This is a genomic window from Lacrimispora brassicae (genome assembly GCF_054772055.1).
Window position 1 is genome coordinate 115,343 of the sequence record NZ_BRYH01000044.1, and the last position, 57,671, is coordinate 173,013.

49 protein-coding genes (2 of these 49 running past the window's edge) are annotated in these 57,671 nt (G+C 45.2%); 37 read left to right on the top strand and 12 right to left on the bottom strand.

Going from position 1 to position 57,671, the window contains the following annotated elements:
• Nucleotides 1-608, bottom strand: partial view of a prealbumin-like fold domain-containing protein gene (locus ACYVD3_RS20195; RefSeq protein ID WP_460644289.1) — the start only. It extends 4,546 nt beyond the left edge of the window; 608 of the gene's 5,154 nt are visible here — the first part of the coding sequence; its start codon is at nt 606-608; its stop codon lies beyond the left edge, outside the window.
• Between the two features lie 247 nt (nt 609-855).
• On the opposite strand from ACYVD3_RS20195, the gene ACYVD3_RS20200 reads away from it, so the two are divergent.
• From ACYVD3_RS20200 to ACYVD3_RS20220, 5 genes are all read left to right on the top strand, one after another.
• On the top strand, nt 856-2,271 hold the full coding sequence (locus tag ACYVD3_RS20200) for a hypothetical protein (protein WP_460644290.1): 1,416 nt from the start codon (nt 856-858) through the stop codon (nt 2,269-2,271).
• Nucleotides 2,272-2,731: 460 nt separating this feature from the next.
• On the top strand, nt 2,732-3,484 hold the full coding sequence (locus tag ACYVD3_RS20205) for a DeoR family transcriptional regulator (RefSeq protein ID WP_460644291.1): 753 nt from the start codon (nt 2,732-2,734) through the stop codon (nt 3,482-3,484).
• A gap of 20 nt (nt 3,485-3,504) precedes the next feature.
• Entirely contained in the window at nt 3,505-3,654 is a 150-nt protein-coding gene (locus ACYVD3_RS20210) for a hypothetical protein (protein ID WP_460644292.1), read from the top strand.
• A gap of 25 nt (nt 3,655-3,679) precedes the next feature.
• A complete protein-coding gene (locus ACYVD3_RS20215; RefSeq protein ID WP_460644293.1) occupies nt 3,680-4,753 on the top strand; it encodes a PTS transporter subunit EIIC in 1,074 nt (357 codons plus the stop codon).
• A 212-nt stretch (nt 4,754-4,965) separates the two neighbouring features.
• Nucleotides 4,966-5,958, top strand: coding sequence for a hypothetical protein (locus ACYVD3_RS20220; protein ID WP_460644294.1), 993 nt, complete (start codon nt 4,966-4,968; stop codon nt 5,956-5,958).
• Between the two features lie 85 nt (nt 5,959-6,043).
• Here the strand turns inward: ACYVD3_RS20220 and ACYVD3_RS20225 are convergent, their stop codons facing one another.
• The 8 genes from ACYVD3_RS20225 to ACYVD3_RS20260 all read right to left on the bottom strand — a co-directional run bounded on the left by ACYVD3_RS20225 (nt 6,044) and on the right by ACYVD3_RS20260 (nt 14,124).
• Nucleotides 6,044-7,267 (bottom strand): nitrogenase component 1, encoded by a 1,224-nt coding sequence (locus tag ACYVD3_RS20225; protein ID WP_460644295.1) that lies wholly within the window; start codon nt 7,265-7,267, stop codon nt 6,044-6,046.
• A complete protein-coding gene (locus ACYVD3_RS20230; protein WP_460644296.1) occupies nt 7,254-8,537 on the bottom strand; it encodes a nitrogenase component 1 in 1,284 nt (427 codons plus the stop codon). Before ACYVD3_RS20230 ends, ACYVD3_RS20225 begins: the two co-directional genes overlap by 14 nt.
• On the bottom strand, nt 8,534-9,286 hold the full coding sequence (locus ACYVD3_RS20235; RefSeq protein WP_460644297.1) for a nucleotide-binding protein: 753 nt from the start codon (nt 9,284-9,286) through the stop codon (nt 8,534-8,536). Before ACYVD3_RS20235 ends, ACYVD3_RS20230 begins: the two co-directional genes overlap by 4 nt.
• 17 nt (nt 9,287-9,303) lie before the next feature.
• Nucleotides 9,304-10,086: an ABC transporter ATP-binding protein gene (locus ACYVD3_RS20240; protein ID WP_460644298.1), complete on the bottom strand. Its 783-nt coding sequence runs from the start codon at nt 10,084-10,086 to the stop codon at nt 9,304-9,306.
• Between the two features lie 3 nt (nt 10,087-10,089).
• Entirely contained in the window at nt 10,090-11,136 is a 1,047-nt protein-coding gene (locus ACYVD3_RS20245) for a FecCD family ABC transporter permease (protein ID WP_460644299.1), read from the bottom strand.
• Nucleotides 11,137-12,174: a FecCD family ABC transporter permease gene (locus ACYVD3_RS20250; RefSeq protein WP_460644300.1), complete on the bottom strand. Its 1,038-nt coding sequence runs from the start codon at nt 12,172-12,174 to the stop codon at nt 11,137-11,139.
• Nucleotides 12,171-13,151 (bottom strand): iron-siderophore ABC transporter substrate-binding protein, encoded by a 981-nt coding sequence (locus ACYVD3_RS20255; protein WP_460644301.1) that lies wholly within the window; start codon nt 13,149-13,151, stop codon nt 12,171-12,173. Before ACYVD3_RS20255 ends, ACYVD3_RS20250 begins: the two co-directional genes overlap by 4 nt.
• Nucleotides 13,152-13,326: 175 nt before the next feature.
• Nucleotides 13,327-14,124, bottom strand: coding sequence for an AraC family transcriptional regulator (locus ACYVD3_RS20260; RefSeq protein ID WP_460644302.1), 798 nt, complete (start codon nt 14,122-14,124; stop codon nt 13,327-13,329).
• 222 nt (nt 14,125-14,346) lie between these two features.
• Between ACYVD3_RS20260 and ACYVD3_RS20265 the strand changes: the two genes are divergently transcribed.
• The 26 genes from ACYVD3_RS20265 to ACYVD3_RS20390 all read left to right on the top strand — a co-directional run bounded on the left by ACYVD3_RS20265 (nt 14,347) and on the right by ACYVD3_RS20390 (nt 46,958).
• On the top strand, nt 14,347-15,114 hold the full coding sequence (locus ACYVD3_RS20265) for a VTC domain-containing protein (RefSeq protein ID WP_460644303.1): 768 nt from the start codon (nt 14,347-14,349) through the stop codon (nt 15,112-15,114).
• A complete protein-coding gene (locus tag ACYVD3_RS20270) occupies nt 15,107-15,784 on the top strand; it encodes a DUF4956 domain-containing protein (RefSeq protein ID WP_460644304.1) in 678 nt (225 codons plus the stop codon). The genes ACYVD3_RS20265 and ACYVD3_RS20270 overlap by 8 nt, the downstream gene beginning before the upstream one ends.
• A gap of 20 nt (nt 15,785-15,804) precedes the next feature.
• Nucleotides 15,805-17,541 carry a carbohydrate-binding domain-containing protein gene (locus tag ACYVD3_RS20275; RefSeq protein ID WP_460644305.1) on the top strand — a complete coding sequence of 579 codons (1,737 nt, stop codon included), beginning with the start codon at nt 15,805-15,807 and terminating at the stop codon, nt 17,539-17,541.
• 402 nt (nt 17,542-17,943) lie between these two features.
• The gene (locus ACYVD3_RS20280; protein ID WP_460644306.1) at nt 17,944-18,642 is read left to right on the top strand and encodes a GntR family transcriptional regulator; all 699 of its coding nucleotides are present in this window, start codon (nt 17,944-17,946) and stop codon (nt 18,640-18,642) included.
• A 333-nt stretch (nt 18,643-18,975) separates the two neighbouring features.
• Nucleotides 18,976-19,746 carry an acyl-CoA dehydratase activase gene (locus ACYVD3_RS20285; protein ID WP_460644307.1) on the top strand — a complete coding sequence of 257 codons (771 nt, stop codon included), beginning with the start codon at nt 18,976-18,978 and terminating at the stop codon, nt 19,744-19,746.
• A 15-nt stretch (nt 19,747-19,761) separates the two neighbouring features.
• The gene (locus ACYVD3_RS20290) at nt 19,762-21,000 is read left to right on the top strand and encodes a 2-hydroxyacyl-CoA dehydratase subunit D (protein ID WP_460644308.1); all 1,239 of its coding nucleotides are present in this window, start codon (nt 19,762-19,764) and stop codon (nt 20,998-21,000) included.
• Nucleotides 21,000-22,118, top strand: coding sequence for a 2-hydroxyacyl-CoA dehydratase subunit D (locus tag ACYVD3_RS20295; RefSeq protein ID WP_460644309.1), 1,119 nt, complete (start codon nt 21,000-21,002; stop codon nt 22,116-22,118). Before ACYVD3_RS20290 ends, ACYVD3_RS20295 begins: the two co-directional genes overlap by 1 nt.
• Nucleotides 22,119-22,136: 18 nt before the next feature.
• Nucleotides 22,137-23,429 (top strand): GntP family permease, encoded by a 1,293-nt coding sequence (locus ACYVD3_RS20300; RefSeq protein WP_460644310.1) that lies wholly within the window; start codon nt 22,137-22,139, stop codon nt 23,427-23,429.
• A gap of 21 nt (nt 23,430-23,450) precedes the next feature.
• On the top strand, nt 23,451-24,734 hold the full coding sequence (locus ACYVD3_RS20305) for a nickel pincer cofactor-dependent isomerase, group 22 (RefSeq protein WP_460644311.1): 1,284 nt from the start codon (nt 23,451-23,453) through the stop codon (nt 24,732-24,734).
• A 67-nt stretch (nt 24,735-24,801) separates the two neighbouring features.
• Complete coding sequence (locus ACYVD3_RS20310) at nt 24,802-25,935, top strand: YkvI family membrane protein (RefSeq protein WP_460644312.1); 1,134 nt, start codon at nt 24,802-24,804, stop codon at nt 25,933-25,935.
• 40 nt (nt 25,936-25,975) lie between these two features.
• Nucleotides 25,976-27,559: a class I adenylate-forming enzyme family protein gene (locus ACYVD3_RS20315; protein ID WP_460644313.1), complete on the top strand. Its 1,584-nt coding sequence runs from the start codon at nt 25,976-25,978 to the stop codon at nt 27,557-27,559.
• Between the two features lie 12 nt (nt 27,560-27,571).
• A complete protein-coding gene (locus ACYVD3_RS20320) occupies nt 27,572-28,714 on the top strand; it encodes an acyl-CoA dehydrogenase family protein (RefSeq protein ID WP_460644314.1) in 1,143 nt (380 codons plus the stop codon).
• Nucleotides 28,715-28,741: 27 nt separating this feature from the next.
• Nucleotides 28,742-29,527 (top strand): electron transfer flavoprotein subunit beta, encoded by a 786-nt coding sequence (etfB, locus tag ACYVD3_RS20325; protein ID WP_460644315.1) that lies wholly within the window; start codon nt 28,742-28,744, stop codon nt 29,525-29,527.
• 26 nt (nt 29,528-29,553) lie between these two features.
• Entirely contained in the window at nt 29,554-30,735 is a 1,182-nt protein-coding gene (locus ACYVD3_RS20330) for an FAD-binding protein (protein ID WP_460644316.1), read from the top strand.
• Between the two features lie 14 nt (nt 30,736-30,749).
• Nucleotides 30,750-31,994: a CaiB/BaiF CoA transferase family protein gene (locus ACYVD3_RS20335; RefSeq protein ID WP_460644317.1), complete on the top strand. Its 1,245-nt coding sequence runs from the start codon at nt 30,750-30,752 to the stop codon at nt 31,992-31,994.
• 386 nt (nt 31,995-32,380) lie between these two features.
• Complete coding sequence (locus tag ACYVD3_RS20340) at nt 32,381-33,976, top strand: PucR family transcriptional regulator (protein ID WP_460644318.1); 1,596 nt, start codon at nt 32,381-32,383, stop codon at nt 33,974-33,976.
• Between the two features lie 247 nt (nt 33,977-34,223).
• Entirely contained in the window at nt 34,224-35,174 is a 951-nt protein-coding gene (locus ACYVD3_RS20345; protein WP_460644319.1) for a glycyl-radical enzyme activating protein, read from the top strand.
• Between the two features lie 86 nt (nt 35,175-35,260).
• Nucleotides 35,261-37,681, top strand: coding sequence for a glycyl radical protein (locus tag ACYVD3_RS20350; RefSeq protein ID WP_460644320.1), 2,421 nt, complete (start codon nt 35,261-35,263; stop codon nt 37,679-37,681).
• A gap of 53 nt (nt 37,682-37,734) precedes the next feature.
• Nucleotides 37,735-38,538, top strand: a complete 804-nt coding sequence (locus tag ACYVD3_RS20355; protein WP_460644321.1) for an enoyl-CoA hydratase/isomerase family protein — start codon at nt 37,735-37,737, stop codon at nt 38,536-38,538.
• A gap of 83 nt (nt 38,539-38,621) precedes the next feature.
• On the top strand, nt 38,622-39,839 hold the full coding sequence (locus ACYVD3_RS20360; RefSeq protein WP_460644322.1) for a thiolase family protein: 1,218 nt from the start codon (nt 38,622-38,624) through the stop codon (nt 39,837-39,839).
• A 53-nt stretch (nt 39,840-39,892) separates the two neighbouring features.
• A complete protein-coding gene (locus tag ACYVD3_RS20365; protein WP_460644323.1) occupies nt 39,893-41,035 on the top strand; it encodes a thiolase family protein in 1,143 nt (380 codons plus the stop codon).
• Nucleotides 41,036-41,054: 19 nt separating this feature from the next.
• Nucleotides 41,055-41,942, top strand: coding sequence for a 3-hydroxyacyl-CoA dehydrogenase family protein (locus ACYVD3_RS20370; protein ID WP_460644324.1), 888 nt, complete (start codon nt 41,055-41,057; stop codon nt 41,940-41,942).
• 47 nt (nt 41,943-41,989) lie between these two features.
• Nucleotides 41,990-42,784, top strand: a complete 795-nt coding sequence (locus ACYVD3_RS20375) for an enoyl-CoA hydratase/isomerase family protein (RefSeq protein ID WP_460644325.1) — start codon at nt 41,990-41,992, stop codon at nt 42,782-42,784.
• Nucleotides 42,785-42,929: 145 nt separating this feature from the next.
• Nucleotides 42,930-44,342: a sodium:solute symporter family protein gene (locus ACYVD3_RS20380; protein ID WP_460644326.1), complete on the top strand. Its 1,413-nt coding sequence runs from the start codon at nt 42,930-42,932 to the stop codon at nt 44,340-44,342.
• 115 nt (nt 44,343-44,457) lie between these two features.
• Nucleotides 44,458-45,642 (top strand): CaiB/BaiF CoA transferase family protein, encoded by a 1,185-nt coding sequence (locus ACYVD3_RS20385; protein WP_460644327.1) that lies wholly within the window; start codon nt 44,458-44,460, stop codon nt 45,640-45,642.
• 17 nt (nt 45,643-45,659) lie between these two features.
• Nucleotides 45,660-46,958, top strand: coding sequence for an SLC13 family permease (locus ACYVD3_RS20390; RefSeq protein ID WP_460644328.1), 1,299 nt, complete (start codon nt 45,660-45,662; stop codon nt 46,956-46,958).
• 247 nt (nt 46,959-47,205) lie between these two features.
• On the opposite strand, the gene ACYVD3_RS20395 is transcribed toward ACYVD3_RS20390, so the two are convergent.
• Nucleotides 47,206-48,570 (bottom strand): MATE family efflux transporter, encoded by a 1,365-nt coding sequence (locus tag ACYVD3_RS20395; RefSeq protein WP_460644329.1) that lies wholly within the window; start codon nt 48,568-48,570, stop codon nt 47,206-47,208.
• Nucleotides 48,571-48,704: 134 nt separating this feature from the next.
• On the bottom strand, nt 48,705-49,517 hold the full coding sequence (locus ACYVD3_RS20400) for a TIM barrel protein (protein WP_460644330.1): 813 nt from the start codon (nt 49,515-49,517) through the stop codon (nt 48,705-48,707).
• A 224-nt stretch (nt 49,518-49,741) separates the two neighbouring features.
• Here ACYVD3_RS20400 and ACYVD3_RS20405 point away from each other — a divergent pair, with 224 nt between their 5' ends.
• The 6 genes from ACYVD3_RS20405 (at nt 49,742) to ACYVD3_RS20430 (ending at nt 56,848) form a co-directional block, all read left to right on the top strand.
• On the top strand, nt 49,742-51,097 hold the full coding sequence (locus ACYVD3_RS20405; RefSeq protein ID WP_460644331.1) for an ABC transporter substrate-binding protein: 1,356 nt from the start codon (nt 49,742-49,744) through the stop codon (nt 51,095-51,097).
• An 82-nt stretch (nt 51,098-51,179) separates the two neighbouring features.
• The gene (locus ACYVD3_RS20410; protein ID WP_460644332.1) at nt 51,180-52,295 is read left to right on the top strand and encodes a glycoside hydrolase family 88/105 protein; all 1,116 of its coding nucleotides are present in this window, start codon (nt 51,180-51,182) and stop codon (nt 52,293-52,295) included.
• Nucleotides 52,292-53,191 carry a carbohydrate ABC transporter permease gene (locus tag ACYVD3_RS20415; protein ID WP_460644333.1) on the top strand — a complete coding sequence of 300 codons (900 nt, stop codon included), beginning with the start codon at nt 52,292-52,294 and terminating at the stop codon, nt 53,189-53,191. The genes ACYVD3_RS20410 and ACYVD3_RS20415 overlap by 4 nt, the downstream gene beginning before the upstream one ends.
• A gap of 8 nt (nt 53,192-53,199) precedes the next feature.
• The gene (locus ACYVD3_RS20420) at nt 53,200-54,048 is read left to right on the top strand and encodes a carbohydrate ABC transporter permease (protein ID WP_460644334.1); all 849 of its coding nucleotides are present in this window, start codon (nt 53,200-53,202) and stop codon (nt 54,046-54,048) included.
• Nucleotides 54,049-54,065: 17 nt separating this feature from the next.
• Entirely contained in the window at nt 54,066-55,640 is a 1,575-nt protein-coding gene (locus tag ACYVD3_RS20425) for a glycoside hydrolase family 28 protein (RefSeq protein ID WP_460644335.1), read from the top strand.
• Between the two features lie 497 nt (nt 55,641-56,137).
• Complete coding sequence (locus tag ACYVD3_RS20430; RefSeq protein ID WP_460644336.1) at nt 56,138-56,848, top strand: GntR family transcriptional regulator; 711 nt, start codon at nt 56,138-56,140, stop codon at nt 56,846-56,848.
• 559 nt (nt 56,849-57,407) lie between these two features.
• Here the strand turns inward: ACYVD3_RS20430 and ACYVD3_RS20435 are convergent.
• Nucleotides 57,408-57,671, bottom strand: the final stretch of a protein-coding gene (locus ACYVD3_RS20435; protein ID WP_460644337.1) for a sugar phosphate isomerase/epimerase family protein. The gene runs 543 nt beyond the window's last position; the window shows 264 of its 807 coding nt (coding positions 544-807); its start codon lies beyond the right edge, outside the window; its stop codon occupies nt 57,408-57,410.

Consider the following 57,671-nt stretch of genomic DNA (forward strand, 5'->3'; position numbering starts at 1 on the left):
GTTCCTACCTTATCTCCGTCAAACATCAAATCAAAATCTACGGAACCTATAACAGTAACGCTTTCATCCAACTGCAGAACTGCAAAGTCGTTATAACTGACGTATTGGTCAGGATCGCTTATGCCATCGCCTTCTACCGGTACATTAAAAGATCCATCCACAGTAAAATTTTGTCCTGCTGTGATTTCTGTAACCGTTGAACCATTCTGTGTGATGGAAATGATCAGATTCTTCAGCAGTCCTTTTACATTCTTTCCAACGGCCAGAGGTACTGCGTTCATGAATTCCGGAGCCGGCAGCAGGCTTACGTTGCTGGGAGGATTGGAAGCATTGGAATCTGTGGCTGTAGTGGTTTCATTTATCTGGCCATTATCCAAACTTTCAGGTTCTTTTGTAACCTCAGTTTCTTCCCCAAAAGCCTCCGGTTTATGAGCCTGGCTGCCGGTGGCGGCATCGTCATTGTTACTGATCTCGATGGTGCTGTTCATGCTGCCGTCCAATGCATTAAGTCCTTCGGCCCATACGTTGTTAAGGGGTGAAAACACATTCAGTATGATCATCAATACCAACAGCCAGCTTACCATCCGCCTTTGTTTCCTTATTTTCAATTCTCATTCCTCCTTTGTGAATATCTTTTATTTGATTTCAAGCATATGCCTTAAAATCATGGCTTTATATTTAAAGAAATTCCTTTGCCTGGGGCTTCTGCCTTAGGGAAAAGAATTCTATATAGATTATATAAGGCCGCCTTTTTAGCTGCTTGAAAATGCAGCAAAAAAGTTACACGGAAATAGACAAAAAGAAAAAATCATGTTACAATAATTTCCAGAATAAGAAATAGTGGGGGAACAACAAATGAAAACCGGTAAATTGCTGGAGGAGCTGATTGATATTGCACAGACGCCCAAGACAGATTTTGCAATCAGCATGAACATGACTCCAAGCGGATTAAGCAAGATTCTGAAAGGTGGAAGGCTGCCCTTTCTAAAGGAAAAGAGGTCATTTTGCCGGCAGGCTGCCGCTTATTTTGCCGAAGCACTGTATGGACACGGCTGTTATTTGAAATTTATGCACGTTTTTCCCGTTATTTACGATTTTAGTTCCAGCTATGAACTGGAAATATTTCTGGCCTATGCCATAGAATATGCTTTTGATAAAGACTCTGACGGGGAGAACAATGGAAATCTGAGCCATCCTGACAGGGAAGCCAGCTATCTTGGAAAAAAAACCATCCTGAACATGTTCTGTGTGTTTGTTTCCGATTACATCATGGAAAATCAAGGCATTCCCCTGGAGTTTTACAGCACCCTTCCTTTTTTTGACCAGTCTTATTCCGATATTTTCCTGCGATTAAAAATATTAAACACGCAGAAGCAGAAAAAACCTGTTTTTAACCACTTTTTTGATATATCCTCTATGGAAGCGTCATCTGAACGCTATAATACCGGCCTTCTGTCTGCCATCGTCAAGGCGGAAGAATATGTAGATTTGAATTTATGGAGAATCTCAAAAGAAATGAATTGCTTTTTTTTACTTTTAAAGGGGCAGTTTCTTATGATATTCAGCCAGCAACTGGATGGGATGCCTCTTATGACCTTTGTCGTCCATAAGGGATATCTGAACGTATTCCTTAATTCCCTTATGAGGAAGGAAACTAAGAAAATAAGTTATACCGGAAGAGAGGCCGCCGCCGCATTGGATGCAGACCCTTCTATTCTTTCCAGATTGACGGGCAAGCATATGGAGGCCGTATATAACTTCATATCCATAGGCTATTTAGTTGGAGAAAAGGATTTGGGACTTGCAGAGGGCCGGGAGATGGCTAAAAGAACCGTACTGGAGCTTTTTCACAGGATCCTGGACAAGGAAACAACTTTTTTTGTGACAGTGGATGCGATGATCGGCTTTTGTTCCACGGGAAAAGCCATTGTGCCCCTCTTTGGCGCTGTGAATTTTCCTCCTTCGGAGCGGATTCCATATCTGCAAAGGTTTAACTCCTTTATTAATGAAAAAAGTGCAGACAAGGTCAGGATCGTGAACAGTGAGCAGCCCAAAGCAGCCGTATTCTGTCTGCAGGGGCTTAATCTGGTTTATATGATTGATCACGATTATAAAGCTGAAAAAATTCATTGTTTTGAAACGGATCTGTTAAACGAAATTTTAACCAGGGAAACATCAGCCAGTACCATGAAGATACTGGATTTCAGCCCCGACTTATGGGAGTCTTACCTAGGTGAGATGACCAGGCACTTTAGCGGACTTGTCATGTAAAAACAGGCCGGTGGTTTAAACTTACATAATCGATAAAGCAGTTAAGCTTACAGGGAAAGGAATCCGTGGTTTGGGATTGACAAAATGGATTTTAAAAACTGCGGATACCATTTCTTTGGAGCTGCGCTGCGGCTGCATTCTTATTACCCCGGACAAATGAACTAACGTCCGGTTATTTTTTTGTCAATTTCCCGATTGAACAGGATGACCTTGATAGGATTGGCCTGATCACCACGGTCCGGGGAAAGGAGCGGACTGTCCATAAAAGCCTCCTTGAGGAATGGGTCCGGCATCTATCGGTCAATCAGAAAGCTGCGGCAATGGCAAGGGAAGAAATGAAGGTTCCATGGAAACCGGCAGGAGGACTGTATGATCCATAATTTTATTGCATATGAAAATAGAAAATGTTATAATTGAACCACAAAGGAAAGTCTGATGGAAGGGAATGGGAGGAGATTTCATGACAGATCGGCAGACGAAGATTTTGCAGATTGTGAATGAACGGAAGAGAGTGGAAGTGACCAGTTTGTCAGAGTTGATGGAAGTATCTCAGGTAACCATCCGTAAGGATTTAGACGGGCTGGAGGAGAGAGGGCTGCTGACCAGGGAACACGGATATGCGGCGGTGAGGAATACGGATGATATTACCAACCGTTTGTCGGTGCAGTATGATACCAAGCTTAAGATCGCCAGGATCGCTGCAAAGATCGTTTCCAACGGCGAAACCGTAATGATAGAATCCGGTTCCAGTTGTGCCCTGCTGGCGGAGCAACTGGCAAATGAGAAAAAGGATGTTACGATTATCACAAACTCCGCATTTATCGCCAACCATATCCGGGAATCCGCCATTGGAAAGATAATCCTGTTAGGCGGAGACTATCAGACGGAATCACAGGTCATGGTGGGGCCTATGGTTAGAAAATGTGCCAGGGAGTTTTTTGTGGACAAGCTGTTTATGGGAACCGACGGGTTTATTCCCCAGGCAGGGTTTACCTGTGGGGATATGATGCGGGCAGAGGCCATGAAGAACATGGCGGAATCGGCCAGGCATTCCATCATCCTTACGGATTCCAGCAAATTTGGGCAGCAGGGCGTTGTTCTGCATTCCCGGTTTGAGAACATTAGCATGGTATTTACAGACAACAAAATTCCGGACAGTGCAAAAGAGATTATGGAACGGCATAAGATTGCCGTGGAAACAATAGAGGTGTAGCAGAGCTGCTTCACACAAACATGAAAGGATCAGAGATCCCCTGTATCTGCCTTGCCGCAGAAGCAGGGGATTTTGTCCCGTTTCCAGGGGAATTGTCCGGTAAAATATGTATGGAAAATGATGTGAAATATGTTACAATGGCAGAAGCGGCAAAAGGAAGCTTTGCCTAGAACGTTTCACATTAGGAGAGTACGCATGAGAGAGAAAAAGTCTATGATTAATGTTGTGATCGATGGGATTTCCGGAATTTTTCTTCCTATCATCAACCTGTTAAGCGCGGCAGGTATATTAAAAGGTATATTGGCCATTCTCACAGCAGCCAATATTGTGCCGGGAACAAGTGAGACTTATTTGGTGCTGAATGCCATGGCAGACAGCCTGTTTTATTTTCTGCCAATGGTTCTGGCATTTACCGCAGCTAAAAAGTTTGGTGCAGACCCCTTTACTGCAGTGGTCATTGGAGGCGTGCTTTTGTATCCTTCCTTAACGGCAGTATTTGAGTCAGGCACTAACATCCTTTTTGCAGGAATTCCCATGAAGGCGGTTATCTACCATTCCGGCGTGATCCCCATCATTCTTGCAGTGGGACTGCTTGTATATGTGGAACGGTTGGTATATAAAATATTGCCGGATCTGATCAAAAGCTTTCTGGCTCCTTTGATCTGCATTGTGACAGTTGGACTGGTCACCTTGTTCGTATTCGGGCCCATAGGGAATGTAATTGGGGATGGACTGGCGGCAGCTTATGAATTTGTATATGAAATCAGCCCTATGATTGCAGGAGGGATTTTGGGAGCAGTGATCCAGCCAATGGTCATTTTTGGCTTCCACTGGAGCTTTGTACTGGTGGCGATGAACAACATTTCTGTGAAGGGCTCTGATACCATACTGGCCTTAATCGGGCCGGCAGTATTTGCCCAGGCAGGTGCGGCCCTTGCGGTGTGTTTGAAAAGCAGGGATAAAAAGTTCCGGTCCCTCTGCCTGTCCGCTGTATTGTCTGCCTGCTTTGGAGTTACGGAATCGGCCATGTTCGGCGTGAATCTGCCCCTAAAGAAGCCTATGATCGCAGTATGCGTCGGCGGAGGAGTGGGCGGCGCCGTAGCAGGACTTTCAGGAGCCCAGGCCATGACCTTTGCATTTCCAAGTCTTGTTACATTGCCTGTTTTTCTGGGAAAGGGATTTGGTTTGTTTGTTGTAAGCTGCCTTGTTGGATTTTTAACGGCATTTTTGCTGACGATTTTCCAGAAAGTGGAGGGGCCCGCCGTCTAAGGACCGGGGCAGGCCAGGACTTAACAGGCCAGGATGGAACAGGTTAAAAAGCCGGTTGATGAAAGAAATGTGCCTTAACTTTTCATATTCATTTTAAAATTCATAAAAAAATCACAATTACCGGTTGAAAAATTAAGGTTTGTTTCAGCTTTACGTGGTAAAAAAGAAGAAGAGATTGAATTTGAGTTAAAATGAAATGAGGAGGAATTTATATGTATATGTTAAAGAGGTGTGCAGCATTCATCACAGCCGCTGTTTTATCAGCCGTTCCAATGACAGCGCTGGCAGCAACAGGGACCCCCGTCAGCAGTGTTTCCCTTTACATATCGTCAGAGATTGAGGCTGGAGACAGTGACAGTGATGTAACAGTCACTTCGGGTTCCAGCAAATTCAGTATTGAAGATGTTGTGGTTACAAATATTCCGGATGACCAATGGGAGGACGGAGATAAGCCTAAATTAAAGGTTACTTTGGAAGCAGAAGACGATTATTATTTTGCTTCAGGCTTTTCCAAAAGCAGCGTAAGTCTCAGCGGTTCCGACGGAACGGTCAGCTCCGTCAGCAGGAGCAGCAGTGAACTGATTGTGTATATAACACTGGATGCTTTGGATGAGGAGGATAATGACTATGAGCTGGATGTGGACAACTTAGAGTGGGATGAAGGAAATGGCACAGCCTCCTGGGAGGAAAGCCAGGATGCCAGTAAATATGAGGTGCGCCTTTACAGGGGAAGCACTGCAGTGACTTCTGTACTTACGACTTCCTATACCACCTACGATTTTTCAGGCTATATAACTAAGAGCGGGTATTATTCCTTTAAGGTGCGGGGAGTGTATAACTCCTCCAATAAAGGCAGTTGGGAGGAATCGGACAGTTGGTATGTTTCCTCTGATGAGGCAGAGGAAATCAGTTCCTCCGGAAGTTCTGCCGGCGTTTCAGGGCCGGGAAGCGGCACAGGAGCCGGCGCATGGCTGAAGGACAGCACAGGATGGTGGTATTGCAATGGAGACAGAAGCTATACCGTCAGCAACTGGCAGTATATCGATCAGTGCTGGTATTATTTCAACCAGACCGGATATATGGTTATAGGCTGGATCAATTGGAACTCAAAATGGTATTATTGCGGAGAAGACGGAGCAATGGTCACAAGTAGGGCAACTCCGGACGGGTATTATGTAGGAAGCGACGGAGCGTGGGTCCAGTGATAAAACAGACGGAATAAGGAAGAAGGCAAAAAGGACAGGCGGTTTATCTGCCTGTCCTTTCGTATGCCGGAAAAATGGATGTGTGTCAGTGCAGCCTCATCATTTCATTGGCCCACACAGCCGCCAGATTCACCGCTCCCCGGAACCCCACAAGGGGAGGCTCATAGGAATGGCGCCAGATGTCATCAGGCACTGCAATCTGCAGGCTCTGGTCTCTTTTAGCCATACGCAGCAGCTCGCCGCTGCCCATAAGGAAGCCCCTTGAATCCCTGGCAATCCTCTCCTTGGCCCCATCATCCAGATAGGCCATATGAGGACCTGTCATATGAGGACAGTCGCAATAACAATCGGCTTGTGCAAAACCAAAACATTCTTTCCCGTATGCCCAAATTCCAGGCACTACATCGGCATGTCCGGCAAGGATCAGCCGGTTTTCCTCCCTGTGGACCCGGAAAAAACGGCCCAGCACAGCCTGCATGGGCGCTATCTGCTCCAGTGCATCTTCTTTTTCCTGGCGGATAAATGCCTTGTTGGCGGACCGGCCCCACAGGGCTGCCCCAGACTCCAGCCAGTCAAGGGTTCCCTGTATTCCGTAGGGACGTGCCATCAGATAAGGTGTGCCAAAGCGCTCTTTAAGATATTTTGCGGCGGCTTCCCCCTCCCGGCGAATGACGAAGTTCAAATGAGCTGCTCCCATTGTTTCCAGTTGGGAGATGCTTGTGCCGGAGGTCATTGTGCACAAATGTTCCATTCCCAAGGCGCCTGACGCCAGCCGGGCGATCTCAGCGGCATCAGCATGAAAACGAAACATGTCTGCACAGGAGCCGATGATGTTAAAGGAGGGCCGCTCTCTTTTGGGCATTTCCTTTGGGAAGGTTTTGCAAAGCTCTAAAAGAGTCAATTCCACCCCCTTGTGTCCGCCCACATCAAATCCCCCTGCAGTCAGTGGGATCAGACGTATGTCAGGAAATTGAGGTGACAGCTCCTGGGCCAGGGCCTTCAAGTCGATTCCAATCACCTCCGGCACGGAGGAGGGCAGCAGGAAGATCGTTTTTATGCCCTGGGTTTCTGAGATCCATTCCACTGCGCGTGTCAGGCGGCTGGTGTCACCCATGGCAATATCGGTTTCTCCAATATGGGTTGAATAGAGCTTTCCGCCAAAAGAACCCATCCGGTGAAGGAAGGTCCTTCCGTAGGCCATATGCCCCATACAGCCAAATTCTACCACGGCCGACTGGGCGATACCGGACAAACACCAAAGTGCGCCCATCCTCCCGGACAAAGGCGGTGCTGTTTTATACAGTCCCATTGGCCCATTCCTCCTTTCTTATTCCAAGTGCCCTTGTAATGCGTTCCAGCAGGACAATGGTTCGTTCATACCCAATGTGACCGTATAAGTCCAGCAGGGGAACACTGGGCGGATCGCTTTGGCCCCTGCCGCCCCAATCGCCCATTACCAAGTCAGGGCACAATGCTTCAATGATCTGCCTGTCTGCCTCCTCATTGAGCATCAGGCAGATAATGGGGTTTATATCCTTCCCGGTGAGCTTATCTTTCCATTGTGTGTCAGATGGATAAAATTCCGGCAGGTGTATCATGATGGGAGACATTCCCAGATCCCATAAATATGCCGACAGGGGCAGGGGCTGAACCGTTCCTAAGTTTGCGCTGATATACTGCAGGTTTTTTAGCCGGGCCGCCGCTGCCTTCTGCGCCTTGTTCCCTTCTTTCCTCTGTCCTGCAAACTCATGTGCCATGTCCATACTCAAATGCTGCCCGATCTGTGAATAAGTGTGTTCTATCTCCAGGACATTGTAAACGTCATGGAGGCTGACAAAGGGGATGTCATGCTCCTTTGCCATCCAATGGGCCAGAGGATCCATAAATGGGGAAAGGACCAGGTTCAGCCTTGCCTCCCCGGAGGATATAAAGTCGTCCAGGGAGGAATCCGGGGCCAAAAAGCGCAGAGGCACGCCCTGGCGTTCTAAAAATGCAATCAGATGAGGCATGGGAACATGTTCCTCCAGGGCGCTGCGGCCAAGGACATTGACGGTTGTTCCCTTATTGACGGCCTTTTCAATGGTCTTTCCCATTGCCAGAAGGGTTTTCCAATATCCAGGTTCGTAGCCGCCGCATTTAAAGTTCCCAAGGGGAAGGTGAATGAGCTTTGCTTTTACCTTTGGCTGTATTTCATAGCAGATGCTTTCCACGTCAAGGCCAATGAGCTCCGGCACACAGGTGGAAAGGAGCAAAATGAGCCTTGCCCCTGATGCATCCATTTCCCGGATGGCGTCCATCAGCCCTTTTTGGAATCCAAACACCACCTCTTTGCTGTCCAGGACGTAATTCCAATGCAAAGCTTCTTCCCCATAAGGGGAGAAGAGGGGGATGCTGCGGCTGTAGTATCCGCATTCGGCGGTGCCCATAATGAGCGTAGACACACCTCTTATTTTAGATGCCAGGGACAGTGCCGTGTGCATAGGGCAGTGGACGCCGGGAAAGGCAGCAGGTGTCAGTTGGCGGACAGCCGTCATGCTCCTGACAGCCGAAAGGCATTTTAAATGCTTGATATCGTTCATGACAGCCCTCCTTCCAGAAGCAGACGGGCCAGGTCCTGATAGCTCTTTGCCATAGGGCTGTCAGGAAATGCCTCGACCACTGTTTTGCCCTGTTCTTCCGAACGCTGCACATGGGGATCCCGTGGGAGGTGAAACAGGATGGAGGTGTCTATTTCATCGGCGGCTTTTTGTACAAGCCCTTCCTCGCCTTCAAAGTTTTTTGCGTTGAAAATCAGGCCTCTCAGGCCGGCGTAGCCTCTGGGGGCAAAGCTTTTGACCGCCTGGGAAATATTGGAGGCAGCGTACAGGCTCATCATTTCGCCGGAAGTGACAATGCACACTTCTTCAGCGTAACCGCCCCGGATGGGCATGGCAAACCCTCCGCAAACCACATCACCCAATACGTCATACAGCACCACGTCAGGAGAATACACGGCATAGGCATCCAGCTCTTCCAGCTTTTCAAATGCGGTGATGATGCCCCGGCCGGCGCATCCCACGCCTGGAACCGGCCCGCCGGATTCCACACATAAAACACCGGTACTGCTTTTAAACACAATATCGTCAAGCGCCACATCTCCCTTATCCCGCAAAGTGTCAAGAACCGTTGGGATGTTTTTCCCGCCCGTTAAGTTGCGGGTGGAATCTGCTTTGGGGTCACAGCCGATTTGCAGAACCGTAAGCCCCATTTTTGCCATGGCAGCCGACAGGTTGGAAACTGTAGTTGACTTTCCAATACCGCCTTTGCCATAAATTGCAATTCGTTTCATAGTATTAAACCCCCTTATTAAATCAAATGGTATGAGATGCAGGCAGGCCTGCCGGTACGGGGATCGGCGGCTATTTCTGCATCGATATGGAAGGTTTCCTGCAAGACCCCTGGTGTCATGATTTCCTCCGGCGTACCTTGTGCAACAATGCTTCCATCCCGGATGGCCACCAGAAAATCCGAAAAGCGGGAGGCCAGGTTTAAGTCATGGAGCACCATGGCAATGGTACAATTCCGTTCTCTGTTAAGCTGTTCTAACAGCTCCAGCACCTCAAGCTGATAGGCCATGTCTAAGTAGGTGGTTGGCTCGTCCAGCAAAATCAGATCGGTCTCCTGGGCAAGAGCCATGGCAATCCACACTCTTTGCCGCTGCCCGCCGGAGAGGGCATCAACCGCCGCTGTTTCCAAACCGGAGAGCCGGGTCACTTCCAGCGCCCAGGTGATCATGTCTTCATCTTCTTTTTTCAACTTCCCCCATCCCTTGCGGAGGGGGAAGCGCCCATAGGACACAAGTTCCCTTACAGTCAGTCCGGCAGGGGCAGTGGGTGTCTGGGGCAATATGGACATCTGTTTTGCCACCTCCCTTGTGGGAAGGGCCTGGATATCGCAGCCGTTAAGCAGCACCCAGCCTTTTTGGGGTTTCAATATGCGTCCGGCCGCTTTTAATATGGTGGATTTCCCGCAGCCGTTAGGCCCTATAAGGGAAGTGACTTTCCCCTGGGGAATCATCAGATCCAGACAGTCCACCACCTGATGTCCGTCATAGGCCAGCCTTAATTCTTTTGTTGCTATTGCGTTCATTTTTTATCCCCTCGTTTCTTTTTCCCGCCGGGACAGCAGGTATATAAAGTAGGGCGCGCCGATTATGGATACCACGACACCTGTGGGCAATGATGACGGCTGGATGACAACTCGTGCAATGGTATCCGCCGCCGATACCAGCAGTGCCCCCAGCAGAGCGCATACAGGAAGGGCGATGCCATGTCTGGGCTCTACCATGCGGCGGGTGATGTGGGGGGCCATAAGCCCCACAAAGCTGATGCTGCCGCTTACGGAAACACAGGCGCCGGCAAGGGCTGCCGCCATAAGCAGAAGCTTTCTCCGCTCCTTGTTCACGGAAACGCCAAGTCCGGCTGCGGTTTCATCCCCAAGGTTCATAACATCCAGGATCCCTGCTTTGCACAGGGAGGCGGGAAACAGGATACACAGCCAGGGCAGAAGGGCCAGTACAAACATCCAGTTGGCACCCCAGATGCTTCCCGTCTGCCACGAGGAAACAAAGGCGTACTGGGTATCATCAAGCTTAACCACCAGCAGGGTGGTCAGGGCGGACAACCCTGCCTGGACCGCAATGCCGGTCATCACCATGGATACAGGCGATAAACCTGGGCCTTTTTTCCAGGCAAGGAAATAGACCAGAGCTGCCGCGCCGCCTGCCCCCACCAGGGCCAGAACAGGAAGCGTGAAAACCGCCAGGGAAGACTGGGGGCCAACGAAAAGCACATAAAGCACCACCATAAGCCCTGCACCTGAATGGATGCCCAGCAGCCCGGGATCTGCCAGGGGATTTTTTGTGACTCCCTGCAAAAGACAGCCGGATACCGCCAGTCCGGCCCCCACCAGCATGGAAAGGGCAATGCGGGGAAGGCGGAAGGAGAACAGGATCAGGTTCTCTTTTTCCCTGCCGCCCCCTATCATGGCGCGGAGGACCTCTGAGGGAGACAGCCTGCTGTAGCCGGTGTTCAGGCTTATAAGCGCAGACAGGATGAGAAGTGATAAGCATGTCCCTATTACCACTGTGTTACGCACCATGGTTTTTCTTATGTATGGGTTTGTTTTTTTCTGCATCATTTAAGCACCCCTCCTTGTTTTATGGGACAGATAAAGGAAGAAGGGAACGCCCATGAGGGAGGTGATAACGCCTAAGGGCACCTCAAAAGGCGGGTTTACCGTCCTTGCTCCCAAATCTGCCAGAACCAGCAGCAGAGCGCCAAGAACAGCGGAGGAGGGGATGATTTTTTTATAGTCCACGCCCACCAGAAACCGTGCGGCATGGGGAATGATAAGCCCCACAAAGGAAACTGACCCTACCACTGACACGGAAACACCTGCCAAAGCGAGCACTGCAATGGTGCAGAGACACTGGATAAGGGGCGTGTTAAGTCCAAGCCCTGCGGCAACATCCTCACCCATATTCAGTACGGATACATAGGGCGAAAGCAAAACCCCGCCCAGGAGGGCAGCCGAAACCACAGGCGCAAGAATGTAAAACTGCTGCCACGTTACGCTTGCCACACCGCCCACGGTCCAAAACAGCACATCCCTGCTCACCTGAAAGCCCAGGGCGATTCCCTGGCTCAGTGCCGACAAAAGGGCGCTGACCGCAGCACCGGCCAGCACCAGGCCCATAGGACTGGTTCTGCCTTTGTGGGATGCGGCAATGCCGTTAATTAAAAGCGCACCAAGGGCCGCCCCCAGGAAGGCAAAAACAATCAGCTTACCATAGCTCATACCCGGCGCAAATGCAAAGCATAATGCAATGGCAAAACCTGCTCCCGCATTGATCCCCATAAGCCCTGAATCGGCCATGGGATTGCGGGTGGTTCCCTGCATAATTGCACCTGCCACGGCAAGAGCCGCACCAATCAACCCGCTGATGAGCACTCTGGGCAGCCGTAAGTCTAGGATCATAAGGTGCTGGGTGTTCCTGCTGTCAAAGTGTGTGAATGCATCAATAACAGTCCCTATAGAAATATTTGCAGTGCCCTGGGTGATGGAAATACACAGAAGAAGCATTAACCCAATCATGCCGTAAGTAATGAGCGGGCGCAGGGGAATGACACGCCTGTGGCTGTCATTTTCCATGGATTTGCGGTCATTGATCATCATTTGATTGTCTGCACCAGCTTTTGGGCAGTTAAACTCATGGCTAAGGGACCAAAGGTGTTAAGGGAATCATCAAAATAAACCACATTTCCATTTTTAACGGCGTCCATATTCATCCAGACAGATGAAGCTTCCTGGGATTTTACAAATCCTTTGGCAGTATCGACATAGTCCATGAAGATGATGTAATCCGGGTCCATTTCCGCCACCGCTTCCAGGGAGAAGGTCTCGTAGCCGAAGGTGTATCCTTTGGGCGGAGTGATGCCGAATGCATCGTAATAACTGCCGCTGCCCCGGGCAACAAATGCCTTGCCTCCGTTGGTTCGGAAAAGAGCAACGGTTTTATCCTGTTTGCCCAGCGCTTCACGGGCTGACGTTATGGCATCCTCGGTTTCCTTGATAATCTTTTCGGCTGCATCTTCCCTGCCCACGATTTCCCCGCAGGCCCGGGTTTGGTTTTGCCATGTGTCACTAAAGTCCACCAGCACCACAGAGGCGATCTGGTTCAACTGGTCATAGATTTCCTCCAGACCCGAGTGCCCGGCAAAGGTTACGATCACATCAGGCTGGGATTCCAAAACCGCTTCCAGGTTGATTTCCCGTGCGCTTCCAAGATCCATGATTTCTGCCGTTCCATCGTAGGGAATCAGTGTTTCATAGGTTTCCAGAGCCTTTTGCGCCGTTCCCACCGAAGCGCCTGCCGAAGCGGTGACCGGAGTGCCAAGGGCAAAAAAGTATTCCAGATAGTTGGAGTGGAGAATGGCGATTCGTTTGGGCTGGATGGCCAGGGTTATTTCATGGCCCCCGGCGTCCACAATGGTACGCGGCCATTGGGACGCCTGGGAAATGTCCGGAACCTGCCCTTTTCCGGATTCTGACGGTTCCGGGGGAGTCCCCGGCTGCTGCTGTCCCTTTGAACAAGCGGTTAAAAGCCCCACAGATAAAAGCAGTGCAAGTAAAATAGAGATATGTTTTTTCAATGTAGCACCTCCTGAATTATTAGTTAGGTAAAACTAACTTCTGGTTAAATATATCAGACCACAGTGCTTATGGGAATGGCTTTATCCGCAATTTATATGGACATATCCTGAATCATGGTTTGCAGCACAAAAAAACGTCCATGGAAAAACATGGGCGTTTCCCTGTGCCGGCGGCTTACTCTTCCCTGAATTTACTTGGAGGCACTCCAAAATGTCTCTTAAAAATCCGGCTGAAATACAGGGCATCCGGATAGCCTGTTTGCTCCCCTATGGTTCCGATGGGAATAGAGGTTGTGACAAGCAGTTCCCTGGCGCGGTTCAGACGGTATGTGCGCAGGTAGTCTGCCGGCCCCATGCCTGCATACTTTTGAAAAACGTAAAACAGCCGGTTTTCATTGACTCCGCTTTGACTGGCCAGTGAATTTACGGTTAACCCATCCATGTAGTGGGTATGGATGTATTCCGATACCGATTCAAAAAGTTCCTGTGCGCCGTACCTTGTTTGATTCCTGACACACAAAAAGGTTTCTTCCAGCATCCGGCGGAACAAGGTTTCCGTTTGAAAGGCCGCAAGTCCGCCTGGACGATTGGAGGTTGTATACAGATGATAAAGCATATCGTATAGCTGGGGACTTTGCCCCACTGTTAAGCTGAAATGGGTATTCCTCAATTTCATGAGAGGTGATTCGTTGAAGGTTTCATAAAGAACAGAAACAAATTCCCAGTCTCCGTCTCCAATAACACGTTTGCCCATGGGGGTGTTGGCTGAACCATGGATAACCACTCCTGGTTTGATGAGATAAGGCGTATCATTAAACTGGTATTCGGCGCAGCCGGAAAGGGGGAATATAAACCCCGGATAAGGAGCGGTCTTTTCCATGCCTTTACTTCCTGCCGGTATTTTATAACGGTAAACACCCCGTATTTGGAAAAGCGTGGCTGCAAAATGCTCCACAATCGTATTTAGTTCCATTGCCATAGCTCCACATCACATTCCTTAGATAAATAAAAGTATAGGTAACATCACATTGAAAGGTTCGTCTGGCAGAAGATCTTTCCCTGTCATCATACCACAGGTCCCCTTTTATGAAAAAGGAATTCACAGAAATATCACGGTTTTAACCGTATTTTTTAAGGTTCGTTTCAGTTGCAGGTGATAGGATTAGCACATAGAAAAGAAAAGGAGGCAGCGGCTATGGCACAGGAAGTTTTTAAAAGATATGAAAAAAAATACCTCTTGACTCTTGCTCAGTATCAGGGATTGAAGTGGGAACTGGTTAAGCGGATGTCCGCAGACTGTTACGGAAAACATACAATATCTAATATTTATTTTGATACCAGAGATTTTGAGCTTATCCGTCATTCGGCTGAAAAACCGGATTACAAGGAAAAGGTCCGGCTTCGGGCATATGGAAAGCCGGAGGAAGGAAGTACGGTTTACGCGGAACTAAAAAAGAAGTATGACGGGATCGTATATAAGCGCAGAATGCCGCTGATCATGACAGAAGCCAGAAAATATCTTTATTATGGCATATACCCCAACGAGGACAGCCAGATTCTTAAGGAGATCAATTATGTTATGGGACTATATGATTTAAAGCCTATGGCTTTTGTGGCTTATGACAGGACCGCATTTTTTGGAAATGAAAACAGGGAACTGAGAGTTACTTTTGACCGGAACATCCGGTGCAGGAGCGAGGAACTGGATCTGGTAAAAGGGGACTTTGGAACATGTATTTTAAATGAGAACCAGGTTCTGATGGAGGTGAAAATCCCGGGAGCAATGCCTGTATGGATGAGCCGCATGTTTTCCCAGCTTGGAATCTATCCCGCATCATTTTCAAAATATGGCATGTATTATAAACAGATATTATATAAAAGCCAGATTTTGCCCTCGGGTTCGCGCTTTCAAGGAGCGCTCGCCCTGGGGCAGGCTCCAGAAGGGGGGATTTTTTGTGCTTAACAGTATTTTAACAGAAACAACCAGTTCCACCCTGACAATTGGCCATCTGCTGGTCTGCATGCTTGTATCCCTGGGACTGGGAGCATTTTTAGCAGTCCTTCACACCTTCAAAAATACATACAGTAAAAATTTTATTGTAACGCTGGCATTGCTTCCGGCCATTGTACAGGTGGTTATTACGATTGTAAATGGCAATCTGGGAACAGGGGTAGCGGTAATGGGAGCCTTCAGTCTGGTCCGGTTCCGCTCTGTGCCGGGAAATTCCAGGGAAATAGGCAGTATATTTTTAGCCATGGCAGCGGGACTTGCAGCAGGAATGGGATATCTGGGGGCGGCCGTTATGATGTCAGTCGTAATAGGTGGGGCCATGATCCTTCTGGTGTCTCTTCCCCTGGGGAAAAAATGCTTTACAAAGAGAGAGCTTAAAATTACAATACCGGAAAATCTTGACTATATGGGGATTTTTGATGACATATTTTCAAAGTACGCAAGAAGCGTACAACTGAACAGGGTCAGGACCGTAAATATGGGAAGTCTTTACGAGCTTTGCTATCAGGTGAATTTAAAAGCGGAGCATGAAGAAAAGGAAATGCTGGACCAGATCCGATGCAGAAACGGCAATCTGCCGGTGGTATGCGGAAGAGTTCCGGAAGGCAAAGAGGAATTGTAGGAAATTCAGGAGGAGAATAAATGAATAAAAAAACAAGATGCGGGCACCCGGTGAAGCGGGGCGCACTGTTAGCAGCAGGATTTATTGGACTGGCATTTCTGACAGGCTGTCAGAAAGACAGCGGGTATACGGAAAGCCAAAAGGCAAAAAATGAAGATGGAACAGAAACGGTCATTACCGGAACGGACCAGGGGTTTACCGTAGCAGGCACCGGAGCAGAGGCTTCGGAAAACGTGGTCACGATTTCTGCTACAGGAACCTACCGGTTAAACGGCACCGTGGGAGACGGAAGGATTGTGATCGATACGGGAAGTGAAGATGAGGTTACGGTGATTCTGGACAGTTTTTCCATTGCAAGCTCGGATTTCTCCCCCATATATGGTAAGCAGTGCGGCCTTTTAACCGTCGTTCTGGAAGATGGAACAGAAAACACTGTATCCGACGGTTCCTCATACTCTTATTCTGTGGCCGGAGAAAATGAACCGGATGCGGCAATATTCTGTAAGGGTGATCTTGTCCTGGAAGGTGAGGGCACATTGAATGTCAACGGAAATTATCAGGAAGCCATCAGAGGAAAGGACGATCTTACCATCAAGTCAGGCAACTATGTGATCAAATCGGTGAATGACGGGATCAAGGGGAAGGATTCTGTTGAAATAGAAAACGGGACCTTTGCCATAACGTCGGCCGGAGACGGAATCCAGGCCAGCAATGATATTGATGAAGGAAAAGGATATGTAAAAATCAGCGGCGGAAATTTCACCATCAATGCAGGAGAAAAGGGCATTAAGGCAGCGTCTCTGGTGGAAATAGCAGGAGGAGACATAGCCGTGGAGTCAGTGGATGATGCGGTCCACAGCAACGGAGATGTGAAAATATCATCAGGAACATTGGTCTTATCAACGGGAGACGATGCCGTCCATGGAGATAATCAGGTAGAGATATCAGGCGGAACCATTGACATCACCAAAAGCTATGAAGGTCTGGAAGGCTTATGCATTGATATAACCGGAGGAGAAATTAAGGTGGTTTCCGATGATGATGGGCTGAATGCAGCAGGCGGCAATGATTCTTCGGGAAATGCCGGAACGATGGGAGCTGATCCTTTTGCATCGGCAGAAGGAGCTTACATCCGGATCACCGGCGGCAGTTTGAGTGTAAAGGCCCTGGGAGACGGAATTGATTCAAACGGAGATCTTTTTGTAGAAGGAGGCTCCATTTATGTGGAAGGGCCGGAAAACAGCGGAAATGGAATTCTGGATTTTAACGGAACAGGAACGATTACAGGCGGAACCTTTACAGGAGTCGGCAATGCCGGGATGTTCCAGGTATTTTCCGAAACGTCCAGTCAGCCGGTCATAGTAAAATATTACGAAGAAAAGCAGGCGGCAGGAACTGCCGTGGAGATTTTAGACGATTCCGGGACACAGCTTGCCCAGGTTACTCCGGATAAAGAGTTTTCAGTATTGATCTTTAGTTCTCCTCTGTTGGAAACGGGAAAAACTTATGAGATCCGCACCGGAGAAGATACGGTGGCAATCCAGGTGACAGGAATCCTGAATCAGTCAGGAGAAGCTTTGGAACAGAATATGGGTGGAAACAGAGGCGGAAATGGAACCGGAGAAAGGCGGGAAAGACCGGGAGAACCGGGAGAAATGCCGGAAGGCAATTTCGCCCCGGATGGAGAAACCAGGGAAGCCAGGCCTAATGGATCCATGAAAGACCTTCCTGAAGATAAGAAGGATCAGGAAGAATAAGTAAAACTTAAAATTAATAAATACATAATGGATAGAAGGAGCTTTTGCCAGGTGGTTTTCCCCTCTCACCTGGCAAAGGTTCCTTCCATATCTGAATGAAGGTAACCGGAAAATTCCGGCAGATTCCCTTAAGATTCCGAGAGATCATAAAAAGCCATACTCTGGAAAAATATTTTTAAGCATGCAATTGCCTGATACAGAACTGCCGAAACAATGCACCTGATCACGATTCCCATCACTCCTAAATCCATGGGAAAGAGGTGAGGGTACCCCCAAACAGGGTTATGTATGAAGCAGAGGGCAGTCATGCCGTGTATAAGAAACGAATTGACAGAAATCTGTAGTCAAGAGTATAATCGACTCATAACAAAATACAAGGAATATGAATTGAAGGTAAGGAATATGAATTATATGAAAAGTAACAGCCAGCCGTTTTCCGCTGATTATGTTTTCCTCAACATCAGAAAACGTATTTTGAAATTGGAATTGGAGCCTGGTACCAGGATCAGTGAAAACCAGATGGCGGAAGAATACGGGGTATCAAGAACCATTATCCGCAATGCCTTTGCAAGGCTGAATCAGCTTGGGCTACTTACGGTATACCCCCAGAGAGGCACTTATGTAAGCCTGATCGATTTAAAGCTGATCGGGGACCTGCTGATTTTAAGGACAGCCGTGGAAAAGGAAGAGCTTTACGAGCTGTTGTCCCAGAAGGACGAAGAAAAGATTGGAAAACTGGTAAGAGAGCTGGAGGATAATTTAGAAAAGCAGGAGGCCTACCGGAATGTGGAGGGGTATGACCTGGAATTCCAAAAGCTGGATTCAGCATTTCACCGGGCCATTGCGGAAAGCGTGGAACGGTATAATCTTATAAAATTGCTGGAGGATTTAATGCTCCACATTTCAAGATGGAGGAATTTTGATGTGGCCCTCGGCAAGAGGATGCCCCACCTGATCGATGAGCACCGGAGAATCGTCAATGAGATCAAAGGCGGTGACTTTGTCAAAGCCCAGCAGGCTATGGCAGATCATCTGGAAACTATATCTGAAATCAGAGATAAGGCAAAGGAAAAATACCCTCAGTATTTTATAAACATTTGATCTGACTGTTTTTACCAAAAGCAGTCGATTATTTGTTTTTTTAGAAAAAGATTGTCATAAATTAGACGATCACAGAGAAAGTGGGTGAAAAACCATATTTGGGTCTTGCTCCATAAAATACCGGAACAATGTCTTGTTTTTAAAAAAGTTATTGACAAATTAGACAAAATTTGATAATATATGCATGAAAAAATGTAGCTTGTGACTTTTTATTTTTTTATTTAAACTTGTATACAAGGATACATTTTTTCATGCGCAAACTTGTATACATGTATACATATATATTTTTTCGGAAAGATTGTTATAAAATAAACAATCAGAAAGGAAACGACCATGTTCACATTAGGAGTTGACATAGGCTCTACCACCTCCAAAGCAGTCATTCTGAAAGATGGACAGGAGATTCTGGCTACTTCCCTGATTGCTGCAGGGACGGGAACTGACGGGCCGGACCGGGCTATTGAGGCAGTGCTTGCCGCAGGGAGCCTTAAGGCGGAGGAGATCTCCTCTGTTTATGCCACCGGTTATGGAAGGAAGCTGTTAAAAAATGCCCATGGAGAGATGAGTGAACTGAGCTGCCATGGAAGAGGGGTTCATCACCTGCATCCGGAAGTGCGGACCATCATTGATATCGGCGGCCAGGATGCAAAAGTACTTTCCCTGAATGATGAAGGGCGCCTGACGGAATTTCTGATGAATGACAAATGTGCGGCGGGGACCGGACGGTTTCTGGATGTTATGGCAGGAATTTTACAGTTGAGGATCGAAGATCTGGAAAAGCAGGCGGCCATGGCAAAGCAGGTTGTGAAAATTTCCAATACATGTACGGTGTTTGCCGAATCCGAGGTCATTTCCCAACTGGCAAACGGAGTTGAGATTCCGGACCTGGTTGCCGGTATCTGCCAGTCGGTAGCCGGCAGGGTGGCGATCCTGGCAAAACGGATCGGAGTGAAAGAAACGGTGTGTATGAGCGGCGGCGTTGCAAAAAATGGCGGGGTACGAAAAGCCATGGAGCAGGAACTGGGACTTGAAATTACATATTCACCAATGGCCCAGCTCATGGGTGCTTTAGGAGCAGCGCTTTACGCTTACGATAAATCATAAAAGGAGGAATTTTTCATGGGTGAAGGAGAAACAAAACCAAAGTTTACCATTGATCCCAATTCAGCCAAGTTTAAGCTGAATGAGATCGTGGCAAAACACTACAAGGAGGTCCAGGAGGCAAAGGACAGGGGAGAGAAAATCGGCTGGTGTGCCAGCAATTTCCCTCAGGAAATTTTTCAAACCCTGGGCATTAAAGTCTGTTATCCTGAGAACCAGGCGGCAGCCATTGCTGCAAGAGGAGCGGGGCAGCGGCTGTGTGAAATTTCAGAGGCGGAAGGTTATTCCAACGACATCTGCGCTTATGCAAGGATCAGCCTGGCTCATATGAAGGTGGGGGAAACTCCGGAACAGAACATGCCCCTGCCGGATTTCGTGCTTTGCTGCAACAACATCTGCAACTGCATGATCAAATGGTATGAGAACATTGCAAAAGAGCTTGATATTCCGCTGATTCTCATTGACATTCCCTTTAATCCAGATTACGAGGTTTCGGACGCCCAGGTGGAATATGTTAAGAGTCAGTTTCTGGCAGCGATTGAACAGTTGGAGGAGATCACAGGTAAAAAATGGAGCGAAAAGAAATTCAAGAAGGTCATGGAAATCTCAAACAGAACTTCCAGGGCATGGCTGGAGGCTACAGCCTATACCAAATATACCCCGTCTCCTCTTAACGGCTTTGATTTACTCAATCACATGGCAGTGGCTGTCTGTGCAAGAGGGACCGTGGAGGCAGCCGAGGCCTTTGAAACCCTGCTGGAGGAATACAAAAAGGCGGTGAAAGAGGGAACCAGTACCTTCCGCGCAGAGGAAAAGTACCGGATCATGTTTGAGGGGATTGCCTGCTGGCCTCATTTAAGAGCAACAGCAACCGGCTTAAAATCCCGGGGAATTAACATGGTGGCAACCATTTACGCCGATGCTTTTGGATTCATTTACGATGACTTTGACGGTCTGATCCGCGCCTACTGCAACGTGCCAAATGCCATGAACTTAGAGCATGCACGGGATAAGAGAGAAGCAATCGTAAATAAGACCCATGCAGAAGGACTTCTGGTACATACCAACCGTTCCTGTAAGCTTTGGAGCGGCTTCATGTATGAGATGAGCCGCCAGATCGGAGAGGACTGCCGGATACCGGTCACCTCATTTGACGGCGATCAGGCAGACCCGCGGAATTTCTCGGAAGCCCAGTATGAGACAAGGGTTCAGGGGCTGACGGAAATCATGGAATCCAACAAAGGGGGGAAAGACTGATGGCAACATTAAATGAATTATTAGAAAGTTTTCATGAAATCGCGTGTTCACCGAAAAAACAACTGAATGCTTATCTGGAGCAGGGAAAGAAGGTTGTGGCCTGTGTTCCTGTTTATACGCCTGAGGAGCTGATCCACTCCATGGGGCTGGTTCCCATGGGAGCGTGGGGAGCGGATATTGAGCTGAAAGAATCCAAAAAGTATTTCCCGGCGTTTATCTGTTCCATCATGCAGAGCATTCTGGAGCTGGGAATTAAGGGAGAATACAAGGGCATTTCAGCCATTGTGATCCCTTCCCTCTGTGACTCCTTAAAGTGTCTGGGACAGAACTGGAAATACGCGGTGAAGGACATCCCTTTTATCCCCATGACCTATCCCCAGAACCGGAAGCCGGAAGCAGGAAAAAGGTTTACCAAAGCCTCCTATGAGCGTGTCATAAAGGATTTGGAGGCAGCGGCCGGCGTGAAATTCAGCGAAGCTTCCCTGGCCCGGTCCAATGAAATTTACAATGAACATAATGGGGTAATGAGAAAGCTGACAGAGGTTCTGGAACAGCATCCTTCCATTACGGCAGTCCAGAGAAGAGACATTTTTAAAAGTGCTTATTTCATGCGAAAGGAAGAGCATACGGCACTGGTCAGCCAGTTGATAGAAGTTTTGTCGCAAGCAGAAGAGCAGGAAAGTAAAATTAAGGTGATCACCACCGGAATCCTGGCTGACAGCGATGGACTGCTGAAAATCTTTGACGAACACGGGCTGCAGATTGCCGGGGATGATGTTGCCCATGAATCCAGACAGTACCGGACAGATGTGAATCTGGAACTGGAGCCTTTGGAAGGGCTTGCGGATAAGTTTTCCCGGATGGACCATTGCTCCGTCCTGTACGACCCGGAAAAGAAGAGAGCCGGCTATATCGTTGATCTGGCAAAGAAATACAAAGCCAGTGGCGTGGTCGTTCTCCTGACGAAATTCTGTGATCCGGAAGAATTTGATTTTGTAATGGTGAAAAAAGCCTGTGCTGGGGCAGGAATTCCTATCATCCAGATAGAAGTAGACAGGCAAATGGTAAATTATGAGCAGGCAGGAACGATGATAGAAGCATTCAAAGATATGCTTTAACAGACTGGGAGGAATCATATGCAGATACTTTTGGTATTATTGAGTTTGGCATTGTTGATATTTCTGTGTTTTAAGGGAGTTCCGATTTTCTTTTCAGCAGTAATTTCAGGTTTGTTTCTTTTGCTGACGGCAGGCATGAATCCTGTGGAACAGTTCACGACCACATATGTCCAGGGGCTGTCAGGGTATTTCGGCAAATTTTTCTTCATCTTTGTTCTGGGTTCTCTGTTTGGTAAGCTGACTGATATCAGCGGTGCGGCAGATGCCATTGCAAAAGCAATCGTAGATAAGCTGGGGGATAAGTTTATTATTCCGTCCATTATTATTGCTGGTGCAGTACTGACTTATGGAGGAGTGTCTGTGTTCGTCTGTATGTTTACCCTCTATCCGCTTATGGTGTCCATGTTTAAGAGAGGAGATATATCCAGAACCTTGATTCCGGCAGTATATTTTGCCGGCGCGGGCACGTTTTCCTGCATGATGCCGGGCAGCCCTCAGATACAGAACTTAATGCCAGGACAAATACTTGGTACTCCGGCAACTGCTGCTCTGGCTCCAGGCCTTATTGCTGCAGTATTTGAGGCAGTACTGGTGTTCTGGTTTACGCTCTGGTATGCAGACCGTTGCAAGAAAAAAGGAATGCATTTCGAGATAACAGAAAAAGATAAGCTCATGCTGGGCGTAAAAGAGGGAAAGCAGCTTCCAAGCTTTCTGGTAGCCATACTTCCTATGATTGTATTGCTGGTAGCTTTGAATGTGTTCAGGGTCTCGGCAGAAGTAGCGCTCTTTTTAGGCTTTATGTCAGGTCTGGTGTTCTATTTTAAGTACCTTCCATGGAAAGATATCTGGCAGCATCTGGCAGACGGAACAAAGGATGGAACTGGTTCATTATTCAGCACTTCCGCAGTCGTGGGTTTTGGTTCACTGGTACAGGTGGTTCCTGCGTTTGACATCTTGATTAAGTCTGTTACAGGAATTGGAGGAAGTCCGCTTATTGCGTCAGCGCTAGCAGTTACGCTACTGGCAGGTGTGTGTGGTTCTGGCTCTGGCGGTCTTGGAATTGCATTGCCGATTATAAAGGATTATTTCATTCCGATGGGAATCAACTTGGAGGCGCTTCACAGAGTATCGGCACTGGCAAGTCTGGGCCTGGATTCTCTGCCCCATAACGGACTGGTTGTTACAGTGCTTAATATCACGGAGAACGACCATAAGAGTTCCTATTTCCCGGTATTTATCTCGACCTGTGTGATACCTTTGATTACTCTGGCATTTCTGATTATGTTGTTTTATATGTTTGGTATGGCCTAAATAAGGAAAGGAAGAAACGCAATGTATATAGATTTTCCAGAAGTTCATGTCCCGATACAGGGACTTGAGCAGGTGACATTACCTGAAATGATTACAATTCGCCAATGCTATGACCCGGCGAAAGTGGATGATATTGCAGGAACTATGAGAAAAGAACTTGAGAAAATTTCCGGTAAGGAAAACTATAAAGGCAAGAAGATATGTATCACAGCCGGAAGCAGAGGAATTCCCTATCTGGATGTCATGATCCGCACAACCTGTGAGATGCTCAAATCTTATGGAGCAGAACCCTTTATCATCCCTTCCATGGGCAGCCACGGAGGCGGTACGGCCGAGGGACAGCTTGAAATGTTAGAGGGATATCACATCACGGAGGAAACTATGGGAGTTCCTATTAAGTCTTCCATGGAGGTGGTGCAGTATGATGAGTTAAACGGCATCCCCCTTTACTGTGATAAATATGCCTTTGAATCCGATGGCATTGTCATACTAAATAAGGTAAAACCTCATACGGATTTTCGCGGAGTGCATGAGAGCGGTATGGCTAAGATGATTGCCATTGGCATTGCAAAGCATAAAGGAGCTTCTATGTTCCATAGCTTTGGATTCCACCGTTTTGCAGAATTGATTCCATCGGTAGCTGAAAAGTTTTTGGAAAAATGCCCCTTTGCATTTGGAATCGGAGTAGTTCAGAATGCCTACGATGACATCTGCAATATTGAGGTATGTACGAAGGACAATTTCATGGAGACGGATGCGAGGCTGCTGGAGATCGCAAAACAGAAGCTGGCCAAGTTCCTGTTTAATGACATTGATGTGCTGATTATCGATGAAATAGGCAAAAATATAAGCGGAAACGGTCACGACCCCAATGTGACCGGGCGCAATATCACACGCACCTTTGGGGATACACTCAACCTTAGAAAGCTCTTTATCCGGGGAATCACGCCAGAGGCTCATCACAATGGCTGTGGCCTTGGGTCAGCGGATATTACAACAAGACGCTGTCTCAATTCTGTTGACTGGGAAGTGACCTGGACCAATGTCCTGACAACTGGGATTATGGATGCCTGTCCCATACCCCTCTATGCCAATACGGACAAGGAAGCGCTTCTCATGTGTATCAGGTGTTGCCATAACCTGGATTACAGGAATGCCAGGGTTGTTCATATTAAAAACACTCTGTGCCTGGACGAAATACAAGTCTCGCAGGCTCTGTATGAAGACATTAAGGATATCCAGGGAATTTCCTATGTCAGCGGACCGACGCCTATCTGTTTTAATAAAGAAGATATGATGGATTGACAGGAGATAGCCCCTTTCAGGGATATTTATATACTCTGAGAAGATGGGTAAAAAAGGAGGTAACGATATGATTGATAAAAATAAAATGCCGGTAGCGGTGGGTGTCGCATTCGTATGGTTTACAACACAGTTTGGCGGAGGGTTTGCTTCCGGTGCACAGCTTGTTCAGTATTTTGTTGCGTTCGGTATATGGGCGCTTATTACCCCGATTCTGGCTCAGGCCATCGGTGCGGTATTCCAGTGGTACGGGCTTCGGTTTGCAAAGATTCATGATGCTTATGATTACAGAACCTTTAACAACAAGTTTTACGGAAAATTTGCTCCTATTTTTTCCAACCTTTATGAAATTGTATACATATTACTGCTGTGCCTGGCTCCGTCTGTTGCCTTTGCAACTGGTGGTTCCACCATGCAGTCCCTGACTGGCCTCCCTTATATGGTCTGTACCTTGATCATCGGATTATTTATTTTTGCGGTGACCATTTTCGGAACGGATTTTGTAAGAAAAGCGGCGTCCACCTTGTCCGTTATCATCATTGCAGGTCTTTTGATTGTGTACATACCAAATATTATCGCAAGCTGGGGCGATATTACAGAAAACATCAGTGCCTTAGCAGCTCATCCTGCACCTGCCGGCCCTGCTTTCTGGAGCTGCTTTATTTATGGTTCCTTCCAGTTAGCCTCCATCGGATTGCTGTACCAGCATGCTGAACCGTTTAAATCAGAAAAAGAAGCCGGAGCAAGTATGATTTACGGATTTATCGTAAACTCCGTATTGATCATGCTTTCTACCCTGGGACTGATGGCAATTGCAACCAACCCGGATTTATCCAAGGATCCCCTTCCGGTTATCACTCTGATCAAAGGCGGCGTGGGAGCCGGCTTCATGAATCCCATGATTTCCATACTCATTATTTTAGGAGCGGTATCAACGGCGGTAAACATGATTGCCGGAGCAGTCCAGAGAGTTGTTGTTGCCCTTGAAAAGCCGGAGGAAAGAAGAACCGACGGAAAGCCTACGGCAAAAACCCTGATCTGTGCGCTGTTATGCACCATTATTGCTTTTGCCATCGCCCAGTTTGGACTTCTTCCCCTGGTAAAGGTAGGATACGGATATCTGGGATATATCACCATTGGAGTGGTACTGGTTCCGTTCCTGATCCGGATGATTGGGGAAGCCATGGGAAAAATTGAGAAATAACTGACAGAACCATGGGACAGAGGTTAGCAGGAGAATGAATATGACAGGCCTTTTATCAGAAACAATCGGAGAACTGCTTCATAAAAGAGCTGTTCTTACGCCGGATGCAGCAGGAATCTGCTACCAGGATAAACAATATTCCTGGAAAGAGGCGGATGAAATTTCGGATTTTTGGGCAGTTGACTTTATAAGAAAAGGAATTTCCAAAGGGAAACATGTGGCGTTATGGGGAATCAACAGTCCGGAATGGGTCATGGCGTATCTGGCTTTTATGAAGTCCGGGGCAGTGGTGCTTCCGGTCAATACATGCTATAAGGAACAGGAATTGAACAGGGTTTTAAAAGAAGCGGATGCAGACTATCTGTTCTATGGAAAGGGATGCGGTGATAAGGACTACGGACCGGTCATTGCAAAAGCAGGACTGGATGGCCCGGACAGCTTCTTAAAAGGGATCGTTTCCCTGGAACATCTGCCTGATTGTGAAAAGATTGACAACAGGAAGGAAGATCAGCAGCTTTTAAAAGAAATGGAACAGAACGTATCTTCAAAAGATATTGCCAACATACTTTTCACCTCCGGTACCTCAGGCGTTCCAAAGGGAGTGATGTTAAGCCACGAAAACCTGGTCAACAATTCCGCCGAAATGGTGCGTTCCATGCATTGGAACGAAAATGACCGTATGTGCTTGGCTGTTCCCCTGTTTCACTGCTTCGGCATCACAGCGGGCATATTGTCCGCGGTCCATGCCGGGGCGGCAATTTATATCAATCAGTATTATAAGTCCATTGGAGTCATGGAAAACATACAAAAAAATTCCTGCACCATTCTAAACGGCGTTCCCAGCATGTTCCTGGCTATGGTAAAAAACAGCAGGAGAAAAGAATACGATTTAAGTTCTCTAAAGAGCGGAATTATTGCGGGTTCTGCCATTCACCCTTTGGATTACATCAATATCTGTGAAGAGCTGAAGATGGAGCATTTACAGCCTTCCTATGGGCAGACCGAGTCTTCCCCTGCCATTACTATGACTGAATATTGGGACCCAATCTGCCGGAAGGGTCTTTCAGCAGGCAAAAAGATCCCTTATACGGAATTAAGAATCTGGGATGAGGGAAGGAATTGCATTGCCAAATCCGGTATTGTTGGAGAAATCCAGTCCAGAGGTTATCACATCATGAGGGGCTATTACAACCGGGAAAAAGAAACGGAAGCAGTGCTGGATCAAGAGGGATGGCTTCACACCGGAGACTGCGGTTATCTGGATGAAGACGGCAATCTTCATATGACCGGACGGAAAAAAGAAATGATTATCCGGGGCGGTGAAAATATAGCACCAATGGAAATAGAAAACTGCATCCTGGGCCTTCCGGAAATCAAGGCTGTGAAGGTGGTAGGAGTGGATGCCCAGGTCCTTCAGGAGGAAATTGCAGCCTGTATCATTACGGAGCCTGGGGCGGAATTTTCCGAAGAAAGGGTCAGGGAACAGGTCCGGCAGAATCTGGCGGATTATAAGGTCCCCAAATATGTTTATCGATTTGATTCATTTCCTTACAGCAACAGCGGCAAGATTATGATCCGTGAGTTACGGCAGGAAGTCGAGAAACGGTTAGCGAAAAGAGGTTAAGGAGGAAACAACATGTATTTTACAAAACAGCATGAGCTTGTCCGGAAACTGGCGAAAGAGTTTGCGGAAAAAGAACTGACCAATGAAATCCTGGATGAGATTGAGGAAAGCGGGACATTTCCGGAGGAAATCCTTTACAAAATGGGAAAGGCCGGATTTTTCGGCATTAAGACGCCAAAGGAATACGGCGGTTCCGGCGGTGACGCCCGCTGTTACGTGCTGGTGATGGAGGAAATAGCAAGGGTCAGCGGAGTTGCGAGCATTTATGTATCTTCCCCTAATTCCCTTTCCGGAGGTCCTTTGTTATTATCCGGCACAGAGGAGCAGAAACGAAAATACCTTCCCTCACTGATAAGCGGGAGCAAAAAGCTCTGCTTTGCCCTGACGGAACCAGGGGCAGGTTCCGATGCAGGCGGTATGCAGTCTACGGCTGTAAAGGAAGGGGATCATTACATATTAAATGGAAGAAAGACCTTTATCACCATGGCGCCTTTGTCAGATTATGCAGTGATCTACGCAAAGACGGATATGACAAAGGGAACAAAAGGAATCAGCGCTTTTATTGTTGATATGAAAAATACTCCTGGAATTTCCTGTGGAAAACCGGAGCATAAAATGGGTGTCATCGGCTGCGCTACCAGCGATATCATTATGGATAACGCAAGGATTCCTGCAGAGAACCTTCTGGGGCAGGAGGGCATGGGCTTTATAAATGCCATGAAGACCCTGGATACCGGCCGAATGGGAGTTGCCGCCCAGTCCATCGGGGTTGCCCAGGGGGCTTTGGACGAGGCGATCAAATACGCAAAGGAACGGAAACAGTTCGGAAAACGGATCGGGGATTTCCAGGCAATCGCCTTTATGATCGCAGATATGGCCACAAAGCTGGAGGCTGCAAAGCAGTTGGTTTATAAGACCGCTTACTTAATGGATACCCATCAGCCTGCAACCATGGAAGCATCTATGGCAAAGTATTATGCTTCTGAGGTCTGTAATGAAATCGCTTCAAAATCTCTTCAGATCCATGGCGGTTATGGATTTATCAAGGATTATAAGATCGAGCGCATGTACAGGGATTGCCGTGTGTTCACCATTTACGAAGGTACCTCACAAATCCAGCAGCTTGTGATTTCAGGAAAACTGCTTAAGAAATAATGACTACACGGAAGGAGTAATGAGACAATGAAGATTTTGGTTTGTGTAAAACAGGTGCCGGATACCAATGAAGTAAAGATCGATCCGGTAAAGGGTACATTGATCCGTGACGGAGTTCCAAGCATTTTAAACCCTGATGATGCAAATGCCCTGGAAGAGGCATTGAAGATAAAAGACGAAAAGCCTGGAACAACGGTTTCCGTTATTACCATGGGGCCGCCTCAGGCCGATGATATGCTGCGGGAATGCCTGGCTATGGGAGCGGATGAGGCTTATCTGCTCAGTGACCGGGCCTTTGGAGGGGCCGATACCTGTGCCACCTCCACCACCATTGCTGCCGGCATTGATAAAATCGGAGATTATGACATTATTTTTGCAGGACGCCAGGCCATTGACGGAGATACGGCCCAGGTCGGCCCCCAGGTAGCCTGGAGGCTTGGTATCCCGGTTGTAACTTATGTTCAGGATGTGAAGCTTTGCGAAGGAAAGGTGATTGTGCAAAGGCAGTTGGAAAACGGATATGAAATTCTGGAGGTTCAGATGCCCTGTCTCCTTACCGCTGTAAAAGAACTGAATGAACCACGTTACATGAGCATAGGCGGCATTATGGATGCATATGCGAAAAAGGTTACCATATGGAATCATGAGGATGTGGGACTGGATCCCAAAGACTGCGGTTTAAATGCTTCCCCCACCCAGGTTTTCCGTTCCTTTACTCCCGCTCCCAAGGGAAAAGGAGAGATGCTTGCCGGAACAGTGACCCAAATGGCAGGGCTGCTGACAGAGAAACTGAAAGAGAAGCATTATCTTTAATACCCAGGAAAAGGAGGAAGGTTCACATGGCTGTAAATGTAATAAAAGAAAAATGCAGGGGATGTTCTATCTGTGTAAAGAACTGCCCGTTTGAAGCAATTACAATGGAAAATAAACTGGCTGTTATCGGCACCGCCTGCACCGGCTGCGGCGTTTGTGTGGAAAAATGTCCGTTTAATGCAATAGAAAAGACAGAAGAAACAAAGGAAACGGTTGATTTATCAGAGTACCGGGATGTATGGGTATTTGCGGAACAAAGAGAAGGGGCGCTTATGCCTGTGGTAAATGAACTTCTGGGTGAAGGGCGAAAGCTGGCAGATGAGATCGGGTGCAGCCTTTGTACCGTTTTATGCGGAAGCCAGGTGGAAGGACTTGTGGATGAACTGTTTGAATATGGAGCGGATAAAGTCTATCTTGCGGATCATAAAGAGCTGGAATCCTACCGTACCGATGCTTATACGGCTGTAATCCACGATGCGATCAAATCCCATAAGCCTGAAATCGTCCTTTTGGGAGCCACCCACATCGGCCGTGACTTAGGTCCCTGTCTGGCCGTCCGCTGCAATACCGGGCTGACCGCCGACTGCACCAGGCTGGAGATCGATGAGGAGGATAAAAAGATCAAGCAGACCCGTCCGGCTTTTGGCGGAAATTTAATGGCAACCATTGTTTGTCCAAACCACAGGCCCCAGATGTCTACGGTACGCCCGGGAGTCATGGAAAAGGCTGAAAGGCAGGAAGGCCGGAAGGGTCAGGTTATTCCTCTTTCCGTGAGTTTTGAAACAGAGGACATCAGAACCCGCATTCTGGAGGTGGTAAAGCAGGCAGGTGAGGCAGTGTCTTTAACTGATGCAGAGATCATTGTATCCGGTGGCATGGGTCTTGGCGGTGCCGAAGGCTTTGAACTGTTAAAGAAGCTGGCTCATAAGCTGGGCGGTGTTGTGGCGGCAAGCCGTGCTGCGGTTGACGCAGGCTGGATCGACCATTCCTATCAGGTGGGACAGACCGGAACCACAGTACGCCCAAAGGTGTATTTTGCCTGCGGAATTTCCGGGGCCATTCAGCATGTGGCAGGAATGCAGAATTCGGAGCAGATCATAGCAATCAATAAAAACCCGGGTGCTCCGATTTTTGAAGTGGCCGATTACGGCATCGTAGGGGATATATATCAGGTGATTCCCGCATTAATAGAAGCACTGGACAAATAAAGGAGGGATTTAACATGAGAAAGAAGCTGTTGGAAGGAATTAAGGTAGTGGAGCTGGCAACCTTTATTGCGGCTGCAGGCGCAGGACGTTTTCTTGCGGACTGCGGAGCAGATGTTATTAAAATCGAATCTGCCAAGGGAGATCCCTTAAGGCATACGGCACCATCGGAAGGAAGACCTTTGGACATGTATGAAAATACGACCTGGGACTTGGAAAATGGAAACAAGCGGTGCATCTCTCTTAATATGAAGGCGCCTGAGGGCAAAGAGGCATTTTTTAAGCTTCTGGAGGATGCAGATGTGCTGATTACCAACTGGAGGGTTCAGGCTCTGGAACGGGCGGGACTGGACTATGAAACATTAAAGGTGAAATATCCCAAGCTGGTTTATGCCATGGTGACCGGATATGGAGAATACGGCCCGGACAAAGATCTTCCGGGGTTTGATTTCACGGCGTTTTTCGCAAGGGGCGGCTATCTCCATTCCCTCCGCCAGAGGGGAACTGTTCCCATGAATGTGGTTCCGGGAGTGGGGGATCATAACGTGGCCATGAACCTTGCGGCAGGGATTCTTGCGGCATTGTACCATGCAAAAGAAACAGGACAGGGAGAGAAAGTAGAGACCAGCCTGTTTGAGACGGCTGTCTACAACATGGGTATGATGATCCAGGCAGCCAATTATGACGGCCCGGCCAGAGAATACCCCATTAACATCAGGGAGAGTGCCAACCCCTTTAATGCGGCATGGAGAACAAAGGATGACAGGTTCATTCAGACCTGTATGCCCGATTACAACACTTACTATAAGCAGTTCATGAAAGCCCTGGGAAGAGAGGATCTGTTGGAGAATGAGAATTACTTCCCCATCCAGAACCTTCAAACCAAAGGTCTGGGCACAGCGGTTTATGACATCTGTATGGAAGCAATGGAAAAGAAAACAGCCAGGGAATGGGTTCCTGTTTTAAAGGAACATGACATTGCATTCAGCGTGGCCCAGTCCTGGGAAGAGATCCTGGAAGATGAGCAGGCGTGGGCCAATGACTGCTTCTATAAAATGCAGTACGACAATGGAAATGAGCGGACACTGGTAAGGCCGCCGGTCAAGTTCCAGGAAATGGGCGTTCCGGAGTACAAGGGCGGCCCTCTGATCGGAGAGCAGGGACCGGAGATTCTGGAAGACTTAGGTTACAGCAAGGAGGAAATCAGGGAATTTCAGGAGAAGGGAATCCTTTATGTGTGGAAGGATGAGAGGAAAAACTAGGTAAATTTTCGGATAAATAAAGTTAGAAAAGGAAGGACATTAATTTGTTCTTCCTTTTTGCTGTATGACGGGTTGGAAAACTTGAGTACATCACGACTTATACCTGTTACGGTTTCAGCATAATGCCAATAAACATTTAGCCCTGTTAAGGGCCTTTTCCATTTCTTTTGCAGCAACTGCAAGAGCCTTAAAGATTGTGATAAATTAATTGATTTTCAATATGGAAATTTGCTATGATGAATACAGAAAAGTATTGTATAGATATTCGAAATCTGAAATGTTTTGGGGAACTAGTGAATTGCAGGAATTAAAGAAGGTGGGCATCATAAATATTTGACATTTATGCACTGCCCTGCCAGAGTTGTGGTTGAAAGGAGCATTATAGCATGAAAGATATAATATGCTTGACCGAACTGCTTAAGGTACCCAGTTTGTCAGGGTTGAAGGTAATCGCCGGTCATAATGGATTAATGAGAGAGATAAGTACCGTTACACTTTTGGACGCTCCGGATGGACCCAAATGGTTGAAAGGCGGAGAGTTTGTTCTGACTTCCGCTTATATTTTTGATAATAATTATGAATTGTTAGGAGAATATATTCTGGCACTGATCGAGAAGAATGCAAGTGGACTTGGCATTAAAACCGGAAGATTTTTAAATTTGATACCGGAAAGTGTTGTGGAAATTGCGACAAAAAATCAATTTCCTATTGTAAAGATCCCTTATCATCTGGTATGGACAGACGTCATCTCACCATTTTATAAGTTGAAGTTTGGGTCTCACAATCAGAAAAACCCTGTTGTAGTGGAACCGGACATGATTCTGCCGCTTTTTGAGGCAAGCAGGTGGGGCGGCAAACGTCTGTTGATTCAAATGACGGAGCTGTTTCAGATCCCGATTGCAGTATATAAGCAGGATAAGACATTGATTTTAAACAATGGGATCTGCGGAGTGGACCAGATCGGGCAGGCAGCCGAGAGTCTGCTGATATTTCCGGAAATAAGATCGTCGGAAAAGATTCAGGTCAATGATTTTATATGCTGCTTCTTTTGCCTCCCAATGTCTTATGATAATGAAAGAGAGTATCTGGCAGTTGCCTCTGAAAGAGAAGAAGACATTAAAGAGATTAAGAAACTGATCTCCTTGATTGAAAGCTTGAGCAGTAAAGATATTCTGGTTTTAAAAGAAAAATCAGATGCATATCGTGCTTTTCTCCACAAGGTGATTAGTGGCTCTGTTACGCCGAAAGAAGTAGAAGCTTTTGAAGAGAGTCGGATGGGTAAGAAGTCAAATTTGATTTATTCAGGTATTTTGATTTTTTCTTCTGAAAGTTTTCAGCAATTGTTTCGCCGTTTTAAAGAGGCTTTGGAGTTTTATCAAAAAGGCAGAGGATTTCGGATAGAAACTTATATGTATGAGTACCATGCCAGAAAGCAGGCGGTTGTTTTATGGGAAATCCACAGCTCTGAAAAGCTGAATCCCAATATCTGGGTAAGAGGGCTGATATCTGATCTGAGTATGCTGTTTCCGGAAGTTACAGATGAGGGAATCGGAATCAGCAGTATGGCTGAAACATTAAGAGATATTGTAGTGTTATATGAACAGGCTCAGCAGTCCCTTCGGCTGGGGGCACTGCTGTGGCCGGCTCAGCACTGCCATTTTTACCCGGATTATTCTATTTACGCGTTGCTGGATCCTAGCAGTCTGGGTCAGCTTCATTTTGATGACTGCCTTCTGCTGCTTGAAAATAAAAGTACAATGGTATTTCAACCCCTTGAAACGGCAGAGGTATATATTGAAAGCGGAAACTATAAAAAAGCGGCGGCGAAATTATATATTCATGAAAATACGCTGAGATACCGGATCAATAAAATAAATGAATTATTGCATATTAATCTGGAAAATCCGGTGGAAGGGTATCGCCTTCTTTCCAAGATCAAATTGTGGAAGATTTTAATGGATTGTGAAAAGTGTGACAAATAAAGTGGCTTATTGTTGATAAATATAAATAATGCATAAATTGGCAAGGACAAATATATGCATTATTTATATTTTTTTGTGTTTTTATGAAAAATTGGAGAAACTTACAAAGCATTTTGCCTTTTTTGGAAAAATCCATGATGAAAAAATATATGGATTACATTTATACTATTGTCACAGCGAACAATAATGGGGCTGACGTACTTGCCAACTCAGCCTCAATGTCAGGGGAACATGATGGGAGTATGTTATGGAATGTAAGGCAGTACAAGGAATTATATTTAATATTCAACGCTTTTCCATTCATGATGGTCCGGGGATCCGAACGCTGATATTCATGAAAGGATGTCCGCTGCGTTGCCGATGGTGTTCCAATCCGGAAGGTCTTACATCCGGTATATCAATTCATTCCAATATAAAATTATGTATCGGGTGTGGCTTGTGCAGCCAGGTTTGTAAATTTAGTGCAATATTCAAACAGGAGGATGGCACTTACCAAATTGATCGGGATAAATGCACGGGATGTCAGATGTGCACAAAGGTCTGCCCCAGCAATTCAAAGACAGTTTCTGGAGAAGTCAAATCCGTAGAAGAGATTTTCCGGATTGTGGAGAAAGACAGAAGTTTTTATAAACATTCCGGCGGAGGGATTACAGTGGGTGGCGGAGAGATGCTGGCTCAGCCGGAGTTTACTTTTGAAATCCTGAAACAATGCAGAGAGAATGGAATGGATACGGCAGTGGAAACAAGTGGATGTGGATCTCGTTCATGGCTGCTGAAAATTGCGGATCAATGCAATACCATTCACTTTGATCTTAAAGCAATGGATTGTGATTTACATAAGGAATTGACTGGTGTGGACAATGCCATAATTTTGAATAACTTAAAAGCGTTGTCAAAACATTTATGGAATAAAAAGGAAAAAGAACGGCCCCGGTTGATTATCCGCCTGCCCTTAATCAACGGGTATAACACTCATAAAGGGGAAATTCAAAAGGCGGCACATTTCATTTTATCAGAGTTGGACTATTATACGTTGACAGAGGTTCTGGCATTTCATAATTTTGGAGAGAAGAAATATCAGGAGCTTGGAATGACCTATGAATTTGCTGATTGTCCTAACAGTACAGCAGAAGATTTAAAAGAGCCGATTGCAATATTAAAAGAGGCCGGCTTAAGACTTAAGATCCCAAAATGGTAGAATTCCGATATTGAAAAAATTTTACTTATCGCAATCTAATCCATTTGAGAAATAGAAAATAATTTTTCAAAAAGGAGGAAATTCAGATGAGCAATCAACCAACAGAAAGAGTAAAAAGCCTGAGAGCGCGTTTTTTTACTTACAAGCCAAACGTAGATCCGGAAAGAGCGGTGATCTATGATAGGGTCTTTAAAAAATCAGATGAACTAAAAGATGACCCGATGATAGTAGCAAGAGCAAAAGCGTTTTCCGTATTTTTGAAAGAACGTACCATCTACATCGAAGAGGATCAGCTTTTTGCCGGTTCCTTTGGACGCAAGCCAAGAGCTTTTCCAATCTACCCGGAGAGTGTAGGAGATGATCTGGTAGGAGAATACAGAAAATTGACAACCCGTCCCATTGACCAGTTTGAATATTTGGAAGAAGACAGGCTGGTATTGGAAGAACTGCTGCCCAGATGGCATGATAACTCACTCAGGCAGGAAGTATTTCCCGGCATGAGCCCGGAAGAAAAGAATCTGTTCCTGATGAATCCTGAGACAAGTATCGTAGGAGGAACTAATATTTTCACTCTGGATGTTCCGTTATATGGTCCGGCTGGGCACATCACGCCTGACTGGCAGGCAATTATGGAGTATGGGTTCCAGGGAATGAAGGAAAGAGCTGAAAAACGTCTGGAGCAGGCAAGGGAAGAAAAAGATCAAAAAGGGATTGATTTCCTGACAGCGGCGATTATCTGCTGTGATGCAATTATTGCTTTTGCAAAGAGATATGCGGATCTGGCCGAAGAAATGGCAGCAAAGGAGACAAACGAAGCGCGTAAAGCAGAGTTGTCAATGATAGGGGAAACCTGCCGCAGAGTACCGGGACTGCCTCCAAGAACCTTCCATGAAGCATTACAGGCAATGTGGTTTGGTTTTGTGGGAATCCAGATGGAAGCTTTTCAGCGCTGCTTTAGTGCAGGCCGGCTGGACCAGTATGCATGGCCGTTTTTAGAGGCGGATTTAGGGGCCGGAAGAACTACTATGGAAAAAGCCCAGGAAGAGCTGGATGTTTTATGGATGAAGTTTCCAGAGACTAACTATATCAATTCTGAATATTATTCCTATATCGCATCGGGATTCCCGTCCCAGCAGCAGATTATCGTTGGAGGACAGACTCCGGAAGGCAAAGAGTCATCAAATCCGCTTAGCTATATGTGCATTGAAGCATCTATTCATACGTTACTTCATCAGCCAAGTATTTCTGTCCGCTTCTGTGAAGAGACACCGGATTCCCTGATTGAAAAGGCATGTGAGCTGGCTCGTTTAGGTACTGGTCATCCTTCCTTCTTCAATGACAGAAGATGTATTTCTGCTTTGGTACATAAAGGCATTTCACTGGAAGATGCAAGGGATTATTCCTCCGTAGGATGTGCAAGCGTACAGCCTACCAGAAAGGATAAAGGTTCCCATAACGCCGGCTATATTAATGTGGCAGCGGCATTAGAATTTGCCCTCCATGATGGTTACTGGAAAAAGGGAAATCGCCAGATGGGACTGAAGACTGGTGATGCAAGAGCCTTTACTTCGTTTGATCAGGTTATGGAAGCATTTGAAAAGCAAATGGGTTATCTGATCGAGGTTTATTCTAAGGCGGCGGTCAGAGTGGAAAAAGCACATCAGGACCTGGTACCTACCCCGTATCTCTCCTGTTTTGTACAGGATTGTATCGGCAATGCCAGAGACCGGAGCGACGGCGGCGCATTGATCAATTCCGGTATGACTCCAAGGGGAATTGGCCTGGCGGATGTGGCGGACTCTCTTGCTGCAATTAAGAAGCTGGTATTTGATGATAAGGTGCTGGAGATGGATACTTTGATCAGTGCTATTGAAGCGGATTTTAAAGGCTTTGAACCAGTTCGCCAGATGTTGATTAATAAAGCCCCTAAATATGGTAACGATGATGAACTGGCAGATCAGATGGCGGTAAAAGTAGTGAATATTTATTCTGATGAAACAGATAAACACAGAAGCTTGTTTGGCGGAAGATTCCATCCGGGTTTCAGTTCGGTTTCCTCTAATGTGCCATATGGTACGGCAATCCGTGCATTGCCTAATGGAAGAAAAGAATTTGAGCCGCTTGCGGACGGCTGTTCTCCAAGTCATGGTGTGGATGTATGCGGACCGACCTCGGTGGCTGTATCTTCCGGTAAGTTGAATCACGAAGGGATGAGTGGAGGTTCTATTCTGAATGTAAAGTTCAATCCGGATGCGGTTACAGGAGAAGAAGGACTTAAGAATTTTACTTCTTACGCAAAAGGAGCTCTGGAGGCAGGAGTATGGCATATGCAGTTTAATGTTGTAGATAAGGAAACCTTGCTTCAGGCACAGCAGAAACCGGAGGAATACCGGGATCTGATTGTTCGTGTAGCCGGTTACAGTGCATTCTTTACCGGTTTGAGCGACAGCCTTCAGGAAGATGTAATCGGGCGTACGGAACACGCAGCGGTGGCAGGCCGCATTTAAGACCTGTGCAGGCAGCGAAAAGCCGTACTGGAGTATGGAGGATGAGAGGGAATATGAATTTTACGGATATTTTATTTACTGTCAGCAATCATATAGCGACCATCACGTTAAACCGTCCTGAAGCTTATAACGCAATTTCAGATGCAATGCGGGAAAATCTCAGAGAAGCAGTGGATTATGTCAATGCTCCGGAAAATAATGTCCGTGTTGTAGTGATAACCGGAGCTGGAAAGGCTTTTTGCTCCGGAGGCGATATTAAGCTGATGAAGGAACGGATTGACTCTGATGTGTCTTTTGGAGAACGGCTGGAGACTTACAGGAAAGATGTTGCCGGAATGGTGAAATGCATTAAAAGTATCCGCCAGCCGGTGATCGCCCAGATCAATGGCGCTGCATTTGGAGCTGGCTGCAGCCTTGCAATGCTCTGTGATATCAGAATTGCTTCAGAGCAGGCAAAGTTTGGAATGCCGTTTGGTAAACGGGGACTGGTTCCTGATTGGGGAGCTACGTATTTTCTTCCGAGACTGGTGGGTAGATCAAAGGCAATTGAGCTGGCAGTTACCGGGCAGAGTTTTGATGCCGGTACAGCCCTAAAAATTGGTTTTGTAAATCAGGTGGTTCCGCCAGAGGAGCTCCAGGAATATACCATGAATTATTGCAGCCGGATATTGGAAAATGGGCCATATTCAGTGATGGCTGCTAAATCCGCCATGGATGCGGCTCTGACATCTGAACTGGATACTGCCCTGGAACAGGAGGCGCAAATCCAGAGTGCCTGCTATGGGTCGGATGACCATAGGGAGGGGGTAGAGTCTTTTCTGGAGAAGCGTCCGGCAAATTTTACCTTATGCCAATAAGCGCACTGCGCACGAAAAAAGAATGGCCGCCGGGTTCCGGCGCCATTCTTAAAAAATAAATTGACGGAAAAGGAGTATATGGTTTGAAAGAGATTGTTATTACTCATGGAGTTCGTACTCCTATAGGAAAATTCGGGGCATCATTAAGCAATGTTTCTGATTTAGAACTTGCGTCCCTTGTCATGGAAAATCTGGTAAAGGAAAGAGCAAAATTAAATCCTGAAGAAATTGATCATGTGATATTCGGAGAGGTGCGTCAAAGTTCAGAACCTTCCAATATTGCCAGAGCGGCGGCTCTTGCCTGTGAAATACCTGAGAAGGTGCCTGCATATACCGTTCACAGGCAATGTGGGTCAGGCTTGCAGGCCATTATGGATGCATATCAGTTACTTGTCTGTGGAGAAGCACATATTGTGGTTGCTGGCGGAGCGGAAAATATGAGTCAGTCTTCATATTTCATGAGAGGTACTGCATCCGGTCTTGGAACCGGAAATTATACAATTGAAGATTCTCTTGTGGCCGGTGGACCGGGATCCACTCCGGTACGTCTTTATGGAAATCTTCCAATGGGAGTTACGGCAGAAAATCTGGCAGAAACCTATGGCATATCCAGAGAGGCGCAGGATCATTTTGCTCAGAGAAGTCAGGAGCGGATGGCGAAGGCGATAGAGGAGGGCCGTTTTGATGAGCAGATTTTGCCGGTTGAATTAAAAACCAAGGATGGAACCCGTCTGTTCAGCAAAGATGAACATCCGTTTTTATCAACGTATGAAAAGATAAGTACCTTAAAGCCTGTGTTCAAAAAAGATGGTACGGTAACTGCGGCAAACTCCTCGGGACGAAATGATGGGGCAGCAGCGGTTCTGATTATGGAAAAAGAAGAGGCAAAACGTCTGGGATATCAGCCGCTTGCTGTAATCCGTGCAATTGGCTCCAGCGGCTGTGATCCAAGAATGATGGGACTTGGACCTGTAAGATCAACACAGATCGCGCTTCAAAAGGCGGGGCTGACAATCCGTGATCTGGATGTGATTGAATTAAATGAAGCATTTGCTGCTCAGTCAATTGCAGTGATAGAAGAGTGGAAAAAATGGGGCATTTCTGAAGAAGAGCTTATTGAAAAAATCAATCCCAACGGTGGGGCAATTGCCCATGGACATCCACTGGGGTGCACTGGCACAGCGTTAAGTGTGAAGTGCATGTATGAATTAAAACGAGTACATGAAAAGCGGTTCGGGCTGATTACTCTTTGCTGTGCGGGTGGATTAGGAGTTGCTGTGATACTGGAAAAGGCGGTATGACAAATCACAGTTCTGAAATGAATTGCCGCAAAAGCGGCAGAATGGAGGCTGAAGTGAAAAAGGTATATATTTCCGGTGCCATCCGGACACCTCTTGGTACTTATCAGGGAGCATTGGCCGGCTTCAGTGAACAGAAGCTGGCAGCTATGACTATGCTTGACTTAATAGAAAATGTAGATATTGATCCTATAAAAATTGATGAGATTATCATTGGAAATTCAAAACAAACCAGTACACCGTCCAATTTGGCAAGACATGCACAACTGGAAGCAGAGCTTCCGGTGGAAATTCCGGCCTTTACGGTACAGAGGCAGAGTGCATCCGGGCTTCAGGCTGTTATCAATGGTTATCTTGCGATCAGAAGTGAAAATGCGGATGTAATTCTTGCAGGCGGCAGTGAAAGCATGAGCCAGATTCCGTTGGAGATCAGAAAAGCGAGATTTGCTTTTGGGGCTGATACTGAAATCGTTTTTGACCCCATAGCAAACCAGCTTGCAGGTGCACAGCCGGCAGACCGCTATGGGAAGCTGAAGGCTTCTGATATTGCGGATGCTATTTCGGCTCAATACGGTATTACTGAGTCTGAAATAGAGACCTATCTGGATGACAGTTTTAAGAAGCGCATGCTGTCTAAGGCCAAGTTACATATTCTTCCGGTAGAAGTAAAAAAGAAAAAGGCAGTGGAGCTGATTACTGCAGATCAGCAGTATCAGGAAATTCCGTCAGTTGCAATGCCTGCTGATGGAGCAGCCATGTGTCTGCTGTGTTCAGAGAATGTGATCAAGGAGCAGGGGCTCCCGGTAAGGGGTGAAATTCTGGGAATTGCATTTGCAGCAGGCAGTCCTAAAGGAAGTGGCTTTATTGCAGATGAAGTGATTACCCGGGCTGTTGAAAAGGCTGGTCTTTCCTTAAGTGATATTGACTATTTTGAAATCAGTGAGTTTTCTGCTGCACAGATACTGGCAAATCGAAAGGTGCTGAAAAGTTTGGGAATGGGCACGAGAGAAATAGACCGGAAAGTAAATTCTGAAGGCGGCACGCTGATCAGCGGATTGTCCTGGGGAGCAGCAGGAGCGGTACTGCTGACGGATTTGCTTTACAAGCTCCAAGGGGATGGGAAGAAGTACGGAATGGTGATTGCTCCTGCGGAGGGCGGACAAACGCTTTCCATGGTGATAGAAGCGAAATATAAATAAGTAACCGGGAGGTATGATTTTGGAGGTCAAAAAAATATTTGTAGCTGGAGCTGGATTTATGGGAACCGGAATTGCCCAGGTTTCTTCAGCGGCTGGATATCAGGTGGTATTATGGGATACAAAAAAAGAGCTGGTAACGGCATCCCTGGAACGAATGGACCAGGCGCTTACCAATCGGATAACAAAAGGGAAACTGACACAGGAGGCAAAGGATGAACTGCTTTTAAGAATCAGTGTTTCAGAAGATTTAAATGATGCAAAGGACGCAGATCTTATTATTGAGGCGATTATTGAAGATGAAGCGATAAAATGTGATGTATTTAAGAAACTGGATGCAATATGCCCACAGCACACTGTTTTCGCAAGCAATACCTCTGCATTACCAATCAGCAATCTGGCCAATGCAACCAAGAGAGAGGCTCAGTTTATTGGATTGCATTTTTTTAGTCCGGTTCCTGTTATGAGGCTGGTGGAAATTGTGAGAGGGTTAAAAACCTCATCAGAAACCAGTGAAACAGCAAAAGCATATATTGCAAGCCTCGGTAAAGCGGGGGTTCTGGTAAAAGATGCTCCGGGATTTTTAGTAAACCGGATCATGCATGCTTTCAGACAGGAAGTTCTGACATGCCTGGAGGAGGGGGTGGCGTCCATAGAAGACATCGATACAGCCGTAAAGCTTGGTCTTGGCCATCCAATGGGACCTTTTGAATTAAATGATTTTGCAGGTCTGGATATAGGTGCGGCAACAATTCAGACACTTTATGAGAATTTTAAAGATCCAAAGTGGAGACCGAATCTTACGATGAAAAAACTTGTGGCAGCAGGAGATCTGGGCCGTAAGACAGGGAAAGGCTGGTACGATTATACTGGCGGTGAGAAGAGACCAAGAACAGATATCAACCTGTAGCGGAGAGTCTCCGTCATATCCGTCCAGGTAAAATGAGGAGTAGAGAGATGACATATAGAGATAAGACTTATTCAACGATGAAACTGACTTTTGAAGAAGAAACCGCAATTGTAAAATTTGACCGTCCTGAGGCCATGAATGCAGCTAATGTGGAGATGAGCTACGAGCGTGTGGAAATTTACAGACATCTGTCTGAGGATGATTCTGTGAAAGTAATTATAATCACTGGCGGAGATAAGGTTTACTGTGCTGGCGGAGATTTGGCTGCATTTTCTAAATTTAGCCGCTCTGAGGCCCAAGAGTTTATCAATCGAGGTATAGAATATCAAAAGTTATTAATGGATATGCCAAAGCCCACCATTGCGGCCATAGCAGGATATGCTTACGGCGGCGGCATGGAAAATGTCTTACTCTGTGATTTACGTATTGCTGCGGATAATGCAAAGTTCGCATTGCCGGAGACCGGGGTGGGGATTTTTCCGGGAGGAGGGGCAACCCAGAGGCTTGTGCAGAATATTTCCATTGCTAAAGCAAAAGAAATGATCTTTTTTGGAAAGCCCATTGAGGCACAGGAAGCATGCCGCCTTGGTATTATTAATAAGGTGGTGGAGCCGGAACAGCTTATGAAGGAAGCAAGAGCATGGGCGAAACGCCTGCAGAGACTGTCTTCACTTTCCCTGCGGGCAGCGAAAAAAGCGATTAACAATGCTTGGAATCATGGTATTTACGATGGAATGCAGCAGGAGGCAGATCTATGGGCAGAGCTTTTTGATTCTCACGACCAGAAGGAAGGAATGAATGCGTTCTTAGAAAAAAGATATCCGGAATTTAAAGGGAATTAAATAGAAACTCAAATGATAGTTGGCTGATATCAGATGATGCATTTTATTGAAAGCTGACAATTGATCAGATGATGCATCTTATTGAAAGCTGACAATTGATCAGAAGAGGAAACGTACGATAACAAATGTGTAGAAAGGGGCTTTTATGAATCCAACAACCGGTATTATATTAGGCATACTTATCGCTTTTAGTGCCATGAGTGCCATTGGGGTATATACAGCTAGAAAGATTAAAAATTCAGAAGATTTTACCGTTGCAGGTAATAGTTCTACGGCAATTATGGTTGCAGGTGCAATTGTAGGAAGCTGCGTTGGCGCAGGAGGTACCATAGGTACGGCAGAAGCAGCATTTAAAAGAGGAATCAGTGGTTGGTGGCAGACACTGGGCTTATCGGTAGGGTGTTTGATTCTGGGACTGGTGCTTTCCCAGGCCATATATAAAACAAAAGTGGAAACAGTTCCTCAACTGCTGGAGAAAAAATTCGGACCATATATCAGACCTGTGACAGCAATTTTTAGTGCCATTGCCATATTTTTTTCGATTTTATCACAGACAAAAGGATTTTTACCTTTGTTAACTTCTTTTATTCCCGTACCTGTTGCATTGGCAGCGGTGATTTGTGTGGTTTTAATATTATTATTTGTATTATTTGGAGGGATATTTGCAACCAGTCTTGGAGGATTGCTGAAGATCGCTTTGATTCTGGGTTCATTAATTCTAAGCGGAATCATCGCTGTTTCCGCATTGGGGGGGATTTCGGGGATTCGGTCTTCTTTTGATTCTTCCTATTTTAACATGTTTCCCAATGGAGTAAGCAAGGGCTATGCGACCGGTTTAGGGCTTGCGCTGGGAGTACTTGTAACTCAGGTATATGTGCAGGCGGTACTTTCTGCCAAGGATGCCAAGGCAGCCAGAAATGGAGCGGTACTGGCGGCAATCTTTACCTGCCCGGTTGGTTTGTTCGGAGTAGCAGTAGGACTTTATATGAACAGGTTCTTCCCTGATATTCAGGCATCTCAGGCATTCCCATTATTTATGACAAATAACTTCCACCCGGTTATTGCGGGGATCTTTATCGGGGGGCTGATGCTGGCAGCTTTGGGCAGCAACGCAGGTCTGACATTTGGAGTATCTACCATGCTAAGCCGGGATGTTTATAAAAAAATACGTAAAAGTACAACTGATAAGGAAATGCTGGTGGTTTTAAGAGTGTTAATCATCATTGTTGCGTCTTTGTCAGGTGTTTTTGCTATTACCAGTCTTGGCGAAATGATTCAGACATTTGTATTTCTTTCCTTTGGATTACGTACTTGTGTATTCTTAGTGCCTATGATGTTTGCTTTATTCTATAAGGGGAAGATGACACCGGCAGCCGGAATGGCATCGGTTCTGATAGGCCCGCTTATTAATATTATCTGGAATCTGATACCATCATTGAAAGCCGCATTTGATCCGATTTATGCAGGTCTAACCGGAGGTTTGGCAGCATTTATCATCGTGAATGCATTGACTGCTTCTAAAATACAGGAAAATGTTTCGCAGCCATCAAATAGTTAATTCGGCTGCGGGTGCCGGGGCTGTTTTGGCTTAAGCTGGTATATCGTCCGGTTATCCTCAGGAGGATATACCGGTTCCCGGCAGATATAATTGAAGCTCTAAAGGAGGAATAATCATGAGTACAGCTTTGGAAGGCATAAAAGTAGTTGAACTTTCACATGTGATATCGGGATCCTACTGTGGGATGCTTCTGGGAGATATGGGAGCATCTATCATAAAAATAGAACGTCCCGGTTCGGGTGAATTTTATCGTGACGAAGCTTTGAAAAATAAAGAAGGAGTCAGTCTTGTATTTCCTGCCTATAACAGGAATAAAAAAGGCATTACCTTAAATATAAAAGATCCGAAAGCAAAAGAAATTCTTCATAAATTGATCAAAGATTGTGATGTTTTTATAGAAAATTACCGTCCTGGTCTGTTGAAAAAAATGGGGTTTGGTTATGATGATTTAAAAAAGGTCAATCCGAAGCTTATTATGGTTTCCATTTCGGGATTTGGACAAAACGGACCTTATGCGATGAAACCGGCATATGATATGACCATAGCGGCTGTCAGCGGATTCATGTCTGTCAATGGACCGGAAGGGGTTCCAATGAAAAGCGGTCCTGCAATTTCAGATTTTTTATCAGGAATTTATGGTGCGCTGGGAGCTATGGCCGCTTTAAGAAATTGTGAGAGAACAGGAGAGGGGCAGTACGTTGATATTTCTATGATGGAATCTTCCATGTCTATTCTGGATGCTTTTTTTGCCCAGGAGCGGTTTTCTGAAATTAAACCTGTAAGTATGGGAAACCGCAGAGCCAACTATGCCCCTGTAAATTCATTCCAGGTAAAAGACGGACATGTTTATGTTGCTGCATCTTTGCAGAAACACTGGGAGGCATTAACCGGGCTGATGGACCGAAAGGATTTATATGAGGATCCCAGGTATGACACTGCTTCTAACAGAAAGAAGCATGAAGAAGAGCTGGAGGATATTGTTCAGGCATGGGCCATTCAGTATGATTCAAAGGGGCTTATTGCACTTTTGGACGAGAGAGGAATTCCATGTTCACCAGTACAGACACTCAGTCAGGTGCTGAATGATCCTCATGTGGCTGCAAGAAACTCAATGATAGAGTTTGAATATCCGGGAGTTGGAAATTATCCGGTAGCTGCCTTTGCCCCAAAGTTTTCTACAATGACTGTGCCGGTGCAGCGTGCGCCGCTTTTAGGAGAGCATAACAAAGAAGTATATGTGAATGGGCTTGGATATAAGGAGACGGAGTTGGAAGAGATGCAAAAAAACCATACCATTTAAATGGGGAGAAATGGATCATGACCGCTGCTTATGGAAGTATTCTGATATTACTGATTGCAATCTATTTTTACATTACGGAGCTTGTACCCATTGCGGTTACGGCCATGGGATCATGCCTGCTGCTGGCACTTTTTGGGTTTGCAAAGGCTTCTGATGTATGGGCTGGAATTTCCAGTGATACAACATTGTTTGTGGGAGGCATGATTGCAATTATTACGGCTGTGATTGAGACCGGTGCGGCGAAAGCACTGTGCGCCTGGTTTCTTCGTATAGCCGGTGGTCATATACGCACGGCTGCTTTTATGATGATACCTTTGGTGACACTGTTATCGGGATTTATGAATAATTCAGCAGCCGTAGCAATCACCTTGCCGGTGCTGGCAGGCATCATTGCATCGGACGGAGAACTTCATGAAAAGCACTGGTTTATGCCTTTGGCTGTTGGATCAAACGTGGGAGGAATGATCACTGTAATTGGTACCACCTCCCAGATAGTAATACAAAATGCATTGTTGGAAAACAATTTAAAACCATTTGGTTTTTTTGAATTTGCATGGGTAGGAATCCCTATGTGCATCACCTTTTTTATCTATTTTAAATTATTTGGAAAATACTTAAACCGAAAGATCTGGCCTGATGTAAAAGAGCATTCGGAGTTTATGAAGGAAATCATGAAAGAAAGCAATGGGTCCGGTGAAGATAGATTTACAAAAGAGCAGAAAGAAAAACAGATTTTATCCATATGTATTATGATTGGTACTATTATGTGTATCATTATGACAGATAAGGTATCAAATGGTACGTTTGCAATGTTTGGAACTTTACTTGTTATTGTGACAGGCTGTATTTCCATTGATGAAATGTACCGGAAATTTGACTGGACTACGATTTTTGTGTTGTCTGGTGGAATTGGTTTTGCCAGTGGGCTTGATAAAAGCGGCGGCGGAAGGCTGATTGCTGATTTGATTGCAAGCATATTTGGATCATCTCTGACTCCTATGCACGTTTTTACAATGTTTGTTTTAACAGGAGCATTGCTCACCATATTTATGTCCAATACTGCGGTTGCAGCGATGCTTACTCCCATAGCGCTGGCCTTTACCCAGATAATAGAATTTAATATTGCTCCTGTTCTTATGGGGATCTGCATGGCAACAAACTGCGCATTTCTTACCCCTCTTGCTACCCCGTCCATGACCATGATATTAGGTCCCGGAGGGTATAAATTTATGGATTATGTGAAATATTGTATTCTGTTCAATATCATTGCCGTAACATTGTTATTTCTTATTATTCCAAGGGTATGGCCTTTATAAAAAATAGTGACGAAAAAATAAGCCGGGAATTGATTTGACAGAGTTTAAAAAGTCATGTGGTCTGACTCATTGTGCCGGACCACATGAATCCTTTTTATCACCATCTTGCCGAAGAGATTGTCAGGTATGCCTTTCTCAACAATTACTCTGTATTTCAGTGCTGTACCGGTGACGATATACAGGGCCTTGTGTTATTGGCGAAAGGAGAAGCCTGTAGGAATACTTGTAAAAATCCGGATCGCTTATTTTACCGGTAATTAATATCGGAAACCCATTTCACTCTGAGAATCAGGATGGTTGTAATGATGGCGGCCATGTAATTGGAAAACAGGTTGCCCCAGAATACCGAATAAAAGCTTAGAAAGTGCTCTGTTGCAAGTATAAATATGTACCGCAACAGCCACACCCGCAGCAGGCTGATGAAGAGGGTGATCCGGGTTTTCCCCAGCCCGATAAAAGCTCCCTGCTGGACCATGCAGATGCCGAAGCCCACCACGGAATATGTATAAATATGAAGCGCCTGGTTCGCAACGGCAAGGACAGAAGCATCTCTGGTAAATAACACCGTAAGCCTTGATGATAGAGGCACCACAAGGGCAATCAAAAGGGCAGCAGTGATGGCGCTTATGACGCAGCCGGCAAAACAGGCTTTTTTCGCCTTGTCCGGCTGTTTTGCTCCTACATTCATGCTGACCATGGTGGTGACGGCGGAACCAAAGGAAGAGGGAAGTATGAAGCAGATGGAGGTAATATTATTGGCAATTCCCTGGCCATTTAAGATAGTGGATCCGTATTTTTCCACTTCATTGTTGATGAGGAAGAATCCCAGGTTGAGCATCAGGCTGGACAGCATGGCAGGAAAGCCTATGCGCAAAAGGGTGTTGATGATGCTCCAGTCAAACCGGAAGCCGGTAAGGATAAAGCGTTCTCCTGTTTCTTTTAAAAATAATTCATAATACATCCACAGAGTAATTAAAAAGTTGGATGCCAGGGAAGCCATAACGGAACCCACAAGACCCCAATGGAAAACCACAATAAAGAGGGCGCTGAAAATGATTTTTAAAATCAGCATGATCACCATGCGGACAAATGTATCCTCCGGCTTACCATTGGCATTCTTTATGGAATTATAAATAGATTCCATGAAAGAAAATGGCGTCACACAGGCGCTCAATGCAAGATAGAGAAAGACATCGTGGGAAATCTCCTTATTTACATGGGCAGATATGGGAAAGGCAAGGGCAATCAGCAAAGGCGCCAGGAGAAAGCCCAGCAAAAAAGTGAAAACGATGATTTGTAAGGAAATCTTCCGGCTGTGATTAAAGTCGCCGTTCCCATTGGACTGGCCGATGATGGCCATTCCGGCCACACTCACTCCCTGAGCCAGGGCGGAAACCATATTTACAATGGGGGTACAATAAGTGACGGCGCTGGCCGCCTGGGTTCCTACGAGATTGTTAAGAAACAGACCGTCAATGACCGGTATGGCGGATTGGATAAGACCCATCATAAGGGTGGGAACGGAAAGAAATAATATAGTTGAGAAGACGGAGCCCTTAAGAATTAAATCCCGTCTCTGCTCGGTGCTTTGTTTTAAAAAATTTGATTGCATGGTCGATCCACCTGATTATTAGATTTGCGGTAGAGAATTTCGGTCAGTACCGTACAATCTTTAACTATACGCTTGGGGAAATTGAAAGTCAAGTGAACTTTTGCTCAGGAAATGAATCTGGCAGTAATTGGCTGTTAAATAATTTTAGACAGATAGCTGACAGTGATTTCCAAATCTTTTATAAGATTATGATTGATATTGCCTTCAATACCTAATGTTCCCTGATAATGTATGGAATCTATTTTTTGTAAATAGCTTTCAAAGGAAATATGTCCCATGCCTGGAAAGTATCGATTATTGTCTGAAAGGTGAATATTCTGATAACGGCCCTGATAAAGGTCCAGCGCCTCCAGTGGGTTGCTTTCTTCAATATTCATGTGATATGTATCTGGTAAAACAGACAGCATTTGCCCTCCTACGTGGTCCGTTATTTCAACCGTATCTTGTAACGTATTAGCAACGCCGGATTCATAACGGTTAGTGGCCTCCAAAAGAATCGGGACCTGATGGCTTCGCGCAAAAAGTTCCAGCTGGGTTAATGAGTCTTCCAGGTAAAGAAGAGCATGGGTTTTATCGTATAAAGGGTTATTCTTGAAATAACCGATGATGATACCGGAATGGCATTCGCCGGCATACCGGATATTTTCTTTGCACCCCTCAATGCTTCTTCGCCGGAGGTCAGAATCCGATGAAGATAAGGAGAATCCGCGCTTCTTTGCATAAGCGCCGGTTGCAATATAAGTCAGATTCAGTTGATAAGTATTTAAAAGTGAAAGTAAAGTTTTGGGTGACAGTACTTTTAAGTCCGGCAAGTTCAGTTCGATTCCATAGAGACCATAATCAGACAGTTGATGCAGTAATTCTAAAAAGGTTGGCATCTCAATGGAATCGCTGTACGTACACTGCAGTGTAACCGGATTTTTGCTGTTTTTTAATATATTCTTCATTATAAAACTCCTTAGATGAAAAGTATGTATACATATATTGATTTATCAATTATCAGTTAATATAGTATAATATAATTATAGGAAAAGCAACAAAATATAGTAAAAACTTATTAATATATAAAATAAAGATGTGTGTATACATAAAAAATAAACAAAATAAAATTGACAAGAAAAAAACATGTGCTATAATAAGTTTATCATATGAAATAAAGGGAGGTTTTTTAATGAAATTATTAAAGAGAGCGGCAACGGCAGCGGTAGCAGTTTCTATGGTGGCATCTTTAATTGCTTGTGGCGGTGGGGCACCGACCCAAGGAACAACTAAGGATAATCAGAAGCAGGAAAGTCAAAGCAACAATGCAGCACCGGATGAAAAAGAAGTTACACTACGTTTTTCCTGGTGGGGTGGGGATTCCAGACATGAGGCCACACAGAAGGCGGTTCAAGCATTCATGTCAAAGTACCCTAATATTAAGGTTGAATGCGAGTATGGTGCATGGGATGGCTGGACTGAAAAATGTGCAACACAGCTAAATGGCGGCACTGCACCGGATTTGATGCAGGTTAATTGGAATTGGTTGTATCAGTTTTCCGGTAACGGCGCTGCATTTGCTGATATTAACAGTCTGTCAGATATAGATTTAAGTGGATTTCCGGAGAAGATTTTAAATCAGTGTGTAGTTGCGGACAAGCTTCAGGCAGTTCCGATCAGCACTACCGGCAAATGCTTTTTTTGGAACAAGACTACCTTTGAAAAGGCTGGTTTGGAAACTCCGAAAACCATTGATGATTTGATGAATGCAGGGATGGTATTCAAAGAGAAGTTAGGTGATGATCATTATCCCCTGGCGATGTATCAATATGAGAGAATGCTTTTGATGCTGTATTATCTGGAAGCCAGGTATGGAAAAGAATGGGTAATGGATGGCAAGGTTAACTACACTCTGGATGAGGTAAAAGAAGGACTTGACTGGATTTGTTCACTGGAAGATGCTCATGTGCTTCCTAAGATCGAGCTGCTGTTAGGTGATGGCGCCACCATTCTGGAGAAGAACATTAAATGGTCCAATGGTACTTATGCAGGATTCTATGAATGGGATTCAGCAAATACCAAATTCCAAGAGGCTCTTGAGCCGGAGCAGGAATTTGTTCTGGGAGACTTTATTACAGGTATTGGAGACCATGATGCCGGACTGACCAAGATTTCCCAGTGCTTTGCTATTACTGAAGCATCCAAACATAAAGAAGAAGCGGCTCTGCTTTTAAACTTCCTGATGAATGATCCGGAAGGTGTTGAAATTATGGGTCTTGAGAGGGGGATCATTGTAAATGAGACTTCAAAAAATGTACTGCTTGAAAAAGATATATTAAGTGGTTTGACATATGAATCAAACAATGCAGTGTTAAAGGTGGCAAATTTTACTTTTGATCCCAACTTCGAGAATTCTGAACTGAAAGATACCACTGGTGTTTACTACGAGGTATTTGAAAATATCAGTGCAGACCATACCTCTACCGGTGACATGGCACAGTACTTAATTGATGAGACTGAGCGTGTACAGGCGGAAAATCCATACTAATATATTGTCAGGTTATAAAAATAAAAGGGCATGTGGAATATTTCTGTTAAGTGCCACATGTCCTTTTTGGAGGAGAAATCACATGATTTTTGAAGAATATTTCAGAGACTATCTCGTCAGATTTGCACAAGATAATAAACCGCTGTGGAATTATGAAGCAGGCGTAATCTTGCTGGGAGCCCAATGGATGTATGAAGCAACGGGAGAGAAATTCTATAAGGAAAGAATCATAGAATTCATGAATCATCACATTTTGAAGGATGGAACAATTAAGTATCTGGATGTGAATGAGCTTAATTTAGATAAGATTAATTCCGGGAAAATTCTGTTCTTTCTGTATGAGCAGACTGGTGAGGAACGATACAGGAAAGCGATAGATACATTGATGGATATGCTTCGCCGTCACCCGAGAACCTCAACGGGAAATTTCTGGCACAAGATGATTTATCCGTATCAGATCTGGTTGGATGGCTTATATATGGCATTGCCCTTTTATCTTGAATATGAAACCAAATACAATCAGAAAGAAAACTATAACGACGTTTATTCTCAGATGCAGAATGTGAGACGTCTTATGTACAGTGAAACATATCGCCTGTATTATCATGCCTATGACGAGAAAAGGGTGATGATCTGGTCAGATAAGCAGACCGGGCTATCTCATAATTTTTGGCTGCGTTCCATAGGCTGGCATCTGATGGCTTTAATTGACCTGTATGAAATATCATCAGAGGAAGTGTTTGAGCAGCATAAACAGTACTCGATCTGGTTCAAGGAAGCCCTAAGGGGTATTTTAGAGTATCAGGATCAAGAATCAGGATTGTTCTATCAGCTGATTGCATTGCCGGATATTGATGGAAACTATTTAGAGACTTCAGGAAGTGCAATGATTGCTTACAGCATTTTAAAAGGATGCAGGCTTGGCGTACTTCAGGAAGAAAAATACCGGGCTGCAGGAGAGAGGATTATGATGGCATTGCATGATCAGAAAATGGTCTGCATAGATGGAAAATGGCATCTGAAAGATATTTGTGAAGTAGCGGGCCTGGGACCAAAAGATGAGCGGGACGGAAGCATTGTTTATTATTTGTCAGAGCCCATTGTATGGGATGAAGTGAAAGGAGTCGGAGCAGCCATGATGGCTTATGCAGAGTATTTAAAGCTGAAGGCCCTGGATCAGGAAGGAGTGCCCCTGTGAATCAAGCATCATTTAAAAAGTTTTGGAAAACCAATAGCGGATATGCATATCTGTCTATTTGGCTGATAGGTTTTTTTGCATTTAAGTTTTATCCATTTTTATCATCCCTTTATTACAGCATGACCAACTATAACTTATTTAAAGGAGAAACTCAATTTATTGGATTGCAGAACTATGAGTCCATTATAAATACGGCGAAATATGTAAAATCATTTGCAGTTACATTTAAGTACGCATTTATGACGGTTCCCCTAAAACTGTTTTTTGCGTTGTTTATTGCTTACATTCTGAATTTTAAATTAAAAGGGATTAACCTGTTCCGTACTATTTATTATATTCCGTCTATTTTGGGAGGATCTATTTCAATAGCGGTATTATGGCAGTTTCTATTTCAGAATGAGGGATTAATCAATATGATAATCAGACTGTTTGGTGGAGCTCCCATTAATTGGCTTGGCAGCAGCACTTATGCGCTGCTTGTTATATGCTTACTCCGTGTATGGCAGTTTGGTTCTGCGATGGTAATCTTCTTAGCGGCGTTAACGGGCGTTCCCCAGGATCTTTATGAAGCGGCAGCTATTGATGGCGCTGGAAAGTTTACACAATTTATTAAGGTCACTGTTCCGATGATTACACCGGTTGTATTCTTTAACCTGATTACTCAGCTATGTCAGGCGTTCCAGGAATTTAATGGGCCGTTTGTCATTACCAATGGCGGGCCCCAGGGTTCCACGACATTGATTTCTATCCTGATTTATCAGAATGCATTTAAGACTTATAAGATGGGACTGGCAAGTTCCATGGCATGGCTGCTGTTTATTATTGTAGCAAGCTTGACTGCAATATCATTCATTAGCCAGAAATACTGGGTATATTATGGGGATGAGGAGAGGTAGAGATAAAGATGACAAGAAAACAAAAAAGTGCATTGAATTTATTTTTTCGTTATTTTGTATTGATTGCCATCGGAATTTGCATGATTTATCCAATGATTTGGATGATTGGCGCTTCTTTCCGCGACAATAATGCAGAGATTTTCAGCTCTATTGGATTTATTCCTAAGAATCCCACCCTTCTCGGTTACATAGAAGGCTGGAATGGAACAAACTATTCTTATGGGCATTATATGATTAATACTTATAAGTTTGTGATTCCAAAAGTAATAGGGACGGTAGTATCTGTGACCATTACGGCATATGCCTTTACTCGCTTCCGGTTCAAAGGAAGAAAATTCTGGTATGGGTTGATGATGGCAACGCTGTTTTTACCACAGGTTGTATTAAACGTTCCGCAATTTTTGCTGTTTACCAAAATTGGCTGGGTAGACAGTTATCTTCCGCTGATAATACCCAGCTTTTTTGCATGTGATACATACTTTGTATTTATGATGATTCAGTTCATGAGATCCGTACCCAAGGAACTGGAGGAAGCTGCTGAAATTGACGGCTGTAATTCGTTTCAGCGCCTGATTCTGATTATGGTACCCATGGTTCAGCCGGCAGTGGTATCCAGCGCACTGTTCCAATTTATGTGGTCATCCAATGATTTTATGGGACCCCTGATTTACATTAATGCTACCAGGAAGTTTCCGGCAGCATTGGGACTCCGGCTGTTTATGGATACAGAAACCGGATTTCAATGGAATAAGGTACTGGCATTATCAATTATTACGATTTTGCCGTCTTTGATTGTATTCTTTCTTGCCCAGGATCAATTCGTGGAAGGTATTTCTGCAGGCGGAGTGAAAGGATAAGATAAAGGAGATGAAATATGGAATTTCAAGTGATTTTTAAAACCTCCAGAAGATGTACAATTGAGCTTCTTCATCAAGGTATTTACTATACGAATCAAGAGTATGATGTGTATTTGGATGGTAAAAAAATAATGACTTCTAATAAAGTAGTGCAGACAATTAATGACTTAAAGCCTGACACTTTGTATCGGCTGGAAATCCGAATGGGAGACCAGGCTGCAATGAAAGAGATTAAGACTGACTACGAATATGTGACTTTAAACGTTAAAAAGTTTGGCAGTAAAGGTGATGGGAAACATGATGATACAGTCTTTATCCAGGCAGCAATTAACTGCTGCCCGGAAAACAGCCGGGTATACCTTCCAAAAGGAGTTTACAAAGTATCGTCACTGTTTTTAAAGAGTAATATTACCATCGATTTTGCGGAGGGTGCAGTACTTTCTGCCTATACCGATAGGGATAAGTTTCCCATTCTTCCCGGCTTAATAGAGAGTTATGATGAGATGGAAGAATACAATCTGGGTACTTGGGAAGGAAATCCTCTGGAGATGTTTGGCAGCATTATCACCGGTGTTAATGTATCCAATGTGGTTATTACAGGACAGGGTACTATAGATGGAAATGCCAGTTTTGACAACTGGTGGAAAGACAATGGCCGTGAGAAGGTTGGTGGAGCTTTCCGCCCGCGCATGATTTTCCTGAATCATTGCGAGAATATTACGGTACAGGGGCTTACGATTCAGAATAGTCCGGCATGGAATTTACACCCTTATTTCTCCAATGATACACGGTGGATTGATATGCGGGTACTGAATCCAAAGGTTTCTCCCAATACGGATGGAATGGATCCGGAGTCTGTGGATGGCCTGGAAGTAGTGGGTGTCTATTTTTCTCTGGGCGATGACTGTATAGCTGTGAAGTCCGGAAAGTTTTATATGGGACATAAATATAAGGTATCATCTCAGAACATTAACATTCGTCAATGTTACATGTGCCATGGACATGGCTCTGTCACGCTGGGCAGTGAAATGGCTGCTGGTGTGAAACATATGGTGGTCAGAGATTGTATTTTTGAAAATACAGACCGTGGGCTACGTATAAAAACAAGGCGTGGAAGAGGAAATGATGCGGTTATTGATGATATTTTATTTGAGAATATTAAGATGGATGGAGTATTGACACCATTTGTAGTCAACTCTTATTACTGGTGCTGTGATCCTGATGGACATTCTGAGTATGTGAGTACCAAGGAACCGATTCCGGTAGATGAGCGAATCCCGTTTATAAAAAAGCTGACATTCCGTAATATTGAAGCTCATAATTGCCATGTGGCAGGTGCTTTTATCTATGGACTTCCGGAAGCTAAAATTGAAAAAGTTACCTTTGAAGAAGTTTCCATAGATTTTGCCGAAAACCCTACTCCGGAGTATCCGGCAATGATGGCAGGAATCGAGCCTTGTGCTAAAAAAGGAATCTATATTAATAATGTCAGGCATCTCATAATGAAAAATGTAACAGTAATAGGGGCTGAAGGAAAAGAAATAGAAATATTGAATGTAGATAAAGTTGAAAAAGCTGAATTGGAAAAGTAACTTCTGGTGCAAAGAGTGAATTGATAAAAATTAAGCCATTAAAGAAAATAAAATTTACATCTTTTATCAAATATCATTGTATGTTACAATAAGTAACCAGAGATGAGTAAAACAACCTGATTAAAAAATGAAGTTTAGCAGTCACATGCCCCAGACTGTCCAAACCTCACAAAAAAGATGATAATATTAGTTTCTATATAAACCCGCAATCCGTTTTAACAATTAAATTCAAGCGAAAGAAACGGGAGCGTAAAACTTTGCAACAGAGTGTGAAGTAAGATGAAAGATGTCTTTGATGATTTCCTGGCGACAGATAACAACCAGTCCCTTTCACAGATGCTGTTGATTTTGACAACTTAATTTTACCGGTTGGAGCTAATTATTTCTATGCATTTGGAGTGATAAAGAGGTCAGCCAAGTCTTGTAATCTGCATAAAGGCTGGATGTACGGAGCTTTTCTTATGGCTATAACCGGTAATGGAAAAGGAGGAAAGAAATTGAGAGAGGATAAGAAATCTCTGGTTGACGAAGCTTACGAGAGAGTCCAACAGAAAATTTGCGATTTTGAGTTGGTTCCTGGACAGATAATTTCTGATTTCATATTGAGTAAAGAGTTGGGGATGAGTCGTACTCCTATTCGAATGGCACTTCAGAAACTTGAGAACGATGGACTGATTTATAATGGTGGTGTCGGGCAAAGTTATTCCGTCTGTGAAATAACTGCTGAAGATATTGTGGATCTGTTTGATGCCAGATGTGGCATTGAATTAACCGCTTTGGAACTGATGATGAAACGGAATATCAGTAACGAGGATATTGCTTATCTTAGAGAAGTTAATCATCTGATGGAAGTGGTAAATAAAAAGGGGCATATTAAACAGCAGTTTTATTATGATCAGAAGTTTCATGATAAGCTTGTGTTTCTTTCAGGGAATTCCAGAATCATAAGATTCCACGAAAGTTTATTACTTCAGTTTACCAGGATGCGTGTTCTGTCTTATTTGGAAAGGTCTTATCAGGATAAAGCATTTCATGAGCATGAGAAAATTATTTGTATGTTGGAAGAAAGAAGTTTGGAACATGCGCTTCAGATACTAAGAGATCATATTGAGAGTACAAAAGTAAACTATATTTCACTTATTACAAATAAGCTGAATACAGAGGCCTTGGGAGTTTTGAGTTATGCAATGAAGAATGACAGAAATTGAAAATAGATTATTTGTTAACAGTTAGATGACCGGGTGATCAATCACAATCAATCACCCGATCATGGGTTATGCGCTGAGAATCTTAGAACATATGTGGAAAATAGTACTTTGCTTGCTCAAAGACTTCTGCCGGGTTTTCGGCATAATGATGCAGGATTTTGGACGTTTTTTCCAAAATATAATTTAAGGTGATTAAAAATATCATCTCGAGCTTGTTTCGGAGTCTCATAATGAGCATTCGGTATAAGCTCTTTTTTATGGTCTTATAAAATGATTCCATAAGCTTGATTAAACGCATTGATAACCAGTTGGTCATTTATTTTTGTATCCTTTGCCTGCTCAACAACTTTGATGCTCTTTGATATAATGGAATTTTATGTTTTCTTCATATTCACTTAACTATGTGTCTGCTTTATTATACCGTATCCACTTCTCCAACAAAGAAATCCCCTGATACAAAAACGCCGAAACAATGCACGGGATCACGATACTCATCACAACAAGATCCATCTGGAAGAGTTGTGGGTACGGAACGATATGGTTGGGGATGACAGCGTTTTTAATTTGCAAACTTTTCTCTTATACGGCAGCCTCTTTCATATGCCTGGCTCAAATAGGAGGCAAGGGGAATGTTCTTATATTCCGGTTTTCCCAAGATGGAAAGCTCTAAAGTGAGCGGTCCCTCATAATGTACCTCATTTAATTTCTCGGCATACCAGTCCCAGTCGAGAATTCCGTCAAAAGGAAGCAGGTGGCGGTCATCCCGGTAATCGATGTTCCCGGGCTGTGTCACTCCAAGATTGTCATGGATGTGAATGCATTT

Bases quoted from the DNA above. Each gene is read 5' to 3' on its own strand.
- ACYVD3_RS20200 (WP_460644290.1), top strand. From the start codon at position 856: ATGAAAACCGGTAAATTGCTGGAGGAGCTGATTGATATTGCACAGACG.
- ACYVD3_RS20205 (WP_460644291.1), top strand. From the start codon at position 2,732: ATGACAGATCGGCAGACGAAGATTTTGCAGATTGTGAATGAACGGAAG.
- ACYVD3_RS20210 (WP_460644292.1), top strand. From the start codon at position 3,505: ATGAAAGGATCAGAGATCCCCTGTATCTGCCTTGCCGCAGAAGCAGGG.
- ACYVD3_RS20215 (WP_460644293.1), top strand. From the start codon at position 3,680: ATGAGAGAGAAAAAGTCTATGATTAATGTTGTGATCGATGGGATTTCC.
- ACYVD3_RS20220 (WP_460644294.1), top strand. From the start codon at position 4,966: ATGTATATGTTAAAGAGGTGTGCAGCATTCATCACAGCCGCTGTTTTA.
- ACYVD3_RS20225 (WP_460644295.1), bottom strand. From the start codon at position 7,267: ATGGGACTGTATAAAACAGCACCGCCTTTGTCCGGGAGGATGGGCGCA.
- ACYVD3_RS20230 (WP_460644296.1), bottom strand. From the start codon at position 8,537: ATGAACGATATCAAGCATTTAAAATGCCTTTCGGCTGTCAGGAGCATG.
- ACYVD3_RS20235 (WP_460644297.1), bottom strand. From the start codon at position 9,286: ATGAAACGAATTGCAATTTATGGCAAAGGCGGTATTGGAAAGTCAACT.
- ACYVD3_RS20240 (WP_460644298.1), bottom strand. From the start codon at position 10,086: ATGAACGCAATAGCAACAAAAGAATTAAGGCTGGCCTATGACGGACAT.
- ACYVD3_RS20245 (WP_460644299.1), bottom strand. From the start codon at position 11,136: ATGATGCAGAAAAAAACAAACCCATACATAAGAAAAACCATGGTGCGT.
- ACYVD3_RS20250 (WP_460644300.1), bottom strand. From the start codon at position 12,174: ATGATGATCAATGACCGCAAATCCATGGAAAATGACAGCCACAGGCGT.
- ACYVD3_RS20260 (WP_460644302.1), bottom strand. From the start codon at position 14,124: ATGGAACTAAATACGATTGTGGAGCATTTTGCAGCCACGCTTTTCCAA.
- ACYVD3_RS20265 (WP_460644303.1), top strand. From the start codon at position 14,347: ATGGCACAGGAAGTTTTTAAAAGATATGAAAAAAAATACCTCTTGACT.
- ACYVD3_RS20275 (WP_460644305.1), top strand. From the start codon at position 15,805: ATGAATAAAAAAACAAGATGCGGGCACCCGGTGAAGCGGGGCGCACTG.
- ACYVD3_RS20280 (WP_460644306.1), top strand. From the start codon at position 17,944: ATGAATTATATGAAAAGTAACAGCCAGCCGTTTTCCGCTGATTATGTT.
- ACYVD3_RS20285 (WP_460644307.1), top strand. From the start codon at position 18,976: ATGTTCACATTAGGAGTTGACATAGGCTCTACCACCTCCAAAGCAGTC.
- ACYVD3_RS20290 (WP_460644308.1), top strand. From the start codon at position 19,762: ATGGGTGAAGGAGAAACAAAACCAAAGTTTACCATTGATCCCAATTCA.
- ACYVD3_RS20295 (WP_460644309.1), top strand. From the start codon at position 21,000: ATGGCAACATTAAATGAATTATTAGAAAGTTTTCATGAAATCGCGTGT.
- ACYVD3_RS20300 (WP_460644310.1), top strand. From the start codon at position 22,137: ATGCAGATACTTTTGGTATTATTGAGTTTGGCATTGTTGATATTTCTG.
- ACYVD3_RS20305 (WP_460644311.1), top strand. From the start codon at position 23,451: ATGTATATAGATTTTCCAGAAGTTCATGTCCCGATACAGGGACTTGAG.
- ACYVD3_RS20310 (WP_460644312.1), top strand. From the start codon at position 24,802: ATGATTGATAAAAATAAAATGCCGGTAGCGGTGGGTGTCGCATTCGTA.
- ACYVD3_RS20315 (WP_460644313.1), top strand. From the start codon at position 25,976: ATGACAGGCCTTTTATCAGAAACAATCGGAGAACTGCTTCATAAAAGA.
- ACYVD3_RS20320 (WP_460644314.1), top strand. From the start codon at position 27,572: ATGTATTTTACAAAACAGCATGAGCTTGTCCGGAAACTGGCGAAAGAG.
- etfB (WP_460644315.1), top strand. From the start codon at position 28,742: ATGAAGATTTTGGTTTGTGTAAAACAGGTGCCGGATACCAATGAAGTA.
- ACYVD3_RS20330 (WP_460644316.1), top strand. From the start codon at position 29,554: ATGGCTGTAAATGTAATAAAAGAAAAATGCAGGGGATGTTCTATCTGT.
- ACYVD3_RS20335 (WP_460644317.1), top strand. From the start codon at position 30,750: ATGAGAAAGAAGCTGTTGGAAGGAATTAAGGTAGTGGAGCTGGCAACC.
- ACYVD3_RS20340 (WP_460644318.1), top strand. From the start codon at position 32,381: ATGAAAGATATAATATGCTTGACCGAACTGCTTAAGGTACCCAGTTTG.
- ACYVD3_RS20345 (WP_460644319.1), top strand. From the start codon at position 34,224: ATGGAATGTAAGGCAGTACAAGGAATTATATTTAATATTCAACGCTTT.
- ACYVD3_RS20350 (WP_460644320.1), top strand. From the start codon at position 35,261: ATGAGCAATCAACCAACAGAAAGAGTAAAAAGCCTGAGAGCGCGTTTT.
- ACYVD3_RS20355 (WP_460644321.1), top strand. From the start codon at position 37,735: ATGAATTTTACGGATATTTTATTTACTGTCAGCAATCATATAGCGACC.
- ACYVD3_RS20375 (WP_460644325.1), top strand. From the start codon at position 41,990: ATGACATATAGAGATAAGACTTATTCAACGATGAAACTGACTTTTGAA.
- ACYVD3_RS20380 (WP_460644326.1), top strand. From the start codon at position 42,930: ATGAATCCAACAACCGGTATTATATTAGGCATACTTATCGCTTTTAGT.
- ACYVD3_RS20385 (WP_460644327.1), top strand. From the start codon at position 44,458: ATGAGTACAGCTTTGGAAGGCATAAAAGTAGTTGAACTTTCACATGTG.
- ACYVD3_RS20390 (WP_460644328.1), top strand. From the start codon at position 45,660: ATGACCGCTGCTTATGGAAGTATTCTGATATTACTGATTGCAATCTAT.
- ACYVD3_RS20395 (WP_460644329.1), bottom strand. From the start codon at position 48,570: ATGCAATCAAATTTTTTAAAACAAAGCACCGAGCAGAGACGGGATTTA.
- ACYVD3_RS20400 (WP_460644330.1), bottom strand. From the start codon at position 49,517: ATGAAGAATATATTAAAAAACAGCAAAAATCCGGTTACACTGCAGTGT.
- ACYVD3_RS20405 (WP_460644331.1), top strand. From the start codon at position 49,742: ATGAAATTATTAAAGAGAGCGGCAACGGCAGCGGTAGCAGTTTCTATG.
- ACYVD3_RS20410 (WP_460644332.1), top strand. From the start codon at position 51,180: ATGATTTTTGAAGAATATTTCAGAGACTATCTCGTCAGATTTGCACAA.
- ACYVD3_RS20420 (WP_460644334.1), top strand. From the start codon at position 53,200: ATGACAAGAAAACAAAAAAGTGCATTGAATTTATTTTTTCGTTATTTT.
- ACYVD3_RS20425 (WP_460644335.1), top strand. From the start codon at position 54,066: ATGGAATTTCAAGTGATTTTTAAAACCTCCAGAAGATGTACAATTGAG.